Source organism: Azonexus hydrophilus, from assembly GCF_001956855.1.
GTDB classification, from domain to species: domain Bacteria; phylum Pseudomonadota; class Gammaproteobacteria; order Burkholderiales; family Rhodocyclaceae; genus Azonexus; species Azonexus hydrophilus_A.
In genome coordinates, this window is record NZ_MTHD01000001.1 from 170,167 (window position 1) to 223,734 (window position 53,568).

62 protein-coding genes and 1 tRNA gene (2 of these 63 cut by a window edge) are annotated in these 53,568 nt (G+C 62.5%); 23 read left to right on the forward strand and 40 right to left on the reverse strand.

Annotation, left to right across the window (positions count from 1 at the left end):
- The 3 genes in view from BJN45_RS00800 to BJN45_RS00810 are tightly spaced (at most 13 nt apart) and all read left to right on the forward strand, a layout consistent with a single transcriptional unit that may run on beyond the window.
- Nucleotides 1-448, forward strand: the 3' end of a protein-coding gene (locus tag BJN45_RS00800) for an HD-GYP domain-containing protein (protein ID WP_076091130.1). 761 nt of this gene lie to the left of the window's left edge; the window shows 448 of its 1,209 coding nt (coding positions 762-1,209); its start codon lies beyond the left edge, outside the window; the stop codon is at nt 446-448.
- On the forward strand, nt 412-987 hold the full coding sequence (locus BJN45_RS00805; protein WP_139326264.1) for a hypothetical protein: 576 nt from the start codon (nt 412-414) through the stop codon (nt 985-987). The genes BJN45_RS00800 and BJN45_RS00805 overlap by 37 nt, the downstream gene beginning before the upstream one ends.
- 13 nt (nt 988-1,000) lie before the next feature.
- Nucleotides 1,001-2,203 (forward strand): HD-GYP domain-containing protein, encoded by a 1,203-nt coding sequence (locus BJN45_RS00810; RefSeq protein ID WP_076091134.1) that lies wholly within the window; start codon nt 1,001-1,003, stop codon nt 2,201-2,203.
- Here BJN45_RS00810 and mutY read toward each other — a convergent pair.
- Nucleotides 2,175-3,212 carry an A/G-specific adenine glycosylase gene (mutY, locus tag BJN45_RS00815; RefSeq protein ID WP_076091136.1) on the reverse strand — a complete coding sequence of 346 codons (1,038 nt, stop codon included), beginning with the start codon at nt 3,210-3,212 and terminating at the stop codon, nt 2,175-2,177. The genes BJN45_RS00810 and mutY overlap by 29 nt on opposite strands.
- A gap of 63 nt (nt 3,213-3,275) precedes the next feature.
- On the opposite strand from mutY, the gene BJN45_RS00820 reads away from it, so the two are divergent.
- On the forward strand, nt 3,276-3,767 hold the full coding sequence (locus BJN45_RS00820; RefSeq protein ID WP_076091138.1) for a flavin reductase family protein: 492 nt from the start codon (nt 3,276-3,278) through the stop codon (nt 3,765-3,767).
- A gap of 9 nt (nt 3,768-3,776) precedes the next feature.
- Here BJN45_RS00820 and BJN45_RS00825 read toward each other — a convergent pair whose 3' ends face one another.
- A complete protein-coding gene (locus BJN45_RS00825) occupies nt 3,777-4,238 on the reverse strand; it encodes a hypothetical protein (RefSeq protein WP_139326265.1) in 462 nt (153 codons plus the stop codon).
- 284 nt (nt 4,239-4,522) lie between these two features.
- On the opposite strand from BJN45_RS00825, the gene BJN45_RS00830 reads away from it, so the two are divergent.
- Nucleotides 4,523-4,596, forward strand: a tRNA-Gly gene (locus tag BJN45_RS00830).
- 69 nt (nt 4,597-4,665) lie between these two features.
- Here BJN45_RS00830 and BJN45_RS00835 read toward each other — a convergent pair.
- On the reverse strand, nt 4,666-5,565 hold the full coding sequence (locus tag BJN45_RS00835; RefSeq protein ID WP_076091142.1) for a LysR family transcriptional regulator: 900 nt from the start codon (nt 5,563-5,565) through the stop codon (nt 4,666-4,668).
- A 49-nt stretch (nt 5,566-5,614) separates the two neighbouring features.
- Between BJN45_RS00835 and BJN45_RS00840 the strand changes: the two genes are divergently transcribed.
- Complete coding sequence (locus BJN45_RS00840; RefSeq protein WP_240494467.1) at nt 5,615-6,616, forward strand: sodium-dependent bicarbonate transport family permease; 1,002 nt, start codon at nt 5,615-5,617, stop codon at nt 6,614-6,616.
- Nucleotides 6,613-6,921 (forward strand): P-II family nitrogen regulator, encoded by a 309-nt coding sequence (locus BJN45_RS00845; protein ID WP_076091146.1) that lies wholly within the window; start codon nt 6,613-6,615, stop codon nt 6,919-6,921. The genes BJN45_RS00840 and BJN45_RS00845 overlap by 4 nt, the downstream gene beginning before the upstream one ends.
- Here BJN45_RS00845 and BJN45_RS00850 read toward each other — a convergent pair.
- The 5 genes from BJN45_RS00850 to rapZ are packed head-to-tail and all read right to left on the reverse strand — an operon-like array spanning nt 6,918 to nt 9,887.
- Nucleotides 6,918-7,547, reverse strand: a complete 630-nt coding sequence (locus BJN45_RS00850) for an LON peptidase substrate-binding domain-containing protein (RefSeq protein ID WP_076091148.1) — start codon at nt 7,545-7,547, stop codon at nt 6,918-6,920. The genes BJN45_RS00845 and BJN45_RS00850 overlap by 4 nt on opposite strands.
- 1 nt (nt 7,548) lies before the next feature.
- Nucleotides 7,549-8,160 (reverse strand): flavin prenyltransferase UbiX, encoded by a 612-nt coding sequence (locus BJN45_RS00855; protein ID WP_076091150.1) that lies wholly within the window; start codon nt 8,158-8,160, stop codon nt 7,549-7,551.
- Nucleotides 8,157-8,690, reverse strand: a complete 534-nt coding sequence (locus BJN45_RS00860; RefSeq protein ID WP_076091152.1) for a Gx transporter family protein — start codon at nt 8,688-8,690, stop codon at nt 8,157-8,159. The genes BJN45_RS00855 and BJN45_RS00860 overlap by 4 nt, the downstream gene beginning before the upstream one ends.
- Nucleotides 8,671-9,045 (reverse strand): NusG domain II-containing protein, encoded by a 375-nt coding sequence (locus tag BJN45_RS00865; RefSeq protein ID WP_076091154.1) that lies wholly within the window; start codon nt 9,043-9,045, stop codon nt 8,671-8,673. Before BJN45_RS00865 ends, BJN45_RS00860 begins: the two co-directional genes overlap by 20 nt.
- Nucleotides 9,045-9,887, reverse strand: a complete 843-nt coding sequence (rapZ, locus tag BJN45_RS00870) for an RNase adapter RapZ (RefSeq protein ID WP_076091156.1) — start codon at nt 9,885-9,887, stop codon at nt 9,045-9,047. Before rapZ ends, BJN45_RS00865 begins: the two co-directional genes overlap by 1 nt.
- 69 nt (nt 9,888-9,956) lie before the next feature.
- Here rapZ and BJN45_RS00875 point away from each other — a divergent pair, with 69 nt between their 5' ends.
- Entirely contained in the window at nt 9,957-11,135 is a 1,179-nt protein-coding gene (locus BJN45_RS00875) for a M20 aminoacylase family protein (protein ID WP_076091158.1), read from the forward strand.
- A gap of 3 nt (nt 11,136-11,138) precedes the next feature.
- Here BJN45_RS00875 and BJN45_RS00880 read toward each other — a convergent pair whose 3' ends face one another.
- The 18 genes from BJN45_RS00880 to BJN45_RS00965 form a co-directional block, all read right to left on the reverse strand.
- Nucleotides 11,139-12,752: a methyl-accepting chemotaxis protein gene (locus BJN45_RS00880; RefSeq protein ID WP_076091160.1), complete on the reverse strand. Its 1,614-nt coding sequence runs from the start codon at nt 12,750-12,752 to the stop codon at nt 11,139-11,141.
- Nucleotides 12,753-12,812: 60 nt separating this feature from the next.
- Nucleotides 12,813-13,727: an MBL fold metallo-hydrolase gene (locus BJN45_RS00885; protein ID WP_076091162.1), complete on the reverse strand. Its 915-nt coding sequence runs from the start codon at nt 13,725-13,727 to the stop codon at nt 12,813-12,815.
- On the reverse strand, nt 13,724-13,903 hold the full coding sequence (locus BJN45_RS00890; protein WP_076091164.1) for a DUF1289 domain-containing protein: 180 nt from the start codon (nt 13,901-13,903) through the stop codon (nt 13,724-13,726). Before BJN45_RS00890 ends, BJN45_RS00885 begins: the two co-directional genes overlap by 4 nt.
- The gene (locus BJN45_RS00895; protein WP_076091166.1) at nt 13,900-14,100 is read right to left on the reverse strand and encodes a DUF1289 domain-containing protein; all 201 of its coding nucleotides are present in this window, start codon (nt 14,098-14,100) and stop codon (nt 13,900-13,902) included. Before BJN45_RS00895 ends, BJN45_RS00890 begins: the two co-directional genes overlap by 4 nt.
- Nucleotides 14,100-15,074, reverse strand: a complete 975-nt coding sequence (locus tag BJN45_RS00900; RefSeq protein WP_076091168.1) for a hypothetical protein — start codon at nt 15,072-15,074, stop codon at nt 14,100-14,102. The genes BJN45_RS00895 and BJN45_RS00900 overlap by 1 nt, the downstream gene beginning before the upstream one ends.
- The gene (locus tag BJN45_RS00905) at nt 15,071-15,979 is read right to left on the reverse strand and encodes a hydroxymethylglutaryl-CoA lyase (protein ID WP_076091170.1); all 909 of its coding nucleotides are present in this window, start codon (nt 15,977-15,979) and stop codon (nt 15,071-15,073) included. The genes BJN45_RS00900 and BJN45_RS00905 overlap by 4 nt, the downstream gene beginning before the upstream one ends.
- Nucleotides 15,979-17,994: an acetyl/propionyl/methylcrotonyl-CoA carboxylase subunit alpha gene (locus tag BJN45_RS00910; RefSeq protein ID WP_076091172.1), complete on the reverse strand. Its 2,016-nt coding sequence runs from the start codon at nt 17,992-17,994 to the stop codon at nt 15,979-15,981. Before BJN45_RS00910 ends, BJN45_RS00905 begins: the two co-directional genes overlap by 1 nt.
- Before the next feature lie 3 nt (nt 17,995-17,997).
- The gene (locus BJN45_RS00915) at nt 17,998-18,786 is read right to left on the reverse strand and encodes an enoyl-CoA hydratase/isomerase family protein (RefSeq protein ID WP_076091174.1); all 789 of its coding nucleotides are present in this window, start codon (nt 18,784-18,786) and stop codon (nt 17,998-18,000) included.
- Between the two features lie 54 nt (nt 18,787-18,840).
- Nucleotides 18,841-20,448, reverse strand: coding sequence for a carboxyl transferase domain-containing protein (locus BJN45_RS00920; protein WP_076091176.1), 1,608 nt, complete (start codon nt 20,446-20,448; stop codon nt 18,841-18,843).
- Between the two features lie 51 nt (nt 20,449-20,499).
- Entirely contained in the window at nt 20,500-21,099 is a 600-nt protein-coding gene (locus BJN45_RS00925) for a TIGR00730 family Rossman fold protein (RefSeq protein ID WP_076091178.1), read from the reverse strand.
- 19 nt (nt 21,100-21,118) lie between these two features.
- Entirely contained in the window at nt 21,119-21,739 is a 621-nt protein-coding gene (locus BJN45_RS00930; protein WP_076091180.1) for a 2-hydroxychromene-2-carboxylate isomerase, read from the reverse strand.
- 70 nt (nt 21,740-21,809) lie between these two features.
- On the reverse strand, nt 21,810-22,946 hold the full coding sequence (locus BJN45_RS00935; RefSeq protein ID WP_076091182.1) for an acyl-CoA dehydrogenase: 1,137 nt from the start codon (nt 22,944-22,946) through the stop codon (nt 21,810-21,812).
- Nucleotides 22,943-23,857 (reverse strand): DMT family transporter, encoded by a 915-nt coding sequence (locus BJN45_RS00940; RefSeq protein ID WP_083650708.1) that lies wholly within the window; start codon nt 23,855-23,857, stop codon nt 22,943-22,945. Before BJN45_RS00940 ends, BJN45_RS00935 begins: the two co-directional genes overlap by 4 nt.
- Nucleotides 23,858-25,048, reverse strand: coding sequence for an acetyl-CoA C-acyltransferase (locus BJN45_RS00945; protein ID WP_076091184.1), 1,191 nt, complete (start codon nt 25,046-25,048; stop codon nt 23,858-23,860).
- A 39-nt stretch (nt 25,049-25,087) separates the two neighbouring features.
- A complete protein-coding gene (can, locus tag BJN45_RS00950; protein ID WP_076092454.1) occupies nt 25,088-26,230 on the reverse strand; it encodes a carbonate dehydratase in 1,143 nt (380 codons plus the stop codon).
- A 55-nt stretch (nt 26,231-26,285) separates the two neighbouring features.
- The gene (locus BJN45_RS00955; protein ID WP_076091186.1) at nt 26,286-27,458 is read right to left on the reverse strand and encodes an isovaleryl-CoA dehydrogenase; all 1,173 of its coding nucleotides are present in this window, start codon (nt 27,456-27,458) and stop codon (nt 26,286-26,288) included.
- A complete protein-coding gene (locus BJN45_RS00960) occupies nt 27,455-27,931 on the reverse strand; it encodes a PaaI family thioesterase (RefSeq protein ID WP_076091188.1) in 477 nt (158 codons plus the stop codon). Before BJN45_RS00960 ends, BJN45_RS00955 begins: the two co-directional genes overlap by 4 nt.
- A 53-nt stretch (nt 27,932-27,984) precedes the next feature.
- Nucleotides 27,985-28,374: a MerR family transcriptional regulator gene (locus tag BJN45_RS00965; protein ID WP_028994025.1), complete on the reverse strand. Its 390-nt coding sequence runs from the start codon at nt 28,372-28,374 to the stop codon at nt 27,985-27,987.
- 96 nt (nt 28,375-28,470) lie between these two features.
- Here BJN45_RS00965 and BJN45_RS00970 point away from each other — a divergent pair, with 96 nt between their 5' ends.
- The 3 genes from BJN45_RS00970 (at nt 28,471) to BJN45_RS00980 (ending at nt 32,180) form a co-directional block, all read left to right on the forward strand.
- Nucleotides 28,471-29,511: an MBL fold metallo-hydrolase gene (locus BJN45_RS00970; RefSeq protein ID WP_076092456.1), complete on the forward strand. Its 1,041-nt coding sequence runs from the start codon at nt 28,471-28,473 to the stop codon at nt 29,509-29,511.
- A gap of 16 nt (nt 29,512-29,527) precedes the next feature.
- A complete protein-coding gene (locus BJN45_RS00975) occupies nt 29,528-31,363 on the forward strand; it encodes a PHA/PHB synthase family protein (RefSeq protein WP_076091190.1) in 1,836 nt (611 codons plus the stop codon).
- 157 nt (nt 31,364-31,520) lie between these two features.
- Nucleotides 31,521-32,180, forward strand: a complete 660-nt coding sequence (locus BJN45_RS00980) for an OmpA family protein (protein WP_076091192.1) — start codon at nt 31,521-31,523, stop codon at nt 32,178-32,180.
- Between the two features lie 46 nt (nt 32,181-32,226).
- Here BJN45_RS00980 and ubiT read toward each other — a convergent pair whose 3' ends face one another.
- Genes ubiT through ubiU form a run of 3 tightly spaced genes read right to left on the reverse strand, consistent with a single transcriptional unit; the run spans nt 32,227 to nt 34,594 of the window.
- Entirely contained in the window at nt 32,227-32,679 is a 453-nt protein-coding gene (gene ubiT, locus BJN45_RS00985) for a ubiquinone anaerobic biosynthesis accessory factor UbiT (protein WP_076091194.1), read from the reverse strand.
- Entirely contained in the window at nt 32,676-33,584 is a 909-nt protein-coding gene (locus tag BJN45_RS00990; RefSeq protein ID WP_076091196.1) for a U32 family peptidase, read from the reverse strand. The genes ubiT and BJN45_RS00990 overlap by 4 nt, the downstream gene beginning before the upstream one ends.
- A 2-nt stretch (nt 33,585-33,586) precedes the next feature.
- Nucleotides 33,587-34,594, reverse strand: coding sequence for a ubiquinone anaerobic biosynthesis protein UbiU (gene ubiU, locus BJN45_RS00995; protein WP_076092458.1), 1,008 nt, complete (start codon nt 34,592-34,594; stop codon nt 33,587-33,589).
- Nucleotides 34,595-34,720: 126 nt separating this feature from the next.
- Here ubiU and BJN45_RS01000 point away from each other — a divergent pair, with 126 nt between their 5' ends.
- Nucleotides 34,721-35,623 (forward strand): response regulator, encoded by a 903-nt coding sequence (locus tag BJN45_RS01000; RefSeq protein ID WP_076091198.1) that lies wholly within the window; start codon nt 34,721-34,723, stop codon nt 35,621-35,623.
- A gap of 9 nt (nt 35,624-35,632) precedes the next feature.
- Here BJN45_RS01000 and BJN45_RS01005 read toward each other — a convergent pair whose 3' ends face one another.
- From BJN45_RS01005 to BJN45_RS01030, 6 genes are read right to left on the reverse strand one after another with little or no spacing between them, the layout of a single operon-like run.
- Nucleotides 35,633-36,556 (reverse strand): septal ring lytic transglycosylase RlpA family protein, encoded by a 924-nt coding sequence (locus tag BJN45_RS01005; protein ID WP_076092460.1) that lies wholly within the window; start codon nt 36,554-36,556, stop codon nt 35,633-35,635.
- A 2-nt stretch (nt 36,557-36,558) separates the two neighbouring features.
- Nucleotides 36,559-37,662: a rod shape-determining protein RodA gene (gene rodA / locus BJN45_RS01010; protein ID WP_076091200.1), complete on the reverse strand. Its 1,104-nt coding sequence runs from the start codon at nt 37,660-37,662 to the stop codon at nt 36,559-36,561.
- A complete protein-coding gene (mrdA, locus tag BJN45_RS01015) occupies nt 37,649-39,580 on the reverse strand; it encodes a penicillin-binding protein 2 (RefSeq protein WP_076091202.1) in 1,932 nt (643 codons plus the stop codon). Before mrdA ends, rodA begins: the two co-directional genes overlap by 14 nt.
- 12 nt (nt 39,581-39,592) lie before the next feature.
- Nucleotides 39,593-40,114, reverse strand: coding sequence for a rod shape-determining protein MreD (gene mreD / locus BJN45_RS01020; RefSeq protein WP_076091204.1), 522 nt, complete (start codon nt 40,112-40,114; stop codon nt 39,593-39,595).
- Nucleotides 40,114-41,028 (reverse strand): rod shape-determining protein MreC, encoded by a 915-nt coding sequence (gene mreC, locus BJN45_RS01025; protein ID WP_076091205.1) that lies wholly within the window; start codon nt 41,026-41,028, stop codon nt 40,114-40,116. The genes mreD and mreC overlap by 1 nt, the downstream gene beginning before the upstream one ends.
- 33 nt (nt 41,029-41,061) lie before the next feature.
- On the reverse strand, nt 41,062-42,105 hold the full coding sequence (locus BJN45_RS01030; RefSeq protein WP_076091207.1) for a rod shape-determining protein: 1,044 nt from the start codon (nt 42,103-42,105) through the stop codon (nt 41,062-41,064).
- A 105-nt stretch (nt 42,106-42,210) separates the two neighbouring features.
- On the opposite strand from BJN45_RS01030, the gene gatC reads away from it, so the two are divergent.
- Genes gatC through gatB form a run of 4 tightly spaced genes read left to right on the forward strand, consistent with a single transcriptional unit; the run spans nt 42,211 to nt 45,945 of the window.
- A complete protein-coding gene (gene gatC, locus BJN45_RS01035) occupies nt 42,211-42,498 on the forward strand; it encodes an Asp-tRNA(Asn)/Glu-tRNA(Gln) amidotransferase subunit GatC (protein ID WP_076091209.1) in 288 nt (95 codons plus the stop codon).
- Nucleotides 42,495-43,952 carry an Asp-tRNA(Asn)/Glu-tRNA(Gln) amidotransferase subunit GatA gene (gatA, locus tag BJN45_RS01040; protein ID WP_076091211.1) on the forward strand — a complete coding sequence of 486 codons (1,458 nt, stop codon included), beginning with the start codon at nt 42,495-42,497 and terminating at the stop codon, nt 43,950-43,952. Before gatC ends, gatA begins: the two co-directional genes overlap by 4 nt.
- Nucleotide 43,953: 1 nt before the next feature.
- Nucleotides 43,954-44,478: a hypothetical protein gene (locus tag BJN45_RS01045; RefSeq protein ID WP_076091213.1), complete on the forward strand. Its 525-nt coding sequence runs from the start codon at nt 43,954-43,956 to the stop codon at nt 44,476-44,478.
- Nucleotides 44,479-44,490: 12 nt separating this feature from the next.
- Entirely contained in the window at nt 44,491-45,945 is a 1,455-nt protein-coding gene (gene gatB, locus BJN45_RS01050; protein ID WP_076091215.1) for an Asp-tRNA(Asn)/Glu-tRNA(Gln) amidotransferase subunit GatB, read from the forward strand.
- Here gatB and BJN45_RS01055 read toward each other — a convergent pair.
- A complete protein-coding gene (locus tag BJN45_RS01055; protein ID WP_139326266.1) occupies nt 45,911-46,594 on the reverse strand; it encodes a hypothetical protein in 684 nt (227 codons plus the stop codon). The two genes, gatB and BJN45_RS01055, sit on opposite strands and share 35 nt — an antisense overlap.
- Complete coding sequence (gene pyrE / locus BJN45_RS01060; RefSeq protein ID WP_076091219.1) at nt 46,548-47,189, reverse strand: orotate phosphoribosyltransferase; 642 nt, start codon at nt 47,187-47,189, stop codon at nt 46,548-46,550. The genes BJN45_RS01055 and pyrE overlap by 47 nt, the downstream gene beginning before the upstream one ends.
- A 42-nt stretch (nt 47,190-47,231) precedes the next feature.
- On the opposite strand from pyrE, the gene BJN45_RS01065 reads away from it, so the two are divergent.
- The 5 genes from BJN45_RS01065 (at nt 47,232) to BJN45_RS01085 (ending at nt 49,417) form a co-directional block, all read left to right on the forward strand.
- Complete coding sequence (locus BJN45_RS01065) at nt 47,232-48,029, forward strand: exodeoxyribonuclease III (RefSeq protein WP_076091221.1); 798 nt, start codon at nt 47,232-47,234, stop codon at nt 48,027-48,029.
- Between the two features lie 75 nt (nt 48,030-48,104).
- Complete coding sequence (locus BJN45_RS01070; protein WP_240494468.1) at nt 48,105-48,407, forward strand: DUF883 family protein; 303 nt, start codon at nt 48,105-48,107, stop codon at nt 48,405-48,407.
- Between the two features lie 4 nt (nt 48,408-48,411).
- On the forward strand, nt 48,412-48,813 hold the full coding sequence (locus BJN45_RS01075) for a phage holin family protein (RefSeq protein ID WP_076091225.1): 402 nt from the start codon (nt 48,412-48,414) through the stop codon (nt 48,811-48,813).
- Entirely contained in the window at nt 48,810-49,100 is a 291-nt protein-coding gene (locus BJN45_RS01080) for a YqjK family protein (RefSeq protein ID WP_076091227.1), read from the forward strand. The genes BJN45_RS01075 and BJN45_RS01080 overlap by 4 nt, the downstream gene beginning before the upstream one ends.
- Nucleotides 49,101-49,102: 2 nt before the next feature.
- Entirely contained in the window at nt 49,103-49,417 is a 315-nt protein-coding gene (locus BJN45_RS01085) for a hypothetical protein (protein ID WP_076091229.1), read from the forward strand.
- On the opposite strand, the gene BJN45_RS01090 is transcribed toward BJN45_RS01085, so the two are convergent.
- From BJN45_RS01090 to metX, 3 genes are read right to left on the reverse strand one after another with little or no spacing between them, the layout of a single operon-like run.
- On the reverse strand, nt 49,386-50,672 hold the full coding sequence (locus BJN45_RS01090; protein WP_076091231.1) for an AmpG family muropeptide MFS transporter: 1,287 nt from the start codon (nt 50,670-50,672) through the stop codon (nt 49,386-49,388). The genes BJN45_RS01085 and BJN45_RS01090 overlap by 32 nt on opposite strands.
- A complete protein-coding gene (metW, locus tag BJN45_RS01095; protein WP_076091233.1) occupies nt 50,672-51,283 on the reverse strand; it encodes a methionine biosynthesis protein MetW in 612 nt (203 codons plus the stop codon). The genes BJN45_RS01090 and metW overlap by 1 nt, the downstream gene beginning before the upstream one ends.
- On the reverse strand, nt 51,280-52,404 hold the full coding sequence (metX, locus tag BJN45_RS01100) for a homoserine O-succinyltransferase MetX (RefSeq protein WP_076091235.1): 1,125 nt from the start codon (nt 52,402-52,404) through the stop codon (nt 51,280-51,282). Before metX ends, metW begins: the two co-directional genes overlap by 4 nt.
- 238 nt (nt 52,405-52,642) lie before the next feature.
- Between metX and BJN45_RS01105 the strand changes: the two genes are divergently transcribed.
- Both BJN45_RS01105 and BJN45_RS01110 read left to right on the forward strand, forming a co-directional pair.
- Nucleotides 52,643-53,242: a PilZ domain-containing protein gene (locus BJN45_RS01105; RefSeq protein WP_076091237.1), complete on the forward strand. Its 600-nt coding sequence runs from the start codon at nt 52,643-52,645 to the stop codon at nt 53,240-53,242.
- An 11-nt stretch (nt 53,243-53,253) separates the two neighbouring features.
- On the forward strand, nt 53,254-53,568 hold the start of the coding sequence (locus BJN45_RS01110) for a TonB-dependent receptor plug domain-containing protein (RefSeq protein WP_076091239.1). The gene runs 1,734 nt beyond the window's last position; only the first 315 of its 2,049 coding nucleotides appear in the window; the start codon lies at nt 53,254-53,256; the stop codon falls past the right edge of the window.

Consider the following 53,568-nt stretch of genomic DNA (forward strand, 5'->3'; position numbering starts at 1 on the left):
TTACGACGGTTCAGGCTATCCCGGCGGGCTGGTTGAAAAGAACATCTCGTTGTATGGGCAAATGGCATCCATCGTCGACGTTTACGATGCGATCACTTCGGAACGTGTCTATCACAAGGGCATGGCGCCGACGCAGGCGCTGAAGAAGCTGCTCGAATGGAGCAGTCACCATTTCGATCCCAAGCTGGTGCAGGCTTTCATCCGTTCCATCGGTATCTATCCCAGTGGTTCGCTGGTCATGCTGGACAGCAAGCGGCTCGGTGTCGTCGTCGAGCAGAACGAGGACAAGCTGCTGGAGCCGGTGATCCGGGTTTTCTATCATGCCGGGCAGCAACACTACATCCCGCCGGAAATGATCGACCTGTCGAAGTTCCAGCAGGATCGCATCGCCAGTTTCGAGAGCTTTGAAAAATGGAAAATCGATCCCTATCAGTGGTTGCCGGGCTGATCCTCGGCCTGCTGGCCTTGCCGGCAATGGCCGACGAAGCCGACTGGGAAGCACGCCTGAAGCGGGCTGCCGACATGCAGGCCGCGGCCGACGCAAAACAGAAAACGGCGGAAGCCGCGTTTGCCGAGCAGAACATTGCCTGCCAGGAAAAATTCCTGGTCAATGCCTGCGTCGACAAGGCGCGGCAGGCGCATTTTGCCGAGACCCGGGAAAGCCGGCGGATGCAGATCGAAGCCAATACAATCGAGCGCGAAGTGAAGCGCGAACAGGCGCAGGCTCGCGAAGCCCGCCTGGCAGCCGAGGCCGCGCAACGGGCCCGGGAGTATCCGGAGCGGGAGAAATCACTGGCTGAAGAGAGGGCAGTAGCGGATCAGCAGCGTCAGCAGAAGATCGACGCGAAGGCCGCCAAGGCCGAGGCAGGTGCGCGCCGGAAAGCCGCCAAGGCCGAGGAGCACCAGCGCAAGGTAGCCGAGCACGAAGCACGGGTGGCTGAACGCAAGGCGCGAGCAGAAGCCAGGGCCGCTCGCGATAAACCATGACGGCGAGCGCCTGGTGATTCGCAAGATAGCCATCGGCGAGTTGCAACCCGGCATGTATGTCGTGGATGTGCACAAACCCTGGCTGGAGCATACGCTGTGGCGCAGTCGTTTTCCGGTACGCGATCTGGCACATGTCTCCGCGCTGGTCGATGGTGGCATTACCGAGGTCAGCATCGACACGACGCGTGGGCCGGATATTCCATCGCCAGCACCGACGCTCCGTCGCAGTTCGCCGGAATGGTCGCCGATGGAAAAGTCCAGGCCGGCGCCCCGCGTCTCGCTGGGTGAGGAAAGACGCCGCTCGGCGCGACTGCTGCATGATGGAAGCCAGCTGCTCGACGAATTGACGCTGGCAGCGCAGGCCGGGCAGCGAGTTGAGGCGGCGCGTCTGGAGCCGATCGTCGGCAAGATGATCGAATCGGTGATCCGGAATCCGGACGCGCTGGTGCCCCTGGCCCGGCTCAAGCAGATGGATGCCTATGCCAGTGAACACGCGGTGGCGACGGCGGCGCTGATTATCGCACTCGGCCGGCAGCAGGGCATCGCAGCCCCGGAACTGGAGAAGATGGCACTCGGCACGATGCTCAAGGACATCGGACTGGCGGCCATCGATGCGCGGCTGATCGGCAAGCAGGGACACCTTTCCCACTCGGAATACGTGATCGTGCAAAGCCACGTGGAGGAGGGGCTGGCGGTGCTCGAAGCGACTTCAAGCCTGCCCGAAACAACGGTGGCGGTGGTGCTCGAACATCACGAACGGTATAACGGCGCCGGCTACCCTTACCGTATGGCTGGCGACGAAATATCGCTGGCCGGCCGGCTGGCTGCCATTGTTGATACCTATGATGCGATGACCTCCGACCGTCCTTACCGTGCAGCCCTGTCGCCGACTGTTGCACTCCGTCAGCTCTACGAACAGGGCGGGACCCAGTTCGATCCGGCGCTGGTGGCCGGTCTGGTGAAGACGCTCGGCATTTACCCGGTCGGGACCCTGGTCCTGCTGGAAAGCGGGCATCTGGCGGTGGTGGAACAGGTGCATGCTGACAACCTGCTCAGCCCGGTGGTCAATGTCATCTACCACGCCGGCCGGCGCCAGTACGTTGCACCGGTACAGGTCGACCTGGGGCGCAAAGTGGGCAATCACTATGGCCAGATCGTCCGTGCTGAAAGCTTCCAGCGCTGGGGGCTCAGTCCGGAGCGCTGGCAACCAGCCTGATCAGCTTGCCGATCGGTGTCGGCACGCCGGCGTCTGCTGCCTTGTTCAGCGCCAACCATTCGCTGCCGGGCTCGCCAACACTCGTTGGCGGCGCGACGCGGCACAGTACCGGTTGCAGCGTCAGCCGGAAATGCGTGAACACATGTTTCAAATCGGGCAGTTTCCGGCAGTCGACCGCAGTCAGCCCGCGTGCCGCCAGCACGGTTTCTGGGTCGCCCTCCGGTGGCACTAGCAGGCCGCCCCAGATGCCGCTTGCCGGTCGGCGCTCAAGCAGCAGGTGGGTGCCGTCGGTGATCAGCACGAAGGTTGATGTGCGTTCGGGAATCGCCGCCCGTGGCCGCGGCTCCGGCAGTTCCTTCTGGCGTCCGTCACGGCGGGCGACGCAGTTGTCGGCGAACGGGCAGGCCGGGCAGTGCGGCGTGCCGCGCGTGCATAGCGTCGCGCCAAGATCCATCAAGCCCTGCGTGTAGGCCTCGATGCCGTTCTCTGGCAACAGCGCCTCGGCCAGTTGCCAGAGTTTGCGGTCGATGGCCGTCGCACCGGGAAAACCGCTGATGCCGAAGACCCGGCACAGCACGCGCTTGACGTTGCCGTCGAGGATTGCCGCCCGCTCGCCGAAACTGAAAGCAGCGATGGCGGCGGCAGTTGATGGGCCGATGCCCGGCAGTTCCGCCAGTTCGGCAGCGGTTTTCGGGAAAAAACCACCGTGGACCGCAACAATCTGCTGCGCGCAGCGATGCAGATTGCGCGCCCGGGCGTAATAGCCGAGCCCGGCCCAGTGCTCGACAACGCGCTCGATCGGCGCCGCCGCCAGCACCGCGACATCGGGAAAACTGGCAAGAAAACGCTGGTAATACGGGATCACCGTCGTCACCTGGGTTTGCTGCAGCATGATCTCCGACAGCCAGACCCGGTAAGGGTCGCGGCTGCCCTGCCAGGGCAGGTCGTGGCGACCGGCAACCTGTTGCCAGGCAATCAGGCGTTGGGCAAAGCTTTGTTCTTTCGGCAAATTTCGTCTCGACGCGGGAAGCGGGAGCCGGGATAATACGGCGTTTTTTCCGTAGTGAACACCATGACCCAGCCGCAAACCGATACCCGCGCCCTGCGCAATGCCCTCGGCCGCTTCGCCACCGGCATCGCCATCGTCACGGCGATCGATCCGGACGGTCATCCGATCGGACTGACGGTCAATTCCTTCTCCGCCGTCTCGCTGCAGCCGGCGCTGGTGCTGTGGTGCCTCGATAATGGCTCGCACAACCTGGAAGCCTTCCGCAAGGCCAGCCACCACGCGATCAACATCCTGTCGGTCGATCAGCAGGATCTGTCCAACCGCTTCGCCACCTGGCCCGCCGACCGTTTCGTCGGCCTGCCGTGGCAGCCGGGTGCCGGCGGCGCGCCGGTCTTCCCTGATTGCTGTGCGACCTTCGAAGTCGCCAACGAAACCGCCCATGCCGGTGGCGACCATCTCATCTTTGTCGGTCGTGTCGAGAAATTCAGCGAAGCGCCGGCACTCGCCCCGCTGCTCTTCCACGCCGGCCAATATCGCAAGCTCGCCGAAGTCTGAGCCTGACGTTCAGCTCAGCTTGAGCGCGCGGTCGGACTCGCGCCGGCAGGGCTGATTCGCCGGAATCGGCAAACTGCCGACGCCTTCATCGCTGGTCCATTGCACCAGCGCTTCACGGATCAACCGGGCTTCCCCGGTGCTCAATTCGTCATTGGCGACAGCAATCTTCATCATTCCCCTGAGCAGGGTTTGCTGGAGGAAGGGGTAAGTCACCTCGGCCAGTACTCTGGACAGGTCGCCCGCAGTCAACCGCTGGTCCAGGGTGCGCGTCATCGAGCCGCCCAGTTCCAGATCCTCGTAAAACTCCCGGATCACCACGTCTACCTGGGCGCTATCGATGCCCAAGGCCTGCAGGCAATCATCCTGTTCGATCAGTGCGTATTCGGCCTCGTCGGCGACACCATCAATCAGCATCCCCAAGGCGAGGATGCGGGCAACTGCTTTCGGACTATTGACCGGGTAAGGACGCATGAAGGACTCCTGTTCTGATGGTTGCGAGGAACGCCACGACACATTGGCGCGGCACCTTGTGTCATGGCTTTCATGGCGTTTTGTCCGGTACCAGCCTTTAAGGTTCCTGCCTGGCAATCATCGGTACGCGGCTCCCATGCATTGTTACAAACGGCTACCAATTGATTTGAAACCGGTGCGGCTTTGTCTTCTTGCGCCAGATGTACGAAGCGGACTTTCTCCGCGTGCCGGTAACGATTGAACCGGAAGCGATCTCGGCATAGAATCGCGTCCTTGCCGCCCGAGCGGGCGTCGTATAATGGTAATACCCTAGCTTCCCAAGCTAGAGCCGTGGGTTCGATTCCCATCGCCCGCTCCACATCGAATTCAGGCAGGTCGTTGATCTGAAAAAGAAAAAGCCAACCGAGACCGGTTGGCTTTTTTGTTGTCAATTGATCCCGGCTGCCTGCACAAGTTCGCTCATGAAAGCCTGCGCCGGCAACGACAGCACCTTGCCTTTCAGATGCACGATCGACCACGGTTGCTGGATCGGGAAATGTTCGACGTCGAGGATGCAGATGCCGTCGTCGGCGGGGTTGGCAGCGAGGGAGTGGCGGGACAGGATGGACAGGCCGAGGCCGCTGGAGACCAGGTCGCGGATGGCTTCGTTGCTGGCGACGGTCAGGCGCACCTGCAGCGCTTTTTCCAGTTTCTGCAGGTGGCGGTCGATGGCGGCCCGCGAGCCGGAACCCGGTTCGCGCAGCAGGAAGGATTCACCGGCCAGTTCGTCGAGCGTGCACCGCCGGTCGGCGGCGGGATGGCCGAGCGGGGCGATGACGACCAGCGGGTTGTCGAGGAAGGGGCGGACGACGATGTCCATGTCAGTCGGCGGCAGCGACATGATGTAGAGGTCGTCCTCGTTGCCGCGCATGCGGGCGACGACGCCGGCGCGGTTGGTGATCTCCAGTTGGACGTCGATGTGTGGGTAGCGGCGGCAGAAAGCGCCGAGCATGCGTGGCAGGAAGTATTTGGCGGTGGTCACCAGCGCCACCCGCAGGCGGCCGCTGTGCATGCCCCAGAGGGCACCGATGGCCGAGTCGAAGCGCGCCCACTCGTCGTCGAGCGCCCGCACCGTCGCCTGCAGTTCCTCGCCGGCGGCAGTCAGGCGGATGTCGCGGCCGATCTGCTCGAACAGCGGCAGGCCGATTGTTTCGCTCAGTTGCTTGACCTGGATCGAGACTGCCGGCTGCGTCAGGTGCAGCGTCTCGGCGGCGCGCGAAAAACTGCCGAGGCGGGCGACCGTGGCGAAGGTTTCGAGCTGGCGCTGGGTGATCTGGCGACGGTTCATATAAGTCAAAGCAAATGGAAGTTGGCTAAAGTTTAATTGGATTTAATCGATGGCAAAAGGGATAGTCACGCCGTCGCGGCTTTTTGCCGCCTGCCGGATTGTCTTCATGCCCTTCGAACCCGTCATTCTCTTCTTCCTGCTCGGCGCGCTGGCCGGGTTGATCCGTTCCGACCTGCGCATCCCCGCTGTCCTCTACGAGTCGCTGAGCATCTTCCTGCTGCTGGCAATTGGCCTGAAGGGCGGTGTCGAGCTGGCGCGCTATCCGGTCAGCGAACTGGTATTCGCTGCTGCCTGTGTCGTGCTGGCCGGCGCACTGATCCCGTTGATTGCCTACCCGGTGCTGGCCCGTCTGGGCAAGCTGCCGCGTGCCGATGCGGCGTCGATTGCCGCGCACTATGGATCGGTCAGCGTCGTTACCTTCGCCGTCGGCAGCACCTACCTGATCGGTCAGGGCGAGGTGGCCGAGGGTTACCTGACGGTGTTCCTCGTGCTGCTTGAGTTTCCTGCGCTGATGATCGGCATCTGGCTGGCCCGGCGCGGTGCGCCGGGCAGCGACTGGGGCAAGGTGCTGCACGAGGTGTTTGCCGGCAAGAGCATCGTCCTCCTGCTCGGTGGCCTGGCGATTGGCTGGGTGGCCGGCAGCGAAGACTTGAAGCCGCTCGACAAGCTTTTCTTCGACCTGTTCAAGGGCATGCTGGCGATCTTCCTGCTCGAAATGGGTCTGGTCGCCGCCAGCCGCATCGGCGATCTGCGCCGGGCCGGTTGGTTCCTGGCCGGCTTCGCCATCGTCATGCCACTGGTGTCGGCGGCGCTGGGCATCACTACCGGCCTATTGCTCGGCCTGTCGGTCGGCGGCACGACGCTGCTGGCGACGCTTTACGCCAGTGCTTCCTACATCGCCGCACCGGCGGCGATGCGTATCGCCGTGCCGGAAGCCAATCCGGGCCTGTCGATCGGCGCCGCGCTCGGCATTACCTTCCCGTTCAACCTGCTGGTCGGCATTCCGGCCTATCATTGGCTGGCCACCACCCTGCATGGAGTCTTCGCATGAACCGCCCGCTGCAAACCCGCAAGTTGCTGACCATCGTCTGCGAAGCGGCCCTGGAAAAGCGCCTGGAAAAGGAGTTGCCGCAATTCGGCGCACACGGTTACACCATTTCCGATGCCCGTGGCAGCGGCGCACACGGCCGGCGCGATGCGGCCTGGCCGGCGAGCGCCAACATCCGGGTCGAGGTCTTGTGCGATGAGGCGGTTGCCGAAGCGGTGGTTCGCCACCTGGAGACGCAGTACTTCACCAGCTACCAGTTGGTTGTTTTTCTGTCGGACGTGCAGGTGCTGCGGGCGGAGAAGTTCTAGCCCAGCAGTTTGCGCTGGTCGAGGAATTTTTCCAGGATTTCCAGGCGGGCGAGCGGGTCATCCAGTTCCAGCAGCTTCTGTTTGGCCAGGTTCTGTACCGGCAGCACTTCGGTGATGCGATAGCCGACCCAGCCGGCATCGTCGTAACGGTGCGGTGGCGGCATGCGTTCCGGGCCGAGGTCGCTGACCACGCGTTGCAGCAGTGGCAGCAGGCGTTCGCGGTTCTGCGGCAGCGGCGCCTCTTGGTCGACAAGGAGTTCGACAGTCGCTTCCAGCAGTTTGCTGGCACCGACTTCGTGGCCGATGATGCGGAAGCGCCGGCCACCGATGGCATTGATCTGCAGGATGCCGAGCTGTTCCATCTCCCAGTTGGCAATGCTGGCCAGCGTACCGACCGGATGCGGCACAGCCGCTTCACCGACTTCGCCGCCGGCTTCGATCAGGCAGATGCCGAACGGTGAGTTTGCCTTCAGGCAGGCGGCAGCCATGTCCAGATAGCGTTGCTCGAAGATCTTCAACGGCAGGATGCCGCCGGGGAAGAGCACGGTATTGAGCGGAAACAGCGGGATATGCAGGGTTTCGACACTGCCGCCATCGGGCGAGCGGACGAAGTCGAACCAGCCCATGTCAGCGCTCCTCGCCCCAGCGCTGCATCAGCGTGTGGCTGACGCCGACCTGATCGAGGACCCGGGCAACGACGAAGTCGACGATGTCCTGAACACTTTGCGGGTGATGATAGAAACCCGGGCTGGGCGGCAGGATGACCGCGCCGGCACGCACCAGGCGCAGCATGTTTTCCAGGTGGATGGCCGAAAACGGCGTTTCACGTGGAACCAGCACCAGCTTGCGGCCTTCCTTGAGGACGACGTCGGCAGCGCGTTCGATCAGATTGTCGGACAAGCCCTGGGCGATCGACGCCAGCGTGCCCATCGAACAGGGGCAGACGATCATCGCGTCGGGCGGATTGGAGCCCGAGGCGACCGGGGCAAACCATTCCTCGCGGCCGAAAACCTGCAGATTTTCGCGGTCGACCGCAGGAAAACGCGAAATCAGCGCTGCCCGGGCGTCGGCCGGCCGTGACGGCAGTTCGAAATCCATTTCCTGGCGGGCGACGATCTGTGCTGCCTGCGAATACAGCAGTTGCACGCGACAGCCAGCCGCCAGCAGGCTTTCCAGTAGGCGCAGGCCGTAGGGCATGCCGGAAGCACCGGTCAGGGCGAGGCAGACGGTTTTGCTCATCGTGGGGAATCCGTAGCGGGCGTATCAGCCAGCAGTTTAGCTGCGATCAGACCGTTGATGGTGCCGAACACCAGTGCCGCGCCGGCAAACACCGGCGTCAGCAGAAAGACGCCGTCGTGCGGGATCAGCCAGAACCGGGCGAGCAACAACTGGCCGCCGATGTGGGCGAAAGCCGCAAGGATGGACAGGCTGACCGGCCCGAACCAGCGCGCCGGCAGATGGCGGGCGGCGCCGAGGGTGAGCAGGCTGAGCGTGGTTCCGCTCAGCGACAGGAAGAAACCGGGGGCGAGGAAGTAGCCGAGCAACAGGCTGCCGGCGAGCACGCGCAGGACGCTGACCCAGACTGCCGTGCCCCAGCCGTAGCGCAACAGCACGACCAGCGTGATGATGTTGGCCAGCCCCGGCTTGACGCCGGGCAGCGGCGAAGGAATTGCTGCGTCGACCAGCGACAGGCCGACCGCCGCGGTCGCCAGCCAGGCAACGCGCCGGTCTTCCGGGGTAACCGTCAGCTCAGTAACTGATCGAGTCATAGACCTTGGTGCGGCCGGTAATCTGCAGGCTGACGCGATTGGGGGCGCAGATGGCGATTTCGCCCGGGCGCATCAGCCAGCCCTGCTTGACGCAGTACTGGCGTGGCCCGGGGTCGGAGACGACGCGGGCGCGGCCGGGTTCGACGGCGATCAGCGTGATGCCGAGCGGTCCGGGGACTTCAATCTGCTTTTTCGCCTTGAGGTCGATGTCGGCGAAAACCTGGCCTTCCTGGCGGATGATTGCCCGGTCGGCCAGACCGCCCTGCCAGAACAGCGGGATCGTCAAGCCGACCAGCGCGGCGCCGGCGATGACGGTCAGCCAGTCGCCCGGACGGAACAGTGCCAGCCAGTGCATCAACCGGCCAGCGTGCGGTGCCGGACCAGCACGCGGGCCTGGCCGGCAAACTCGCGGGCCAGTGTTTCGGCGAGGTACACCGAGCGGTGCTGGCCACCGGTGCAACCGATCGCCACCGTCAGGTAGTTGCGGTTGTCGCGAATGTAGCAGGGCAGCCAGTCGGTAACGAAACGGGCGATGTCGGCGCGCATGCGCAGTACCTCAGGCTCGCTTTCGAGGAAGTCGGCGACCGCCCGGTCGCGACCGGTCAGCGGCCGAAGTTCAGGGTCGTAGTGCGGGTTGGGCAGGCAGCGCACGTCGAAAACCAGGTCGGCATCGAGCGGGATGCCGTGCTTGAAGCCGAAGGACTGGAACATCAGCGTCAGCCCCTGGCCGGGTTCGGCTTCGATGAACTGGCGTACCCATTCGCGCAGCGCGTTGGCCTTCAAGCCGCTGGTGTCGATGCGGTGGCCGAGATCGGAAATCGGCGCCAGCATTTCGCTCTCGCGGCGGATGGCTTCGGCCAGTGTCTGGTTCTCGGTCGCCAGCGGATGCCGGCGGCGCGATTCGGAATAGCGCTTGAGCAGCGTTTCCTCGCTGGCATGCAGGAACAGGAAATTGTGTCGTACGCCTTCGGCCGACAAGCGCCCGAGTTTTTCCGGCAGCAGGCCGATGCCGCCACCGGAGCGGGCGTCGATGGCAACCGCCACCTTGCGCACCTTTTCTTCCTGGAGCATGCCGACCAGCACCGTCAGCATCACCACCGGCAGGTTGTCTACGCAGTAATAACCGGCATCCTCCAGCAGATGCAGGGCGACCGACTTGCCGGAGCCGGAAAGTCCGCTGATGAGAATGAGTTCCATGGGGCAGAGCATAATGAAGGGTCAGCGCCACCGCAAGCCGCGGCATAATAGGCAAAAAAGGAGACACGCATGAGCCCGAACATCCCCCTTCCCGATTTGCCCTTTCTGGCCGAGTTGACCGCACTGCGCCGCGACATCCACGCGCACCCGGAACTGGCCTTCGACGAATACCGGACTGCCGACATCGTCGCGCGTGAGCTTCAGCGCTACGGTCTGGAAGTCCATCGCGGCATGGCGCGCACCGGCGTGGTCGGTGTGCTGAAAGCCGGAACGTCAACGCGGATGATCGGCCTGCGCGCCGACATGGATGCCTTGCCATTGGCCGAGATGAACGAATTCCCGCACCACTCGAAGCATCCCGGAAAGATGCACGCCTGCGGCCACGACGGCCATACCGCGATGCTGCTTGGCGCGGCCCGCCATCTGGCATTGAATCCGGATTTCGATGGCACGGCCGTCTTCATCTTCCAGCCGGCCGAGGAGTCCGAGGGCGGGGCGGCGGTGATGATCGAGGATGGGCTGTTCGAACAGTTTCCGGTCGATGCCGTGTTCGGGCTGCACAACTGGCCGGGGATCCCGGTCGGCGAAATGATGGCGATGCCGGGGCCGGTGATGGCCGGTACCTGTGGTTTCGAAATGCACGTACGCGGACACGGCTGTCACGCGGCGATGCCGCACCAGGGAATCGACGCCATCGTCACCGGCGCGCAGCTGGTGCAGGCGCTGCAGACCGTGGTCAGCCGCACGCTGCATCCCTGCGACGCAGCGGTGGTCAGCGTTACTCAGTTCCATGCCGGTGAGGCGTGGAACATCATTCCCGAGGAAGTGGTGATGCGCGGCACCATCCGCACCTTCAAGCCGGAGGTGCAGGAAGCCGTCGAGCGCGCCATCGAGCGCCTGTGCAGCGGCATCGCCTCGGCCAACGGCGCGCAGATCAGTGTTCGTTTCGACCATCGCTATCCGCCGACGGTGAACAGCGTGGCCGAGGCGAAGTTCTGCCAGCAGGTGGCGGCTGAAGTGTTTGGCGAAGACAAGGTGCTGACCGACATCCTGCCGTCCATGGGCGCCGAGGATTTCGCCTACATGCTCAAGGAAAAACCGGGCTGTTACGTCTGGCTGGGCAACGGGCCGGGCACCGGCGGCTGCACGTTGCACAATCCGCACTACGACTTCAACGACGAACTGCTGACGCTGGGTGTTGCCTACTGGGCGCACCTGGTCCGGCGCGCCCTGCCGAAAACCGCCTGATGCCTACAGGCGGAAACGCGAGATAGCCTGGGTGAGCGCAGCGGAGACTGCATTCAGCCGGCTGGCGGTGTCCACCACCTTGCGCAGCGCCTGATCGTTCTGCTCGATCAGGTTGCGCACCTGTTCGACATGCGATTCGATTGCCCGTTCGTTGTCGTTTTCGACACTGATGGCCCGGGCGATCTGCTGCACCACGAGATTGACATCCTGCGAGCTGCCTTTCATCCGGTTGAAGGCATCGCGCGACTGGTTTGACAGTTCGACACTCTCACCAACCTGCAGCAGCCCCGATTCCATGCCTTCCACCGCGCGCTGGGTGCCGGACTGGATGCTTTCCACCATCGAGGAAATTTCGGCGGTGGACTGCGCAGTCCGTTCCGCCAGTTTGCGTACCTCGTCGGCAACCACGGCAAAACCACGCCCCTGTTCGCCGGCACGGGCGGCTTCAATTGCCGCGTTCAAGGCGAGCAGATTGGTCTGGCTGGCAATGTCTGAAATGACGCCGAGGATGGAGCTGATCCTGGCCGACTGGGCGCCGAGTTCCTGAATGTGCGCGGCCGTGGTTTTGACCGAACCGGCCATGGCCTCGGTTTCCGTTGCCGCCCGGCTGGCCAGTTCGGCCCCGTTGCTGGACGTGTCGCTCGATTCGCCGACGATGCGTTCGGCTTCGTTGACCGCCTGCATGACGTCCTTCAGGCCATTGGCCAGGTTATGGACGTTGCTGACCATGTCTTGCGCATAGCTCAACTGCTGTTCGCTGCCGGCGCTAACCTGCTGCGTCGCATCGTTGACCCGCTGGACGCTCTGTTCGACGTCGCGAGCGTGTTCCGCCAGGGTGCCGACCAGCTGGCGCAACTGGGTCTGCATGCTGGCCAGCGCACCGAGCAGGCTGTCCTGCTGGCCGCTGCTGACGGTGATTGCCTGGCTCAGGTCGCCGGTGGCGACGGCGTGGGCCACTTCGCGCGCATAGGCCGGCTCGCCGCCGAGTTCCCGACGGACATAGGCCAGCGTCGTGAAGGCGCTGACGCCCCCGATAACGATGGCCAGCGCGGTCAGCAGCAAGGTGATCAGCTGACGATGTTCGGCGGCCTCGGTAACCCGGCTGCGCTCTTCCTGCGTCTTCTGCGTCAGGACATCGAGGTCGTCGAGCAGCGCCTGCTTCAGCTTGCGCCAGGCAGGTGTTTCCTTGGTGTTGATCAGCGACTTGGCATCATCGAGGCGACCTTCCTTCAGCGCCGCCATGACTTCCTTCTGCGCTTCGGCTTGTGCGGCGGCCATTGCTTCCAGCGCCGCCAGCGAACTGGCGAAGCCTTCGACCGTGGCAGCCCGGACCAGCGCCGACTGGCGCGCCTTGGCGAAATCGTCGCGGGCTTTCTCGAGGTTCTTGTAAGCCTTCGGGTTTTCCGGGTCGAGGGTGATGTTGCGCAGCGCCTGGCCCATCTGCAAGCCCTGGGCGTACATCTCGCTGTAATCCTGACGCAGGGCGCCGGTGCCGTCGAGAAACTCGCCGAAGCTGGTCGATGTGGCGCGCAGTCCGCTGTAGGAAACGACGATGGCGGCAATGAAGGCCGCGATGATCAATGCCATGCCCAGCAAAAGACGATTGCGAAAACTCATGAGCCCCTCCCGAATTTAATCTTATAAGTATTTAATTATAAGTTGGGGCTATGACTTTTGTCAGCGTATCGTCATGAATCCATCGTGTTGCAGCAGCGCGCCACTACGCTGCAATTCCAGTTTCAGGCGTTGTGATAGTTCGTCTGCCGGGAGGCCCAGATAGCGCTGGTTGAGATCGACAGCGAAGGGCAGGCCGAGCACGAAATCATCGAAATCGGCAGCTGGCAGGCGTTGTCTTTCCATGATGGCGAAGGCCACGAGCACCTTGATCGCATGCCAGGCGAGCTTGTCGAGGCTGGCGGCAAAACTATCCAGGCGGCTGAAAGCACGGGTCAGGGCGGCGTCGACCGCAGCAAATGGCGCGCCGTGGCCGGGAATGACGATGTCGATCGGCAGGCGGGCGAGCATTTCCAGGGTGGCCCGCGTTGCCGTGATGCCGTCGGCCTCGCCGAGCAGTTCAGGGAAAATCACGCCGAAGCCGTTTTCCCACAGCGCATCCCCGGAAATGAGGATGCGCTTTTCCGGGTTGTAGTAGGCCAGCGCTTCCATGTCGTGACCAGGAACCGCAATCGCCTGCCAGTTCAGCCCGCCCATCTCCAGTTCGCTGCCGGCAGCGATCAGCCGGTCATGCTGGAAGCGCGCGGCCTGTTGTCCCAGTGGCGACAGCAGCAGCGCTTCCTCGTCCCATTTGGCGATGGTCGCATGCAGGCCGGCAGGGACGATGATCTCGCAGCCGAACCTGGCTTGTACGGCAGCGTTGCCGCCAATGTGGTCGGAGTGCGAATGGGTGTTTATCAGGCGATCGAGGCGTCGACCGCACAAGGCTTCGCCAACCAGCGCGACGGTCTGGGCGGCATGGGTGACGTAGCCGCTGTCGATGAGGGTTGCCTGGTCACCGTCGAAGCACAGGATGTTGTTCGCCGACAGCCAGCCGCGTTCGAGAACCAGCAGGCTGTCCGGAAGTTGTACGCTCATTCCGTACTGTCCGGATCCGTCCCGTGCGTCGGTAACCCGGCAACCGGCAGTACGACCTCAGCAACAATGCCCGGTTCGGTTTCAGGGGGGCGCCCGCAACCGAGGCAGTAGCCGGAGTCGGGGTCGGTCATGCAGATGCCGACGCATTGATAGCGTGCTTCCTGGTCTTCGTTCATGGCAGCCGGGCGGGTGGGGAGGTTTGCTGGCTGCGCTGCCGGATGTCGACAGCGTCGAGAACAGACAACCGGGCTGTGGCATCCAGTCGCGACCAACTGGCGATTTCATCGAGCGTGCGGAAACAGCCGCTGCACAGACCGCTATCCGGGTCCATGCGGCAGATGTTGATGCAGGGTGAGGCAGGCAGGGTTTGCATCAGATGAGGATGTAACGTTTCTGGCGATCACGGGATCGGTTGACGGCGGCGAGGGCTTCCTCGCGGGAAATGCGCACCAGCGTGGCCAGATGCTGACGCCTGTCGCGGCTGGAAAGTTCCGGGAAACTGATGGTCTGCGCGTCTTCGTCGGGTTGGCCGGCATCGTGCACGATGCCCATGCGGTCGATGCAAATGCTCACCGGCGTCAGGCTGAGTGCTGTTTCCGGGTGACGCAGGAAGTCCGCCAGCACTTCGATCAGGTTTTCCGGCATCAGCGCTTCACCGTTCTGGCGCAACTGCACATCGAGTTCGACCAGGTGCCGGGTGTGTTTTTCCTCGTCGCTGACGTTGTGGTGCTGCCAGGCATGTTCGACCGACAGGTCGGCACGCAGGCTTTCGCGTTCCCGGCGCAGATTGTCTACGTGGGCATTGAATGCCTGCAGCAGACTTTCCAGCGCCTTCGCCTGCAACCGGTCACGGGTTGTGTCGAGATCGCAGCAGGGTTCGATCAGCGTCTGGTCGGAAAAATAGACAATTTCCTGCGGCACGTCGGCGCGGATGATATTGCCTTGCTGGGCCATGCCGAACTGCCGTTTCTGCTGGCGGCGGGCCGCCAGCATGGCGCAGAAGCAGTCGCTGGCCCAGCATTCCGGACGGTCGAGAAAATCACGCACGGCCTGGCTGCGGCCGAGCATGTCCTCGATGTCGGCGGGGCTGGCAAACAGCGCGTGTACCAGCAAGTCGTTGGCGAAACTGCGGCGGTTGATCTCGATCGGGCCGGGCAGCGCGGCGACCAGGCCCTGACAGTAGCCGAGCGCGTGTTCGACGGCGCCAAGCAGATGTCTTTCCAGTCGGGGCGCAGCGCGCACCAGCGGATCGACCATGCCGATGACGCGATCAAGCGCGGCAGCAACGGCCGGGTCAGGCGGGGGGACGGGTTTCAGCAGGTCGGCTAAAGCGGAGATCAGGCTCACTCGGTCATTCCGGCGCAAATGGCCCGGCCGGCCTTGGCGCCGTTCGGGCGGTCGAGGATGCCGGAAATCCAGCTTCCCACCTGCGCCAGTTTATCCAGATCGATGCCGGTTTCAATGCCCAGACCGTGTAACAGGTAAACAACATCCTCCGTCGCCACGTTGCCGGACGCGCCCCTGGCGTACGGACAGCCGCCCAGGCCGGCAACCGAGGCATCGAAAGTTGCCATGCCCAGTTGCAGCGAAGCGTGGATGTTGGCGATCGCCATGCCGTAGGTGTCGTGATAGTGACCGGCCAGTCGCTCGATCGGCACGACCCGCGCGCAGGCCTCGATCATCCGCGCGATGCTGGCCGGATTGCCGACGCCGACGGTGTCGCCGAGCGAGACCTCATAGCAGCCCATGGCGTAGAGAATCTTCGCCACTTCCGCCGTTTTCTGCGGATCGACCGCCCCTTCGTACGGACAGCCAACGACGCACGAAACATAGCCGCGTACCCGGATTTCCAGCGCCGAAGCAGCAGAAACCACCGGTTCGAAGCGTTTCAGGCTCTCAGCAATGGAGCAATTGATGTTTTTGCGCGAAAAACTCTCGGATGCCGCACCAAAAATCGCCACTTCGGTGGCGCCGGCCAGCATGGCGGCGTCGAATCCCTGCAAATTTGGCGTCAGAACCGGGTAGACCGCAGCAGGATGACGGGTGATGCCTTGCAGCACCGCACTGTTGTCCCCCATCTGCGGCACCCATTTCGGCGACACGAAGGAAGTCGCCTCGATGACGCGCAGCCCGGCATCGGCCAGCCGGTTGATCAGCTCGATCTTGGTTTCGGTCGGGACCAGCTGCTTTTCATTCTGCAAGCCGTCGCGCGGGCCGACTTCGACGATCTTGACCTTCGTTGGCATTGGCATCAGGCATCCCCTTCGAACTCGACCAGCGCCGCACCATCGGCAACCTGCTCACCGGGCGCGTAGCAGAAGGCCTTGACGGTGCCGGTGGCGGGGGCGGTGATGGTGTGTTCCATCTTCATCGCTTCGAGGATCAAGAGCGGCGTGCCCTTTTCCACTTTCTGGCCGGGCTGGGCGAGCAGGGCGACGATCTTGCCGGGCATCGGCGCGGTCAGGCCGCCGCCATGACTGTCGCCGGCGTCGACGCGGTGCAGCGGGTCGTCGCGCAGGAGTGAGTACGTGCTTCCCTGCAAAAATACCGTGCGCTTGTCGTCGACCGCAACAACGCTGGCGATCAGCCGGCGGTCGTCGAGTTCGACGGCAAAGCGGTCGTCGTCCAGCTTGCGGCCGCGGGCCAGCGTTGTTGTCCCGGCGAGGGTGATCTGCCACTGGTCGCCCTGGTAGCGGATGACGGCGTCGATCAGCGTGTCTCCGTCACTGTCCTGCGCCGTGCGGAAACTGATGGTGCGCGCTGCCGACAGGTTCATCCGCCAGCCGTCACGGGCGTGCCAGGGCGACCAGGGGTCGCCGCTGTTTTTCGCGACCTGGCGAGCGGCGTGCTGTTCCCACAGCAGTTCGCCGACGGTGGCGACGAGCAGCGCATCGCGCGGCGTTGGCTGGGCGGCCGGGAAGAGGAAATCCTTCTGCCGTTCGATCAGGCCGGTGTCGAGGTCGGCGCCGGCGAAGGCGGGGCAGGCGACGAGGCGGGACAGGAAGTCGATGTTGGTGGTCAGGCCGGCGACGCGATAGTCGGCCAGCGCCTTGCGCATGCGGGCCAGCGCGCCGTCGCGGGTTTCGTCCCAGACGATCAGCTTGGCGATCATCGGGTCGTAGAAGGGCGTGATCTCGTCGCCTTCCTCGACGCCGGTATCGACGCGGACGTTGATCGACTCGGCCGGCGGCACCAGCCGCACCAGTTTGCCGGTGGCGGGCAGGAAGCCCTTGTTGGCGTCTTCGGCGTAGATGCGCGCTTCCAGCGCATGGCCGCGAATCTGCAACTGGTTTTGGGCCAGCGGCAGCGGTTGACCGCAAGCGACGCGCAATTGCCACTCGACCAGATCCTGGCCGGTGATCATTTCGGTGACCGGGTGTTCGACCTGCAGCCGGGTGTTCATCTCCATGAAGTAGAAGCTGCCGTCCTGATTTGCGATGAACTCGACCGTGCCGGCGCCGACATAGCCGACTGCCTTGGCAGCGGCGACGGCGGCTTCGCCCATTTCGCGCCGGCGCGCTTCGGTCATGCCGGGGGCCGGGGCTTCTTCCAGCACTTTCTGGTGCCGGCGCTGCACCGAGCAGTCGCGCTCGAACAGATAGACGCAATTGCCCAGCGTGTCGGCGAAGACCTGGATTTCGATGTGGCGTGGCTTGGTGATGTATTTCTCGATCAGCACGTGATCGTCACCGAAACTGGAAATGGCCTCGCGTTTGCACGAGGCGAGTGCATCGGGGAAATCCTCGGATTTCTCGACCAGGCGCATGCCCTTGCCGCCACCACCGGCCGCGGCCTTGATCAGCACCGGGTAGCCGATCTTCTCGGCCTCGTCGTGCAGCAGCGTCGGCCGCTGGTCGTCGCCGTGGTAGCCCGGGGTCAGCGGCACGTTGGCCGTGCCCATCAGTTTCTTGGCTTCCGATTTCGAGCCCATGGCGCGGATCGCCGACGCCGGCGGGCCAATGAAGGCGATGCCGCTGGCGGCCAGTGCGTCGGCGAAATCGGCATTCTCGGACAGGAAGCCGTAGCCGGGATGCACTGCCTGGGCGCCGGTGCGCTTGCAGGCATCGATGATCCGGTCGGCGACCAGGTAGGACTCGCGTGCGGCCGCCGGCCCGAGCAGGACGGCTTCGTCGGCCAGGCGCACATGGCGGGCGTTGGCATCGGCCTCGGAATAGACGGCGACGGTGCGGATGCCCATGCGACGAGCGGTTTTAATCACCCGGCAGGCGATTTCTCCGCGATTGGCGATGAGGATTTTGTTGAACATGGCTTATTCCCCGATCCAGGCAGGCGAGCGCTTGTCGAGGAAGGCGGCGATGCCGTCCTTCGCTTCCGGCGTGGCGCGCAGGTGGGCGATGCGGTGGGCGGTGTCCTCGACCAGCGTCTGGTTGATCGGCTGGTTATCGACGGCACGGATCAGTTCCTTGGCCGCGGCCTGGGCGAGCGGGCCGCCCTGGATCAATGCGGCGACGATCTCGGCGACCTTGGCGTCCAGTTGCTCGGGCTCGACGACTTCATGCACCAGACCGATCTGATAGGCGCGTTCGGCGGCGATGCGCTCGGCCGACTGGAAGTAGCGGTAGGCCTGGCGGGCACCGATGGCACGCACGACGTAGGGGCTGATGGCCGACGGGATGATGCCGAACTTGACCTCGGAGGTGGCGAAGAACGCCCGGGTCGAGGCGACGGCGATGTCGCAGGCGGCGGTCAGGCCGGTGCCGCCACCCAGCGCGGCGCCCTGGACGCGGGCGATGGTCGGCTTCTTCATCTCGGCCAGCACGCGCAGCATGTTGGCGAGCGCGCGGGCATCGTCGAGATTCTCGTCGATGCCGTTGTTGGCGGCGCGCTTCATCCAGTTGAGATCGGCGCCGGCGGAGAAGCTTTTTCCCCGGCCGGCGAGGATCACGACGCGCACGTCGCGGTCGTCATCCAGCGCCTTGCAGGCGGCGGTCAGTTCGGTGATGAGGTTTTCATCGAAGGCGTTGTGCAGGTCGGGGCGGTTCATCCAGATCGTGGCGACCGGGCCGGCGAGTTCGATTTCGAGGGCTAGGAAGGGCATGGGTTTGTCTCCTTGTTTTATTTGCTTGTGTTGGCTTGAGGGCCCGTGCTTGATTTACATCCGGAAAATACCGAACTTCGTCTCTTCTGCCGGCGCATTCATCGCCGCCGACAGCCCAAGACCAAGTACCCGCCGCGTATCCGCCGGGTCGATGATGCCGTCGTCCCACAGCCGCGCCGAGGCGTAATAAGGATGGCCCTGTGTTTCGTACTGCTCGCGGATCGGGGCCTTGAAGGCTTCCTCCTCTTCGGCGTTCCATGAGGCGCCCCGGGCTTCGATGCCGTCGCGCTTGACGGTGGCCAGCACGCCGGCCGCCTGTTCGCCGCCCATCACCGAGATACGGGCATTCGGCCACATCCACAGGAAGCGCGGCGAATAGGCGCGGCCGCACATGCCGTAGTTGCCGGCGCCGAACGAGCCGCCGATGACGACGGTGAATTTCGGCACTTTCGCCGTGGCCACGGCCGTCACCATCTTGGCTCCGTCGCGGGCGATGCCGCCGTTCTCGTACTTGCGACCGACCATGAAGCCGGTGATGTTCTGCAGGAAAACCAGCGGAATGCCGCGCTGGGCGCAGAGTTCGATGAAATGCGCGCCTTTCAGTGCCGATTCCGAAAACAGGATGCCGTTGTTGGCAACGATCCCGACCGGGTAACCGTAAATCCGGGCGAAGCCGCAGACCAGCGTGGTGCCGTAGCGGGCCTTGAATTCGTCGAAGTCGGAATCGTCAACGACGCGGGCGATGATTTCGCGCACGTCGAAGGGTTTCTTGCTGTCGGTCGGAATGACGCCGTACAGTTCCGGCGCCGGATAGCGCGGCTCGACTGCTGCGGTCAACGTCACCGGCGGGGTCTTTTTCCAGTTCAGGTCCTTGATGATGCGTCGGGCGATGGCCAGTGCGTGCGCGTCGTTCTCGGCCAGGTGGTCGACGACGCCGGAAATGCGCGTATGCACATCGGCGCCGCCGAGGTCTTCGGCGGAGACGACTTCACCGGTTGCCGCCTTGACCAGCGGCGGGCCGCCGAGAAAGATCGTGCCCTGGTTCTTGACGATGATCGACTCGTCGCACATGGCCGGCACGTAGGCGCCGCCGGCGGTGCACGAACCCATGACGGCGGCGATCTGCGGGATGCCTTGCGCCGACAGGTTGGCCTGGTTGAAGAAAATGCGGCCGAAGTGTTCCTTGTCCGGAAAGACCTCGTCCTGCATCGGCAGGAAGGCGCCGCCGGAGTCGACCAGGTAGACGCAGGGCAGCCGGTTTTCCAGCGCGATTTCCTGGGCGCGCAGGTGTTTCTTGACGGTCAGCGGGTAGTAGGTGCCGCCTTTGACGGTGGCATCGTTGGCGACGATCATGCATTCGACGCCCTCGACGCGGCCGATGCCGGCGATCACCGAGGCTGCCGGCACGTCGCCGCCGTACATCCCGTACGCCGCAAATTGTCCTATCTCGAGGAAGGGGGTGCCGGGGTCGAGCAGGCCGTTGACCCGCTCGCGCGGCAGCAGCTTGCCGCGCGCCAGGTGCTTCTGGCGTGCAGCTTCCGGACCGCCGAGGGCGATCTTGTCGACTTTTTCACGCAGGTCGGCAACAACCGTCCGCATGGCCGCCGCGTTCGCCTGGAAATCGGCGTTCCGCGGATTCAGTTGGGTTTTCAGGGTACTCATGTCTCCTCGCTTTTTTGTTTGTGTGTCCTGAATCAATGGGGTGTCGCCGTACTACAACTGCTTTTCCTCTTTCAGCCACTTGTTCACCGGCTCGGCCCGATAGGCGGCCATGGCGGCAAGCAGTGCTTCGATATCGGTGGCGGTCAACGCCATCGCCCGGTTCTGCTCGCGCAGGAAGCCATCGCTGACAGCGCGGTCGAACATCGCTAGCAGCGGGTCGTAGAAGCCGTTTACGTTGAGCAGGCCGATCGGTTTCACGTGAAACCCGAGTTGCCCCCAGGTGAGGATTTCGCAAAGTTCCTCGAAGGTGCCGAAGCCGCCAGGCAAGGCGATGAAGCCATCGGACAACTCGGCCATGCGCGCTTTGCGGGTGTGCATGGAATCGACGACTTCGAGCCGGGTCAGCGTCCGGTGATCGACGGCGCGGCCGGCTACTTCCTTGCCCATCAGGGCTTCCGGAATGATGCCGATGACCGTGCCGCCGGCGCCCAGGCAGGCATCGGCGACGGCGCCCATCAGGCCGATGTTGCCGCCGCCATAGACCAACTCGATGTTGCGGGCGGCGAGCAGACGGCCGAGCTTCTCGGCCTCGGCCGGGTAGATCGGGTTGTGGCCGGCATTGGAGCCGCAGAAGACACAGATTCTTTTCATGATTCTCGTGTGGACTACTTTAAAAACCGCCGCTTTCGAGCCAGTGCTCGATTTGCGGCAGGCGGTCGGCGCCGAAGAAGTGTTCGCCGTCGATGATCACGTGCGGCGAGCCGAAAACGCCGGTGGCCAGCGCCTGTTCGCATTCATCCTTGAGCCGGGCCTTGATTTCCGGGCTTTGCAGTGCGGCGGCCAGGGTTTCGCGGTCGACGCCCAGTTTTCCGGCAATATCGAGCACGGTGTCGGGCGAGGAGATGTCGAGGTCGTCGACGAAGAAGGCGCGATAGACGGCGTGGGCGAACTGGCGGGCCAGTGCGCAATCCTGGCCGTGCAGCCAGTAATAGGCGCGGGCCGCGTTCTGCGTCGGCAGCGGGAAGCGGCTGGGCGGATTGTAGGGAATGCCCATGTGGCGGGCGGAGCGATGGAAATCGCGATAAACGTATTTGGCCCTGGCGCTGCTGCCGTCGGCCGGCGGCCGTGAGCCGGTGGCCTGGAAGATGACGCCGAGCAGGATCGGATGCCATCTGACCTTGCGCCCGTGGCGGGCGGCGACGTCGTCGATCTTCTCGGCCAGCAGGTAGCCGTAGGGGCTGGAGAAGTCGAACCAGAAATCGATCGGGGCCTTGTCTGCTGTTTCGTTCATGTTTGTCTCCATTCGGGGAAAAGCGGTCGCCGGTTTTTTGTCTTGTGTACCGGTCGACCGCAGTATTGGCTTACTCGGCGGCGATCGAACGGCCGATCACCAGCCGCTGGATGTCGTTGGCGCCTTCGTAGATCTGGCAGATGCGCACGTCGCGGTAGATGCGCTCGACCGGGAAGTCGCTGGTGTAGCCGACGCCGCCGTGGATCTGGATGGCGTCGGAGGCGATCTTTTCGGCCGCTTCCGAGGCGAACATCTTGGCCATCGAGGCTTCCTTCAGGCAGGGCTTGCCGGCATCCTTCAACTGCGCGGCGCGCCAGACCATCAGGCGGGCGGCGTCGAGCAGGGTGTTCATGTCGGCCAGTTTGAAGTTGACTGCCTGGTGGTCGATGATCGGCACGCCGAAGGTGACGCGCTCCTTGGCGTAGCGCACGGCGGCTTCAAACGCGGCACGGGCCATGCCGATGCTCTGCGCGGCGATGCCGATGCGGCCGGCTTCGAGGTTGGACAGGGCGATCTTGTAGCCTTCGCCTTCCTTGCCGAGCAGCGCCGAGGCCGGCACGCGGCAGTTTTCCAGGATGATCTGCACGGTATCGGAAGCGTGCTGGCCCATCTTGTCTTCAGTGCGGCCGACGATGAAACCCGGGGTATTGCAAGGAATCAGGAAGCAGGAAATGCCCTTCTTGCCGGCGGCCTTGTCGGTCACCGCGAAGACGATGGCCATCTGGGCGTGCTTGCCGGTGGTGATGAACTGCTTGACGCCATTGAGGACGAAGAAGTCGCCATCCTTGTCGGCGCGGGTGGTGATCGCGGCGGCGTCCGAGCCGGTATGCGGCTCGGTCAGGCAGAAGCAGCCGAGCTTTTCGCCGCGGGCGAGCGGCTTCAACCATTCTTCCTTCTGCGCATCGGTACCGTATTTCTGCGTGATGCCGCAGGCCAGCGAGTTCTGGACCGAGACGATGGTCGAGGTGGCGCCATCGCCGGCGGCGATTTCTTCCAGCGTCAGGACCAGCGACATGTAATCCATGCCGGCGCCGTCCCACTCTTCGGGCACGACCATGCCCAGCGCGCCGAGTTCGCCCAGTTCCTTCAGCGCATCGGCCGGGAAGGTGTGGTTGCGGTCCCATTCGGCGGCGAAGGGCGCCAGGCGCTCCTGCGCGAAGGCGCGCATCGTGTCGCGGATCATTTCCTGTTCTTGCGTCAGAATCATGCTGTTTTCTCCAGAGTTGGTTTTTGTAATGTGGTCAGCCAGACCCCGGCAATCACCAGCAGCCCGCCGAAAAGTACCGGCAGGCCCAGGCGTTCGTCGAGCAGGATCGCTGCCTGCAGGACGGCGAATACCGGGACCAGATTGATGAAGACCGAGGCGTGGCCGGCGCCGAGCTGTTGTACGGCGGCGGTGAACCAGGTGTAGGCAATGGCGGTGCCGAAGACGGCGAGGAAGAACATGCCCGTCCACACCCGCCACGACCAGGCGGCCGGGTTGATGTCGCCCTGCACCAGCGCCGCCAGCCCGAGCAGGATGGCGCCGGTGAAGCAGGCGTACAGCGTTGTCGCCAGCGCCGAGAAACGGCCGGTGGCGCGCCAGCCGATGAAGGTATAGGCGGTCCAGCTGAGCACGCAGCCGATGATCAGCCATTCACCGATGCCGACCGAGCCCTGTACCAGGGCCAGCGGATCGCCGTTGCCGATCACCGTCAGGCAACCAGCCAGCGCGATGACGCTGCCCAGCGCCTTGCGCGGGTTCATGCCTTCCTTGCCGGTCAGCCAGGCAAGCAGCACGATGACCACCGGATTGAGTGCGACGACCAGCGCGCCGCGCCCGGCGGGAATGTGCTGCAGGCCAAAAAAGAAGCACAGGCCGTAAAGGAAGATGCCGAAAAAGCCCAGCGCCCAGACCAGCGCCCATTCCTGCCGACCCTGCGGCAGCGGGATGCCGCCACCGGAAATCAGCATGACGCTGCCGACCACCAGGCCGGCAATGACGAAGCGCAGCGCAGCGACGGCGAGTGGGGCACTGAGTTCCTGGGCGATCACCCGCCCGGCAATCCAGGTGCCGCCCCACATCGCCATTGCTGCCACCAGCTTGGCGTAGGTCAGGGTCCGGGCCTGTTGCGGCACTTAGAGCATTTCCACCGCGAGGGCCGTGGCTTCACCACCGCCGATGCACAGCGAGGCAACGCCGCGCTTCTTGCCGTACTTCTTCAGCGCACCGAGCAGGGTAACGACGATGCGGGCGCCGGAAGCGCCGATCGGGTGGCCGAGCGCGCAGGCGCCGCCATGCACATTGACCTTGGCCGGGTCGAGCTTGAGGTCGTGCAGCGCCGCCATGGCGACGACGGCGAAGGCTTCGTTGACTTCGAACAGATCGACCGATTCTGCGGTCCACCCGGTTTTGGCGAACAATTTCTGCATGGCGCCGACCGGGGCCGACGGGAACAGTGCCGGCACGCCGGCGTGGGTGGTGTGGGCGACGATGCGGGCGACCGGCGCCAGGCCCAGCTTGGCGGCCTGCGATTCGCGCATCAGGACCATGGCGGCGGCGCCGTCGGAAATCGACGAGGAGTTGGCGGCGGTGACCGTGCCATCCTTCTTGAAGGCCGGCTTCAGGGTCGGGATCTTGTCGACGTTGACCGCGAACGGGCCTTCGTCCTTGTCGACGACGACATCGCCTTTACGGCCGGCAACGGTAACCGGGGCGATTTCCCAGGCGAAGCTGCCGTTATTGCTGGCTTCGATCGCGCGGGTCGTCGATTGCACGGCGTAGGCGTCCTGCGCTTCGCGGGTGAAGCCGTAAGTGGTCGCACACTCTTCGGCAAACGTCCCCATCAGGCGGCCGCGGGTTTCCTTGCTGTAGGCGTCTTCCAGACCATCCATGAACATGTGGTCGAACATCTGGCCGTGGCCGAGGCGATAGCCGCCGCGCGCCTTGGGCAGCAGGTAGGGGGCGTTGGTCATCGACTCCATGCCGCCGACCACTGCGGCGCCGTAGGAACCGGCGAGGATGCCGTCGTGGCCGAGCATGGTCGCCTTCATCGCTGAACCACAGACCTTGTGGATTGTCGCGCAACCGGCCGACAGCGGCAGGCCGGCCTGCAATGCCGCCTGGCGGGCCGGCGCCTGGCCCTGGCCGGCCTGCAGGACGCAGCCCATCAGGACTTCTTCAATCAGGTTGGCGTCGATGCCGGCGCGGGCAACGGCCGCCTTGATCGCTTCGGCGCCGAGATTGGCGGCGGTCAGGCCGGAAAAACCGCCCTGGAAGCTGCCCATGGCGGTACGGGCGGCGGAAACGATAACGATCGGGTCATTCATGCTGTTTTCTCCTTGCGGATTGTTATGGGAATTCTGTGTTCAGTCGACCAGCGCCTGCAGCGCGGCCTCGTAGCGGGTTGGCAGGTCGTTCAGGGTATCGACGGTGATGCCGAGGTCGTGCATGTGGCCATCCTTGAGACCGTAGATCCAGCCGTGCACGGTCAACTGCTGGCCACGCTGCCAGGCGTCCTGGACGACCGGGTTGTGGCAGACGTTGACCACCTGTTCGAGGACATTGAGTTCGCACAGGCGGTCGTGGCGTTTTTCCGGTGGCAGCGCGTCGACCGCAGGCAGATGCTTGTTATGCACGTCATGGACATGGCGCAGCCAGAGATCGACAACACCGACGCGGGCACGGTTGAGCGCCGCCAGCACGCCGCCGCAGCCGTAATGGCCGACGACCATGATGTGCTTCACCTTGAGCACGTCGACGGCGTACTGGATCACCGACAGGCAGTTGAGGTCGGTGTGCACGACGACGTTGGCGACGTTACGATGGACGAAGACCTCGCCCGGCAGCAGGCCGACGATCTGGTTGGCCGGCACGCGCGAATCGGAACAGCCGATCCACAGGAATTCCGGGTTCTGCAGATGCGCCAGCTTGTCGAAATAGGTCGGGTCGATCTCGCGCATCTGGCGGGCCCAGGCGCGGTTGTAGTCGAACAGGTGGCAGAGGTTCTCGTTGCAGTTTTCTTCTTCCGACCAGTTATCGAGGTCGAGCGCCAGGAAGATGGTGTTCTCGACCGGCGTCGGGTAGTAAGCCGGGACTTCGTTGAAGCCGAGTTCGCGATAGAGCTTCACCGCCATGCGCATGTTCGGCATGGTGTCGAGCAACAGACGCTTGTAGCCGATCTCCTTGGCCGCCTTGATCGCAGCCAGCGCCAGCGCCCGGCCGATACCGAGGCCACGCTCTTCCGGTGCGACGTAAAGCCGCTTCATTTCGCAGACGCCCTCCGAGAACGGGCGGACGCCGACGCAGCCGGCTGGCCGGCCATCGATTTCGGCGAAGAACAGCCGGCCTTCCGGGGTCGCGTAAGCACCCGGCAGCGAGGCCATTTCCTGGTCGAAGTTCTGGTAGGACAGGTCGACACCCAGCCAGCCCGCATAGTTGCGGAAGTACTGGCGCACCTGTTCGAGGGCGTCGGTATCGTTGGCGGTGAGTGTGCGCAGGGTGATCGTCATGCTGTGTGGCTCCTTGTTGCGGTGCCCCCGTTCCGGGAGCACCGGCGGGAGCGTTTTATGCAGTTTCGGCGAAAAGTTCGCGACCAATCAGCATTCTACGGATTTCGGAGGTGCCTGCCCCGATCTCGTAGAGCTTGGCATCGCGCCACAAACGGCCAGTCGGGTATTCGTTGGTGTAGCCGACGCCGCCCAGCGTCTGGATCGCCTCGCCAGCCATCCAGGTGGCCTTTTCGGCGGAATAGAGGATGGCGCCTGCGGCATCCTTGCGCAGCGTCCGGCTGTGATCGGTGGTGTCGCAGGCGCGGCCCAGTGCATAAACGTAGGCGCGGGTGGCCTGCCAGGTCGAGTACATGTCGGCAACCTTGCCCTGCATCAGTTGGAACTCGCCGATCGCCTGACCAAACTGCTTGCGCTCGTGCAGGAAGGGCACGACCACGTCCATGCACGCCGCCATGATGCCGAGCGGGCCACCACAGAGTACGGCGCGCTCGTAATCGAGGCCGGACATCAGCACCCTGGTGCCCTGGCCGACGCCGCCGAGGACGTTCTCCTCCGGCACTTCGCAGTCGTCGAAGAACAGCGGGAAAGTATTGGAGCCGCGCATGCCCAGCTTGTCGAGGTGGGTGCCGTGGGAAAAGCCCTTCATCCCCTTCTCGACGATGAAAGCGGTCATCCCCTTGGCACCTGCGTCCATGTCGGTCTTGGCGTAGACCACCAGGGTGTCGGCATCGCCGCCGTTGGTGATCCACATCTTCGAGCCGTTCAAAACATAGCGGTCGCCCTTCTTCTCGGCGCGCAGTTTCATCGACACGACATCGGAGCCGGCGCCCGGCTCGGACATCGCCAGCGCCCCGACATGCTCGCCGGAAATCAGCTTGGGCAGGTATTTCTGCCGCTGCGCCTCGCTGCCATTGCGGCGGATCTGGTTGACGCACAGGTTGGAGTGGGCGCCGTAGGACAGGCCGACCGAGGCCGAGGCGCGCGAGATTTCCTCAAGCGCGACGATGTGAGCCAGGTAGCCCATGTTGGTGCCGCCATATTCCTCGCCGGCGGTCATGCCGAGCAGGCCCATGTCGCCGAATTTCTTCCACAGATCGGCGGGAAATTCGTTGACGCGGTCGATCTCTGCGGCGCGCGGGGCGATCTCGGCGTCGGCGAAGGCTTTCACTGCATCGCGCAGCAGGTTGATGTCTTCGCCGAGGGCGAAGTCGAGGCTGGGAATATTCATTGGTTTGTCTCCGGTTTGTTGTTTGGTGTCTTGCTATCCGACTTGCCATGCATGGCCATGATCGTCTGCTGCATCAGCGCGCAGGGGGTTTCCTTGCCGTCCTTGACGGCGAAGACTTCGGCCTGGGTGACGATCAGCGTGCGCCCGGCACGGACCACCTTGCCGCGGGCGACCAGCTTTTCACCGTCGGCCGGGGCGAGCAGGTTCATCTTGTATTCAACGGTCAGCACCGAGGCGCTGGCCGGCACCGTGGTCATCGCCGCATAACCGGCGGCCGAATCGGCAATCATGCCGACGACGCCGCCATGGACGTAACCATGTTGCTGTTCGATGCCGTCCCAGTGCGGGACGTGTATTTCCGTGCTGCCGTATTCGATCAGCGGCATGCTGGCCTGAATCAGATCCATTGCACTCTGACGCTGGAAACTGGCGAGTACGCGTTCGGCAAAATCAGGGTCGGCTGGTTTGTGCATGGCAGTGGGTTTGTTTTACGTTGACGTTAACGTAAACCAATCGGCAAAAAAAATCACGCATTTTTCCTGCGCGTCAGTTCCTTTTCGCACTGCTGCTCGAACTGGCCGATTTCGGCGAGCATCGCTTCGATGTCCTCGCGCTGCTGCTCCAGGGCTTCCCGGCGTTTTGACATGACGCGCAGGCATTCCATCAGCTGCGGCGTTTCATCCTCGGTCGAGTTGTACATGCCGATCAGATCCTTGATCTCGGCCAGGCTCAGGCCGAGGCGTTTGCCGCGCAGGGCCATTTTCAGGCGGGCGCGGTCGCGGCGGGTGAAGATGCGCTTCTGTCCCTCGCGTTGCGGCGCGAGGATGCCCTGGTCTTCCCAGAAACGGATGGTGCGCGGGGTGATGGCGAATTCCCGGGCAAGGTCGGAAATGCTGAAGGTGGCCGGCTGGCTCATGATGTCTCCTGGTTGCCGCGAAGTTAAGCAGATGACGAAGCTTTTTTCAATCCGCTACCGTATGGTAACTTGTGCAAAAAAACGAAACGGAACAACATGTCCCTGAATTACCCCTTTACAGAGATTCCTGCAGCTGCGGAGCTGAGCGAAGTCGCGCCCGGTGTCTTCTGGCTGCGCATGCCGCTGCCCTTCCAGCTGGATCACATCAATCTGTGGCTGCTGCGTGATGGTGACGGCTGGACCATCGTCGACACCGGTTTCCCCGCCGATGAAGTGCAGCTTGCCTGGAAGGCCATCCTGGCCAGGCTTGACGGTCCGGTCAAGCGTCTGATCGTCACCCATTTTCATCCTGACCATCTCGGTCTGGCATCCTGGCTGATGGCGGAGACCGGTGCCGAACTGTGGATGACCAGCGGCGAGTTTCTGACGGCGCATGCCGTCTGGCAAGAAGTTGGCGGTCACGGTGCGCGCTTCATGGTCGAGCAGTTCCGTCGGCATGGGCTGGATGGCGAGCATCTGGCCCGGTTCGAGAAACGCGGATCGGGCTATCGCAAGGCGGTTCCAGCCCTGCCGGAATACTACCGGCGGGTGAAGGCAGGGGATTCGCTGATGATCGATTGTCACACCTGGCAAACAATCATCGGTTATGGTCACGCCCCGGAGCATATGTCGCTTTACTGTGCTGAACTCGGCGTGTTAATTTCCGGAGACATGCTTTTGCCAAGAATTTCCACCAACATCAGCGTTTTTGCAGCGACGCCGGATGCCGATGCCCTGCGCTGGTATCTCGATTCGCTGGACGTGCTGGCAAGGGAAATTCCGCAACAGACCCTGGTATTACCATCACACGGCCTGCCCTTTACCGGGGTGCAGGCGCGGGTGGGTGCACTGCATGCGCACCACGAAGAACGATTGCATGCGCTTGAGAACAGCTGTGAACACGCGCCGCAGAGCGCAGCCGGGTTGCTCGACGTGTTGTTTGGTCGGGCGCTCGATACACACCAAACGATGTTCGCGATGGGTGAAGCGATTGCCCATCTGAACTATCTGGAACAAGCCGGTCGGTTGTCGCGTAGCATCGACGCCGATGGGGTGATTCGCTATTCGCGGTTGCAGCACCGACCCGCCGCGCACTGACAGAGGGAGTTTCAAGATGTCGCAGCAAACCGAAGACAAGGGCGTCAATCTGCCCGATCCGGCCGAAATGGCCAAGACCTACGCCGAAGTCGCCCAGCGCGCTTCGCGGATCATTACCCAGTACATGGAAAAGAAGGCCAAGGACGGCGTCGAGGCACCGGCAGACGAACTCGGTGTGGCCAAGGCCTTCATGGACCTGTCGGCACGCCTGATGGCCAACCCATACAAGCTGGCGCAGACCCAGATGAACATGATGTGGGACTACTTCTCGTTGTGGCAGGGTTCCATGATGAAGATGATGGGCATGCCCGGCGCCGCGCCTGTCGCAGCCCCGAAGAAGGGGGACAACCGCTTCAAGGACGAGGAATGGGAACAGCATTTCCTGTTCGACTTCATGAAGCAGTCCTACCTGATCGCTGCCCGTCACATCCACGACACCGTGGCCGATACCGATGGTCTGGATGATGCGACCCAGCAGAAGGTCAATTTCTTCACCCGCCAGTACATCGACGCGCTGTCGCCGTCCAACTTCGCCATGACCAATCCGGAAGTCTTCCGCGAAACGGTCAAGAGCCACGGCCAGAACCTGATCAAGGGCCTGAACAACCTGCTGCACGATGTTGAAGCCGGTGATGGCCAGCTGCGGATCCGGATGACCGATACCTCGGCTTTCGAAATGGGCAAGAACGTTGCCACGACGCCGGGCAAGGTGATTTTCCAGAACGAACTCTTCCAGTTGATCCAGTACGATCCGAAGACCCCGGACCAGTACAAGAAGCCTTTCCTGATTGTGCCGCCGTGGATCAACAAGTACTACATCCTCGACCTGCGCGAGAAGAACTCGCTGGTCAACTGGGCAACCAGCCAGGGCCACACCACCTTCATCATGTCCTGGGTCAATCCGGACGAGAAGCTGGCGCAGAAATCCTTCGAGAACTATCTGCTCGAAGGCTCGCTGGAAGCCATCAACCAGGTCTGCGCGCACACCGGCGAAGACAGCGTCAACCTGGCCGGCTACTGCCTGGGCGGTACGCTGACCATGACCACGCTGGCCTACATGACAGCGAAAAAGGACAAGCGCGCCAATTCCGCCACCTTCTTCACCACCATGCTCGATTTCTCCGAACCGGGCGAACTGGGTGTCTTCCTTGATGAAGGTGCCGTTGCCGGGCTGGAAAAGAAGATGGCCGAACGCGGCTTCCTCGAAGGTTCGGAAATGGCCGGCACCTTCAACATGCTGCGGGCCAACGACCTGATCTGGTCGTTCGTGGTCAACAACTACCTGATGGGCAAGGATCCGTTCCCGTTCGACCTGCTCTACTGGAACTCGGATTCGACGCGCATGCCGGCAGCGATGCACAGTTTCTACCTGCGCAACATGTATCTGGCCAACAAGCTGAAGGAGCCGGGTGGCATCACGTTGGGCGGCGTCAAGATCGATCTGTCCAAGGTCAAGACCCCGTGTTATTTCATCTCGACCATCGAAGACCACATCGCGCCGTGGAAGAGTACCTACATGGGGGCACGCCTGCCGTCCGGACCGACCAAGTTCGTGCTGGGTGGTTCAGGCCACATTGCCGGCATCGTCAATCCGCCGGTTGCCAACAAGTACGGTTACTGGACCAATGATGCCACTGACGGCAATCTGCCGGAGAGCCCGGAAGATTTCCTCGCTGGTGCAACGCAGAATGCCGGCTCGTGGTGGACCCACTGGGATAAATGGGTGACCAGCCTGCCGGGTGGTTCGGCCAAGGTGCCGGCACGGCAACCGGATGCAGGTGCCCTCAAGGTCATCGAGGCAGCGCCGGGCAGCTACGTCAAGTTCCGCCTGGATACGCAGAAAAAAGACTGATCAGTTCGTTCGGAACTGTCGTCTGGATCAAGGGAGGGCTGCGGCCCTCTCTTTTTCGTGCTGCGGTTTTGCCATTTGTTACATATCCCTGACACGGCCTTCGACGGCGCGTGCTAACCTCAATTGGTACTCGTCGAACAACCCAAGGAGGTCGAATATGAAGAATACGATTCTGATTGTGAGTGCAGTCAGCCTGGCACTTTCCGGATGTGCAAACATGGATGAAACCCAGCGTGACACCGGCACCGGTGCAGCCATCGGCGCCGTTGCCGGCGCTGTCATCGGTGCTGCAACGGCCAGTCGTTCGGACCGCGGCAAGGGGGCGGCGATTGGTGCCGCCGCTGGCGCGGCGCTCGGTGCCGGTGGCGGTTACCTGTGGTCGAAGCGGATGCAGGACCAGAAGGCGGCAATGGAACAGGCGACCCAGGGCACCGGCGTCGAAGTGACGCAGACGGCCGACAATCGCCTGAAGCTGGAGATTCCCAGCGACATTTCCTTCGATTCCGGTCGCTACGACATCAAGCCCACGCTGCGTCCGGTCCTTGATCGTCTGGCCACCAGTCTGTCGCAGCATCCGGTGACGCGCGTGACCATCGTCGGTCATACCGACAATGTGGGTTCGGACGCGGGGAACAATCCGCTATCGGTTAACCGGGCGTCGGCCGTTCGCGACTACCTGGTGCCGCGTGGTGTGGCCGCATCCCGGATCAGCATCGACGGTCGCGGTTCACGCGAACCGGTGGCCGATAATTCGACGGCTGCTGGTCGTGCGATGAACCGCCGGGTCGAGATCTTTGTGGCCGAAACGGGCAACTGACCGTTCTGCTTGCAGCAGTAATGACAGCCCGCTGCGTGCGGGCTGTTCAGTTTCTGAGCAATGGAAACTGCGGCAGTGCCGGCCACTCGATGGCATCGAGCATGTTCTTGACGATCAGTCCGAGTTCGGTGTCGCCGGTGATTTCCAGTTCCCGGTTGAAGAACAGTGTGTCGGGGTCTTCCTGGCGGGCGAGCAACTGCAGGTAGGCCGAGAGGTTGGCGGCGAAGGCCAGGTCAGGCTCGCGCTGCGGCCGGAATACCGGGCGAAACAGGCCGTTGCTGAAGGTGTAACAGGCTTCGCCACCGGTATCGAGGACGCGAACGCGGAACAGCTTGTCCTCGAGTGCGGTCAACTCGGTTTCCGGCAGTAATTTCATTTTCAATGCGGCGTTCAGCGCGCCGACCAGTACCAGTGCATGCGGCCATTGCGGCAGTTTCTGGCCAATGCCGGCGATGAAAGCGGGCAGGCGGAAGCGGGGGATGACGAAGTTCGGACTCATGCGGGGACTCCGGATTGGGCAAGTGCTCGGGTGTGGTGTTCGGCAATGCCGGCATCGCCGAACCAGTAGCCGTCCACCAGGCCGCTGGTGCTCCATGGAGTGGTGTCGGCATCAACGGGTCGGTTGTGGCGGGCGGAGTCGAAGGCGCCGATGATGGCATCCATGTGTGCTTTTTGCGGGCTGATGCGCACGATGTCGATGCCCAGGGTGCGCATCGTCGGCATTTCGCCGAGCAGGCAGTAGCTTTGTGCCGACATCGTCTGGATGCCGTTGATGGTCAGGAACTCCTGGCCTTCGCGGGTACGTAGCGTCAGGCCCTCTTCGTGATCGAGGCACTTGAACTGGCAGTCGTCCTTGTTCAGGTCGTAGTGGCGGGCGGTGAAGCAGCGGGCGGAAAAGGCGAGGGGAATCCTGCCGTAGGCGAAGACCTCGGTTTCGACGCCGTCGGGGCGGCTGCGGTGCAGCGTCTCGATCAGTGCGCGCGAGGCCTCCAGTGGTGGCACCCAGCGGCGCATGCCGTAGCGGGCGAAGGTGACCAGCGTTGCCTCGTTGTAGATGTTGAGATGTGGGCCGGCGACGAATTCCTGCCCGAAAACGAGGTTGACCGCACCAAGATCATTGGCTTCGATCCTGCAGCCGGCTTCATCGACCAGGCGGCGCAGTGCCTTCAGATCACTTTCCGATTCGAGCAGGGCCTGGGCCGAGACGACGACTTCCTTGCCGGCGTCGCGCAGGTCGCGCGCCAGGCCGATCCAGTCGGTGGTGCGTAGTTGCTGGCGGCGCGAGCAGACGACTTCGCCGACGTGGATGATGTCGAGGGCCGGGTTTTCGGCCATCGCGGCATAGAATTCCATGACTTCGGCTTTGGGCCAGAAGTAGAGCAGGGGACCGAGCGACAGTTTCATGCTTATCTCCATGGCCGGTTGTAGGCGCCCAGCGTGGCCTGGCTGCCCTCGGAGACCTTGGACAGTTCTGCCTGCCAGGCCGGTTTCACGTGGAACCGTTCGCTGCCATCACGCAGTGAATCGAGCGCGGCGCGCAAGGTGCGGGTGACCTGGGCGACATAGGTCGGACTGCGCTGGCGGCCCTCGACCTTGATCGCCCTGACGCCGATCTTGACGATGTCGGGCAGGATGGAAAGAACATTCAGGCTGGTCGGTTCTTCCAGCGCGTAATAGGTTTCGCCCTGGACATCGAAGCGGCCCTTGCACAGCGTTGGATAGCCGGCCGGTTCGTCGTCGCCGAAGCGGTCGATGAGGATGCCGTTGAGGCGGGTTTCCATGGCGCCGGGCTGCTTGTCCCACTTGACGTACTTGGCCGGCGAGCAGGCGCCGACGGTATTGGGCGATTCGCCGCAGGCGTAGGAGGAGAGCCAGCAGCGGCCCTCGTTCATGACGCACAGGCTGCCGAAACCAAAGACCTCGATCTCGACGCTGGTGTTCCGGATCACGTGTTCGACCTGGGCCAGCGTCAGCACGCGCGGCAGGACCGCCCGGCGGACGCCGAATTCGCGCTGGCAGAAGTTGATCGCCTCGTAGCTGGTGGCCGAGCCCTGGACCGACAGGTGCAGGCGTTGCTGCGGATGCCGGCGGACGGCGTAGTCGAGCAGGCCGACATCGGCCAGGATAATTGCATCCACACCCTGGTCGACCGCAGCATCGACGGCTTTCTGCCAGTCGGCGACCCGTCCGGCTTGGGCGAAGGTATTGATCGCCAGCAGGACTTCGCGACCCTTGGCGTGGGCGTAGCGGATGCCGTCGGTCATGCTCTTCTGGTCGAAGTTGAGACCGGCGAAATTGCGCGCGTTGGTATCGTTCTTGAAGCCGAGATAGACGGCATCGGCACCATTGTCGATGGCTGCCTTGAGTGCCGGCAGGCTGCCGGCCGGACAGACGAGATCGGGCAGGGATGGCATGGCTGTTTTCATTCAGGACAATCGGAGAAGTATAGCTAGTGCGGAAAACCCACCATTGATCCTCATCAAAGGGCGGGCTCATGCTAGGATTCCAGCAACGTTTCCACCGCCGGAAAGCCAGCATTCATGTCTGAAAACCATGTTCTCGTTGTCGACGACGAAGCCATCAACCTGATGCTGATCGAGGATTTCCTCGAACAGGAAAACCTGCGCCTGGAAATGTTCAGCGATCCACTGATCGCGTGGCAGCGCATGGCGGAAGCCGGCAGCGATTTTTCCCTGGTCGTGCTCGACCGGATGATGCCGGGCATGGATGGCATGGAATTCCTGCGCCGGATCAAGGGCGACGGGCGTTTTGCCGATGTGCCGGTGATCATGCAGACCGCTGCCTCGGCGCCGGAACAGGTACGCGAAGGACTGGAGGCGGGGGCCTACTATTACCTGACCAAGCCGTATGCGCCGGAAGCATTGATCTCCATCGTCCGGGCAGCACTTGAGGATAGGCGCGCACGGGCTTCACTACGATCGCGTGCGGCGCGTCTGGAAGAAGCCCAGAAGCTCATGCTCGGCGCCGAGTATGGTTTCTCGACGCTGGAAGAGATTTCCTGCCTGGTGCCGGTGCTGGCTGCCCTGTGTCCGGAACCGGATCGTGTTGCTCCCGGTTTGTCCGATCTGATGGTCAATGCCGTCGAGCATGGCAATCTGGGCATCAGTTATCGCGAGAAGTCGTTGTTGAAGTGGGATGGCGACTGGGAAGCGGAAATCCGTCGCCGCCTTGTCCTGCCGCAATTTGTCGGGCGGCGGGCAAGCGTACGGGTCAGCCGGGAGGCTGGCGCGATCTCGTTTCGCATTACCGATCAGGGCGATGGTTTCGACTGGCAGAAATTCCTGGAATTCGATCCCGAGCGGGCTTTCGATCCGAATGGCCGCGGCATCGCCATGGCCCGGCTGACCAGCTTCTCCCGCCTCGAATACGAAGGTCGGGGCAATATTGTTACTGCCAGCATTGCCCTGCCGGGCAATGCCTGAGCATAAGGTTCAGCGCGAAACCACGGTCGGCTTGTAGCCCAGCGAACTGCGGATCCGTTCGGCAACGGCATCGGCTGCCGGGCGTGAGGCATAGGGTCCGAGTTGCAGGCGATGCAGGCCATTGGCGCGCAGGATGTGCATTTTTTCCGTCACCCAGTTCAGTTCGCGCTCCATGTGCAGCTTCAGATTGTCGGCATTGTCGGCATTGGAGAACGCACCAAACTGCAGGTAGATCCCCGGCGGTAACGATGTCTCGACCGCTGTTGCCGGTACGGAGGCTGTAGTTACGCTGGGCGGTGCAATCTGCGCATAGGTCGTAGCCGTGCTGTCGCCGGGCAGGATGGCCTCGACTTCGACCTGGCCGCTGCCGCCCTGGATCAGCCCGAGCTTGTAGGCGGCTGTGTACGAGAGATCAATGATCCGTCCGGCATGGAAGGGGCCGCGGTCGATCACCCGGACCACCACCGAACGCCCGCTGTGCAGGCTGGTGACACGGACATAGGAAGGCAGCGCCAGCGTCGGATGGGCGGCAGTCATCGCGAACATGTCGTAAGGCTCGCCGATCGAGGTTTTCTGACCGTGGAATTTCTTGCCGTACCAGCTGGCAATGCCGCGCGCCTTGTACGGGCGGACGCTGGTGTTCGGGACGTAACGGGTGCCAAACACTTCATACGGGCGCAGGGCAGGTTTATGCAAGGGCTCCCAGCGCGGCACGGCATCCGGGGTCTGCTCGAGGTTTTCCGGAATTTCGTCGGCCGGACCGTCGTCCTTGTAATAGCCGCCGCCCCGGCGCTGTGGTGCGCCTTGTACGCCAGGCGTCGGCCTGCTGTCAGTTGCCACAGGCGGGCGTACTGACGGCGAAGGGCGTTCAGGTGAGGCGCCGCAGGCAGCCAGCAGGAGGGCAACAAGAAGAGGGGGAAGGTAACGGGGCATGTTCATTTTTTCACCAGCATGCGATGGGTGTGGATGCTCATCAGGATGCCGACGCCCAGCATCAGTGTGACCAGGGCGGTGCCGCCGTAGCTGATGAATGGCAGGGGGACGCCAACAACCGGCAGGATGCCTGAAACCATGCCCATGTTGACAAAGGCATAGATGAAGAAAACCAGCGTCAGTGCGCTGGCCAGCAGGCGCGAGAACATTGTCGGCGCGGCGGCTGCGATCATCAGGCCGCGTCCGATCAGCAGTGTGAACAGGATCAGCAGGATGCCGTTGCCGAGCAGTCCCCATTCTTCGGAAAAGACGGCGAAGATGAAGTCGGTGTGCTTTTCCGGGATGAATTCGAGATGGGTCTGGCTGCCATTCAGCCAGCCTTTGCCCAGCCCGCCGCCCGAACCGATGGCGATGGTGGACTGGATGATGTGATAGCCGGCCCCGAGCGGATCTGATGTCGGGTCGAGCAAGGTCAGGACGCGGCGGCGCTGGTAATCGTGCAGCATCGTCCAGGCGAAGGGCATGGCTGCAGCAAAGGCGGCACCCAGTCCGAACATCACTTTCCAGGGGAGTCCGGCAAAGAAGATGACAAAGAAGCCGGCGGCACCGATCAGCAGCGAGGTGCCCAGATCAGGCTGTTTCAGGATGAAGGCAATCGGCACCAGCAGGATCAGGGTGGCAATGAAGAAGTGCTTCCCGCGTAGCATTGACTCGTGTTTGTGGAAGTACCAGGCCAGCATCAGGGGCATGGCAATCTTCATGATTTCGGATGGCTGGATACGCACGAAACCAAGGGAAATCCAGCGTCTGGAGCCGTTGACCACAATCCCGAAGAGGGCCACGCCAAGCAGCAGGATCACCCCGAGCAGATACAGGGGGACGGCGAAGCGCATCAGCGTTTGTGGCGGCGTCCGGGCAACCGCCAGCATGACGATCATCGATGCGGCGATGTTGATCAACTGCTTGTCGAGCTTCCAGAAACCATCGCTGGAGGTGGCCGAATAGATGGTCAGCAGACCGATGCCCATCAATGCCATGACGATCAGGAAGAGCGGAATGTCGAGATGAGCCAGAATGCCCTGGATGATGCGTTTAATCAGCTTCATCGATGGCTTCCTCGATCAGTTCGGTGTTTTCGTCAGCTTCCGGCGCTTCCACTTCTGGTGCCGGACCGCCCGGGAGCCTGCCGGTCAGATGATAGTCAAAAACCTGTCGGGCAATCGGTGCTGCGGACTGAGCGCCGAAGCCGCCGTTTTCGACCATCACGGCAACCACGATTTTGGGCTTGTCGACCGGGGCAAAGGCGACATACCAGGAATGGTCGCGGAGACGTTCCTTGACCTGACCGGCTACGTATTTCTGCCCGCTTTTCAGGCTGAAAACCTGGGCGGTGCCAGTTTTTCCGCCGGACTCGTAAGCCGCACCGGCAAATGCTCTGGATCCGGTGCCTTCGGTCACGACGCCGGCCATGCCGCGCTTGATGACTTCCACATGCTCGGGTTTGAGATCAATTTGCCTGACCGGCTGCGGTTCGACGACGCGGACCTCGCCGGTGGTCGGGTTGGTGATGGTGTTGACCAGGTGCGGACGGTACACCTTGCCGTAATTCAGGATGTTGGCCAGTGCATGCGCCATGTGCAAGGTTGAATAGGCGTTGTAGCCCTGGCCGATACCGATGGAAATGGTTTCTCCGGGATACCATTTCTGCTGTTCGCGTTTCTTGAAACGCCGCTGTTTCCATTCGGGTGAGGGCAGGATGCCGGTCGCTTCGCCCGGGATATCGATCTCGGTGCGCCGACCGAGACCGAGTTCGCCCATGAAACGGGCGATATTGTCGATACCCATGTCGTTGGCCAGCACGTAGTAATAGGTGTTGCAAGAAACGACGATGGATTTGTGCATGTCGACCATGCCATGTCCGCCAACCTTGTCGTCCATGAAACGTCGGTTGCCGAAGTTGAAGTAGCCGGCATCGGCAATGGCTTGACCGGGCGTGCGTTTGCCGGTGGTCAGCGCAGCCAGCGCCATCAGGGGCTTGAACGTCGAGCCGGGTGGATGGGTGCTGTAGATGGCCCGGTTGAGCATCGGCTTGTCGGGGTTGTTGTTCAATTCGTCCCAGTCGTCGAAGCGTATGCCGTCGACGAAAAGGTTGGGATCGAAGGCCGGTGAGGAAACCAGGGCGAGGACAGCACCGTTGCTCGGATCGATCGCTGCCAGCGAGCCACGGCGATCACCAAAGGCTTGCTCCGCCACCGCCTGCAGTTTGGCGTCCAGCGTCAGTGTCAGGTTGTTGCCGGGGATCGGAGCGGTCTGCGACAGCACGCGTACGGCTCGGCCGCCTGCATCCACTTCAACCTGTTCGTGACCGGCGGTACCGTGAAGTTCGAACTCATAATGGGCTTCCAGGCCGATCTTGCCGATGTGTTCGGTGCCTTTGTAATTTGCTTCGTGGCCGCCGGCATCGATCAATTCCTTATCCTTGGCGTTGATCCGGCTGATGTAGCCGATGGCGTGGGCGGCCAGCGAATTTTCCGGGTACTGGCGGAACAGGCGGGCCTTGACTTCAACGCCGGGGAAGCGGTAGCGCTGAGCAGCAAAGCGGGCAACCTCCTGGTCGGACAGTCGGGTCCGGATCGGGATGGATTCGAAGTTCTTCGATTCTTCGAGCAGACGCTTGAAACGGCGGCGATCCTTGAGCTGTATCTCGACGATTTCGCCGAGACTGTCGATCGTTTCTTCCAGGCCGAGCGTTTTCGAAGGCGTGATTTCGAGTGTGAATGCCGAATAGTTTCGGGCCAGGATGACGCCGTTGCGGTCCACGATGTTGCCGCGGTTCGGCATCACCGGTACCAGTGAGATGCGGTTGCTTTCGGCGCGGGTGGCGTAGTACTCGTGCTGCACTATCTGCAGGTAAAAGAAACGGCCGAAGAGCAGACAGAAACACAGCAGGACAAAGGAGCCGGCGAAAAGTATGCGTTTGCGAAACCGGTCTGGATCCTGCTCGCTGTGATGAAAATCGCTCATTGTCAGTCAGGTTCAGAGCGGACGGTTTTCGTCACGCTCCACCGGCTGGTATTGGGGCAGCAGCAGCAGGAAGGTGACAGGAATCCACAGTAGTGTCGCGATCAGCGGGCCGGTGAGATAACCCCAGCCGGGAAATTCGGCACCGGTCAGCATGCGCATGAGCAGCTGGATGAGCTGGCAACCGACCAGCATGGGCAGAACTTGCAAGGCTTGCTGGGCGAGCGGGAACCACAGGATGCGTCGCGCCTGGGCTGCAGTGACGTAGGCCAGCAGGACGTAGGCAAAGCAATGCTGGCCTAGCACGGCGCCATCGGCGACGTCCATGGCGAGCCCCAGGATAAAGGCCCAGCCCATGCCGACGCGCCGCGGTTCGCGAATGCTCCAGAAGCACAGGACGAGGGCGACCCAATCAGGAACTCCCGGCCAGTGGGCTGTCGGCAGGAAGTTCAGCAGCAGCGCGGCAAACAGGCTGAAGATGATGAACCACGGCCGTACCGGCAGGAGAATCCGGGAAGAAGAAAAAGTGGGTTGCATTATTTTGCCGCCGCCTTGCTGGGGGCCCCGGTATTGCCGGTGCGGCCAGGTGATTCCGGCGGGGCGGGTGGTTGTGGCTGACGGGGAGAGAGGACGAGAACCTCGCCGAAATTTTCGACGGCGGCAACCGGAACGCAGCGGATACGGGCAAATGCGTACGAGTTCTCGCGTTCGATGCTGACCACACGGGCAACCGGGAAGCCCGGCAGGTAAACGCCGTCAAGTCCGGAAGTGACGAGCAGGTCACCTTCCTTGATGTCAGCGTTGGCCGGAATATAGCGCAATTCCAGCTGGCCGCTGCCCAGGCCGAAGACGACGGAGCGCTGGCCGCTGCGTACCACCTGGACAGGAACCGTCTGATCCTTGTCGGTGATCAGCGTGACTTCGGCGGAGAACGGGAAAACGCGTGTGACCTGGCCGACGACGCCGGCCTCGTCGATGGCTGGCTGGCCGGCAACGATCCCCGACTGTTGTCCCTTGTCGATGATGATGCGGCGCGAGAACGGGTCGCGGGCCGTGTACATGATTCTGGCCACCGCGCCATTGGCCTTCTCGCGCTCGGTGACGGCCAGCAGTTTGCGCAGGCGCTCGTTTTCACCTTCCAGGTGCTCCAGGCGCAGCAGGTTGGGGGCGAGTTGCAACTGGGCCTGTTTCAGCCGCGCATTTTCGTCGAGCAGATCGTGCAGGCCGCGCAGGTAGCCGCCAGCGTGGTCGACCAGGCTGCCCGGCGTCTGGGCAGCGCGTTGCACCGGGTCAGTCACCAGGGCAATGCTCTGGCGCAGCAGATCAAGGCTGCGCAGGCGCAAGTCGACGACAAACAGCGCCAGCGAGATGGCGATGTAGAAAGTCAGAAGGGCCAGCGGTGCTGGCCCTCGCTTGAAAAAAGGCGGTGGAGCGTGGTCGGTGCCGGCCATCGCGATCAGTCCTGCAATGTTGCGGTCGACGCGTTAATCCGAGGCAAAAATGCTGCCCAGCTTGTCCATTTTTTCCAGCGCCATGCCGCAGCCGCGGGCGACGCAGGTGAGTGGCTCGTCGGCAACGATCACCGGCAGGCCGGTCTCTTCCATCAGCAGGCGGTCGAGATCGCGCAACAGGGCGCCACCACCGGTCAGGACCATGCCCTTCTCAGCGATGTCGGCGCCGAGTTCCGGCGGCGTCTTTTCCAGCGCCGACTTCACGGCGGAAATGATCTGGTTCAGCGGGTCGGTCAGCGCTTCGAGGATTTCGTTCGACGAAATCGTGAACTTGCGCGGGATGCCTTCGGCCTTGTTGATGCCGGACACTTCCATTTCCTTGACTTCGGCACCCGGGAAAGCAGAGCCGATGGTCTTCTTGATGTTCTCGGCGGTGTTCTCGCCGATCATCATGCCGTAGTTGCGGCTGATGTAGTTGATGATGGCTTCGTCGAGCTTGTCGCCGCCGACGCGCACCGAACCCGCATAGACCATGCCGCCGAGCGAGATGACGCCGACTTCGGTGGTGCCGCCGCCGATGTCGACAACCATCGAACCGGTGGCTTCGGAAACCGGCAGGCCGGCGCCGATCGCGGCGGCCATCGGTTCCTCGATCAGGTATACCTGGCTGGCGCCGGCGCCGAGGGCCGATTCGCGGATCGCGCGGCGTTCGACCTGGGTCGAGCCGGAGGGCACGCAGATGATGATCCGCGGGCTCGGCGAAAACAGCTTGGAATCGTGCGCCTTCTTGATGAATTGCTTGAGCATCTGCTCGGTGACGGTGAAGTCGGCAATCACGCCATCCTTCATCGGCCGGATGACCGTGATGCTGCCGGGGGCCTTGCCAAGCATTTCCTTGGCTTCCTTGCCGACGGCCTGGATGGTTTTCTTGGCGTTGGGGCCGCCTTCGAGGCGGATCGCAACGACCGACGGCTCATCGAGGACGATCGAGCGGCCACGCACGTAAATCAGCGTATTGGCCGTGCCGAGGTCGATGGCGAGGTCGTTGGAAAAATACTTGGAGAGGAATCCGAACATCTGTTGTGCTCCGCGCGGGGGATGCGGTAGATAAAGCTTTTATGATACCTTACAACGCTTTCGTTTTTAAGACTTTGTGCGCTGCAAAAAGTCTTTTTCAAGCCCATGTCGCTCACTACAGAACAGGTAAAACGGATCGCCCATCTCGCCCGTATCGAGGTCAGCGAATCCGAGGCATTGACCACTCAGGGTCATCTCAACGGCATCTTCGAATTGATCGAGCAGATGCAGGCGGTCGACACCACCGGCGTCGAGCCGATGGCGCACGCCCAGGATGTTTCGCAGCGCCTGCGCACAGATGCCGTCAGCGAGACCGACCGGCGCGCCGCCTACCAGGCCGTCGCACCGGAAACCGAGGCGGGCCTCTATCTCGTGCCGAAGGTGATCGAATGATCCACAAGAGTCTGAAGCAACTGTCGCAGGCGTTGGCGGCGAAGGAAATCTCCAGCGTCGAGTTGAGTACGCTGTTTCTCGATCGTATCGAGCGCCTGAATCCGGAAATCAATGCTTTTGTCACGGTCGACCGTGAAAAAACGCTGAAAATGGCCGCTGCCGCCGATGCCCGCATCGCTGCCGGCAGCGCCGGGCCGTTGACCGGCATCCCGATCGCGCAGAAGGACATCTTCTGTGCCGAGGGCTGGCGTACGACCTGCGGTTCGAAGATATTGGCCAATTTCGTTGCCCCTTACGACGCCACGGTGATCGAGAAGATGCACCGCGATGCCGGCATGGTTTCGCTGGGCAAGACCAATATGGACGAATTTGCCATGGGCTCGTCGAACGAAACCTCGTTCTTCGGTCCGGTGAAGAATCCGTGGGACCGCGCTCGCGTGCCCGGTGGCTCATCCGGCGGTTCGGCGGCGGCAATCGCCGCCCGGCTGGCGCCGGCGGCAACCGGCACCGATACCGGCGGTTCGATCCGCCAGCCGGCAGCGCTGTGCAACCTGACCGGCCTGAAGCCGACCTACGGCGTCGTCTCGCGCTACGGCATGATTGCCTACGCCTCGTCGCTCGACCAGGGCGGCCCGATGGGCGCTTCGGCCGAAGACTGCGCGCTGCTGCTCAATACCATGGCCGGTTTCGATCCGCGCGACTCGACTTCGCTTGAACGCCCGGCCGAAGATTACGCCCGGGATCTGGACAAGCCGCTGGCTGGCCTGCGCATCGGTCTGCCCAAGGAGTTCTTCGGCGAAGGCTGCGATGCGGCGGTGATGGCCGCGGTCCAGGATGCGATCGCGGAATATCGCCGTCTTGGCGCGTCGACCGTGGAAGTTTCGCTGCCCAACTCGCATCTGTCGGTGCCGGCCTACTACGTTATCGCGCCAGCCGAGGCGAGCTCGAACCTGAGCCGTTTCGACGGTGTCCGCTACGGTTACCGTGCGCCGGACTACGGCAACCTCGACGACATGTACATGAAGACGCGGGCGCAGGGGTTCGGCGATGAGGTCAAGCGCCGGATCATGATAGGTGCCTATGTTTTGTCGCATGGCTACTACGACGCCTATTACCTGCAGGCACAGCGCATCCGCCGGCTGATCGCCAACGATTTCGTCGCCGCCTTCGAGTCGTGCGACGTGATCCTCGGTCCGACGTCGCCGACCACCGCGTTCAAACTTGGCGAAAAGTCCGCTGACCCGGTGCAGATGTACCTGTCCGATATCTACACCATCGCCGTCAACCTCGCCGGTCTGCCCGGCATGGCGCTGCCTTGCGGTTTTGCCGGCGGCCTGCCGGTGGGTCTGCAGCTGATCGGCAACTACTTCGACGAGGCTCGCCTGCTCAATGTCGCCCATCGCTACCAGCAGGCGACGGACTGGCACCAGCGTCGTCCGGAAGGTATCGAATAAGATGCGCAGCCGTTTGTTGATCCTGGTCACGGCCGCCTGGCTGGCGGCCTGTGCTACGCCGCCGAAGGCGCCCGAGCCGGTGGTCGAGGCGCCGCCGACACCGGCTGTCGAAGAAGCGCCGAAATTCAAAAATTCGACGCTGAAATATCTGGCCAACCGCAAGCTCAAGCCACAACCGACCCGGCCCCTCAATGTCCGCTCGCGTTGCTCGCACAGCGATGCGATCGGTACCGTCACTCGGCTCAACATGCTGGTCAAGGAAGCCGAAGTGAAGTCCTTCGACGCCCAGGTGAGCATGAAAGGACATGGCGTTTGCCGCTTCAACATGAAGGACTTCAAGCAGGATGCAAAACTGCCGCAGGTCCTGTTGCGCCACAAGCAGGAAAACGACTGCACCGTGCGCATGTGGGAGCAGGGACACAACGTCACCATCGCCTTTAACAGCTGCCATAAATCCTGTGATGGCAAGGCTTTCGATTATCTGTGGCCGGTCGTCGTCGACGCCCGCAACGGCCGCTGTCATTGAACGGATGAAACCATGAATCAGTGGGAAGTAGTGATCGGCATCGAGACGCACGCTCAGCTGGCGACCGTCTCGAAAATCTTTTCCGGTGCGTCGACGGCCTTCGGCGCCGAGCCGAATACCCAGGCTTGTGCGGTCGACCTCGCCCTGCCGGGTGTTTTGCCGGTGCTCAACCGGCAGGCGGTCGAGTGCGCGATCCGCTTTGGGTTGGCGATTGGCGCCCATGTCGCGCCGAAATCCGTTTTCGCGCGCAAGAATTATTTCTACCCGGACCTGCCCAAGGGTTATCAGATCAGCCAGATGGACCTGCCGGTCGTCGTCGGCGGCCAGATTGCACTGCAGGTCGGCCAGGGCGACAAGGCTTACGAGAAGGTGGTTAACCTGACCCGCGCGCACCTCGAGGAGGATGCCGGCAAATCGCTGCACGAGGATTTCCACGGCAAATCCGGCATCGACCTCAATCGCGCTGGCACACCGCTGCTCGAAATCGTCACCGAGCCGGACATGCGTTCGTCGGACGAGGCGGTCGCCTACGCCCGCGCGCTGCATGCGCTGGTGCGCTGGATCGGCATCTGCGATGGCAACATGCAGGAAGGCTCATTCCGCTGCGACGCCAACGTCTCGGTGCGTCCGAAAGGGCAGGCCGAGTTCGGTACCCGGCGCGAGATCAAGAACCTGAATTCCTTCCGTTTCCTCAAGGAAGCCATCGACTTCGAAGTCCAGTGGCAGATCAACGAGATCGAGGAAGGCCGCAAGATCCAGCAGGCCACCGTGCTGTTCGATCCGGACAGCGGCGAGACGCGGATGATGCGCAGCAAGGAAGACGCCCACGACTACCGCTACTTCCCCGATCCCGACCTGCTGCCGCTGATCATCGACGAGGCATGGATGGCGCGGGTGCGCAGCGAGTTGCCTGAATTGCCGCAGCAGAAGCGCGAGCGCTTTGTCGGCGAGCTGGGATTGTCGGTCTACGATGCCGCAATGCTGACTGCCAGTCAGGAAATCTCCGAATATTTCGAGTCGACCGTAGCAGTGGCCGGTGAGGCCAGCGCCAAGCCCTGTGCCAACTGGGTGATGGTCGATCTGGCCGGGCGTCTGAACAAGGATGGTGTGGACATTGCCGCGGCAGCGGTTTCACCACAGCAACTGGGTGGGCTGATCCTGCGCATCGCCGACAACACCATTTCAAACAACATCGCCAAGAAGGTCTTCGAGGCGCTGTGGCTGGGTGAAGGCGCGACGGCTGACGAGGTTATCGAGAAGCAGGGGTTGAAGCAGATCACCGACAGTGCTGCCATCGAATCCCTGGTCGACGAGGTTCTTGCCGCCAACGCTGCCAACGTCGCCGAATTCAAGGCTGGCAAGGAAAAGGCGTTCAATGCGCTGGTCGGTCAGGTGATGAAGGCGGCCAAGGGCAAGGCCAACCCGCAGCAGGTCAACGACCTGCTGAAGAAGAAGCTGGCGGAGTAGGCGAGGTTCCGGTCAGTTCGAAGTAGCGGCGGCGGTCCATGTCGTACTTGGCATGGATTGTTGCCAGTTCCTTGCGCTTGAGTTCGATCAGTTCCTGCTGCAGACGGATTTCGTGACCGACTGTGCGTAGATTGTTTTCGAGGTCGGGCGGCATCGCCTTGCGCTTGTAGAATTCAGCTTCTGCTGCGAGCTTCCTCTGCAGTTTCTGCTGTTCGACAATTTTTTCGTGGGCAGTCCGGATCGTCTGCTTGACGTCGTTTTCGGCCTTGTTCTGGGCCATGTCGATATCTTCAGCCGTCGCATAGGTGGCCAGCAAGGCCTGATCAATGCGCCGGCGCTCGCGACGGTCTTCTTCCAGCTGTTTGACGCGCGCTGCTTCAATCGCAGCCGCCGCTTTTTGTTCCGGCGTCAGCGGTGCCGCGACTTCCTTGATGACGTTGCCTGCCTTGTCGAAAATCCGGTGCGCCTGCCCACGGCACAGCGCAGGGAGTGTGTCACCGCAAACCCTGCGGCCGCTGCCCGGATCGGTGCAGCAAAATAACTGCCCTGTCGCCCCCCAAGCCGGAGTGACCAGCACCATCAGCAGGAGGGCAGCGGGTAGTTTAGGCATCGACACCATACTGCTCGCGATAGCGGGCGACAGCGTCACGGTGCCCGGCGAATTCGGGATGCTTTTCGATGTAGGCCATCAGGTCGCGCAGTCCGGCAACGGCGATTACCGGAATGCCATAGTCGCGCCGGACTTCCTGCACGGCCGACAATTCACCCTGGCCGCGTTCCTGGCGGTCCAGTGCGATCAGCACGCCAGCTGGCGTTGCGCCGGCCGCACGGATCATTTCGACCGATTCGCGGACAGAGGTGCCGGCGGAGATGACATCGTCGACGATCAGCACGCGTCCCTGCAGCGGTGCCCCGACGATCGTGCCGCCTTCGCCGTGATCCTTGGCTTCCTTGCGGTTGAAGGCAAACGGGAAATTGCTGCCCTGGTCGGCCAGGGCAATGGCGATTGCGGCAACCAGCGGGATGCCCTTGTATGCCGGACCAAACAGCATGTCGAACTGAACGCCGCCGACACTCGCCGCTTTCGCGTAAAATCCGGCGAGCCGTCCAAGTGACGCGCCATCATTGAACAGGCCGGCATTGAAGAAATAAGGCGACAGCCGCCCCGCCTTGGTCTTGAACTCGCCAAAGCGCAACACCTGGCAGTCGAGGGCGAACTCGATGAAATCCTGACGAAAATCCATAACTCTCCAGTTCCAGTCTTGCAACCGACCGATATTCGCGCAATGTTACGCATCATCTCCCTGAACCTCAATGGCATCCGCTCCGCCTGGAGCAAAAACGTCCTGCCCTGGCTGGTGGATCAGCAGGCAGACATCATCTGCTTGCAGGAGCTCAAGGCGCAGCTTCCCGACTTGTCGGGGGAAATGCTTGCACCGGACGGCATGCATGCGTTTTATCACTGTGCCGAGAAAAAAGGCTACAGCGGTGTCGGTATCCTGAGCCGCAGCTGTCCGTTGACGGTGGTGGAAGGGTTTGACAGGGGGGAGTTCGATACGGAAGGGCGTTACCTGCGCGCCGATTTCGGCAACCTGTCGGTGATCTCGCTCTATCTACCTTCGGGCTCGTCGTCGCCGGAGCGCCAGGAAGCGAAGTTCCGCTTTCTTGAAGTCTTCCTGCCGAAGATGCAGGCGCTTCGCGCCGAAGGTCGCGAGATCGTGCTCTGCGGCGACTGGAACATTGCGCACAAGGAAATTGACTTGAAGAACTGGAAGTCGAACCAGAAAAATTCCGGCTTCCTGCCCGAGGAGCGGGCCTGGCTGACGCAGGTCTTCGATGAGCTGGGCTGGGTGGATGTTTATCGTCAACTCCATCCGGAAGCGACGGGCGAGTCCTACACCTGGTGGAGCAACCGTGGTCAGGCGTGGGCAAAGAATGTCGGCTGGCGGATCGATTACCAGATCGCCACGCCAGGCATTGCTGCCCTGGCCCGGAGCTCGTCGGTATACAAGGAACAGCGTTTTTCCGATCATGCGCCGCTGATTGTCGACTACGAGTACCCGTTATTGAACAATGCGAATTGATTTACGCGCGTGGACGGGCTAACCTGTAAGCCCTGAACAACCGCTCCAAGACGAGGTTTTCAAATGACAGAACAAATGACCACCGCCAATAAGGAAAAACTGGTTTCCGACCTGAAGGTCGTGATTTCCGATACCGAAGAACTGCTGCGCGCAACCACCGGGGTGGCCGGTGAAAAGGTTGGCGAATTGCGCGATCGTCTGGTCGTGCGTCTGCGCGATACCAAGGATCGAGTCATCGATCTGGAACACGCGCTGCTCGACAAGACCAAGGCCGCTGCCCGTGCGACCGACGATTTCGTGCACGACCAGCCGTGGAAGGCCGTCGGCGTTGCTGCCGCACTGGGTCTTGCACTGGGTGTGCTGATCGGTCGTCGTTAACCGGATGGCCGGGCCGTCTGCCGGCGAAGAAGGCCGTGAGGGCCTCTTCGCCGCGCTGAAGAATATCGTTGCCACGCTCCTCAATATCGGCAGGACGCGCGCCGAACTGCTCGCGGTCGAAATCGAGGAAGAGAAATACCGCCTGATAGCCCTGTGGGCCAAGGCCATCGGCGCGGCTTTCCTGATCGCGCTTGGCGTCATCATGGCGGTATTCAGTCTGGCCCTGGCTTTCTGGGAACAGCGCGTGTTCGTTTTCGGTTTTTTTGCCGTGCTCTTTTTTGTTGGCGCGGCTTTTCTCGTCACTTCCCTGCGGCAGCAGGCGCGGGCGCCCAGTCGTCTGTTCCGCAGCAGTCTGGCTGAACTCGAAGCCGACGTAGCGGAATTGCGCGGTCGACCCCGCGAATGAACGAAAAACTGCTCGAACTTGCTGCCCGCCGCGGGGCGCTGAGTGTGCGCATCGCGGCACAGCGTGCAGCACTGACGCAACATTCAACGGGGCTGGCAGTGCTGCTGAGCAAAGGCGATGCGGCGTTGCGCGGCCTCGACTGGCTGAAGCAGCATCCGCTGGTCGTTGGTGTCGCGGTTGCCGCGGCTGTCGTGATCAGGCCCCGGCGTACCTGGCGCTTGGCCAGGCGGGGATTTATCGTCTGGCGTGGCTGGCGGGTCGTGCGCAACACCCTGGGTTTGCACTGACCATGGACCGGCTGGTGCTGCCGCTGCCGGGCTGGTGGCGACAACTGCTCTCCTCGCAGCGTCGCGAAGTCCAGCGCATTCTTGCCGAGGTCATGGCGACGCGCGGCATGATGCCGCTGCTGATGAAAGTCCGTAACGGCGGTCAGTGGACGCCGGGTGAGCGGCAGGAGTTGATCGAACATCTGCGCCGGGTGGCGCATCTGTCGCCCTATTTGATCGTATTGCTGTTGCCCGGGTCAATTCTGATTCTGCCGGCCTATGCCTGGTGGCTGGACCGCCGGCGGATCAGACGCGAAGGCTGGCTGCGGCGGGATTAGTCGATTCGCCCTGGCCATTCCAGGGCGCGACCTTGAACAGCAAGAGCATGCCCGGTGCGGCAAGTGCGAAGCACAACCAGAAGAAATTCATCCAGCCCATCCCTTCGACCAGCCAGCCGGCGGTCGCATTGATGAAAGTGCGTGGTACCGCCATCAGGCTGGTAAACAAGGCGAGCTGGGTTGCCGTGTAGGCGGGGTGCGTGGTCCGTGCCATGAAGGCCACGAAGGCCGTTGTTCCCAGTCCGGCGCCAACGGCTTCGCCGGCGATCACCATCGCCAGAACGACCAGCCGCGAGGCGCTGGATTCTGCTGGACCCAGCCAGGCCATCCAGACAAAACCGAGAATGGTCACGATCTGGACGACCCCGAACAGCCACAGTGCCCGGTTGATGCCGATCTTGATCATCCAGATGCCGCCGAGGATGCCGCCGATGACCATCGGCCACAGGCCGGCATTCTTGGCGATGACGCCGATTTCGGTCTTGCTGTAACCCATGTCCAGATAGAACGGCGTGGCCAGCGCAGTGCACAGCGAGTCGCCGAGCTTGTAGAAGAACAGGAAGGAGAGCACCAGCAGTGCCGAGCGCACGCCGTGGCGGCCGAAGAATTCGCGGAACGGCTCGATTACTGCATCGCGCAGCGTGCGCGGGGTACCGACTGCGGCCAGCGGCTCCTTGACCAGCAGCGTCATTGCCAGGCCGGGCAGCATGAAGGCGGCAGTGATGACGAAAACCTGATTCCACGGCAGGTGGTCGGCGAGGATCAGCGATAGCGATCCCGGTACCAGACCGGCGATGCGGTAGGCATTGACGTGGATGGCGTTGCCCAGGCCGAGTTCATCGTCAGGCAGGATTTCGCGACGAAAGGCGTCGAGCGCGATGTCCTGGGTGGCGGAGAGAAAGGCCAGTGTTGCGGTCAACCCGATGACCAGCGACAAATGATCCACCGGCGACAATTGTCCCAGCCAGCCGATGGCGGCAACCAGTCCGATCTGCGAGACGAACATCCAGCTACGCCGGCGGCCCAGCCAGGGCAGGATGCCATAACGGTCGAGCAGTGGCGCCCAGAGGAATTTCCAGGTGTAGGGGAACTGGATCAGCGCGAAGGCGCCGATGGCACGCAGCGACAGTCCCTCGGTCTTCAGCCAGGCGGGAACCAGGTTGAGCAGCAGGTAAAGCGGCAGGCCGGAAGCAAAACCGGTAAAGATGCAGATCAGCATCCGCCGGTTGAGCATTGCATTGAGCCAGGCGGGCATCAGCGCGGGCGGGTCAGGCGGTAAACGGCGAGACTGCCGAGGAAATTCAGGTCACGCGCTGCACTGGCGTCGACCAGTGTGCCGGTTTCGTCGAGTACCTGGCGCTCACGAATGATCAGGCCCATCTGCTGACACAGCGATTCGAAGTCGAGCAGAGTGAAGAAACGCACGTTGGGCGAGTCGTACCACTGGTAGGGTAGATCTTCGGAAACCGGCATGCGGCCGTCGAGGACTGAGCGCAGGTTCTTCCAGTAAGCAAAATTCGGAAAGGAAACAACGGCTTCACGACCGACGCGCAGCATTTCGCGCAGGATGTGTTCAGTATGACGGACCGTTTGCAGCGTCCGCGACAGCACGACATGGTCGAAAGCGTCGTCGGCAAAGTCGGCCAGCCCCTTTTCCAGGTTGCTCTGGATCACGTTGATGCCGTTGCGCACGGCGGCAAGGATGTTGGCGTCGTCGATTTCGACACCCCAGCCCTGGACATCACGCGTTGCAATCAGCTGCCGGAGCAACGAACCGTCGCCGCAGCCAAGGTCTAGTACGCGATGGCCGGGTTCGACCCAGCTGGCGATGACATCGAAATCCGGACGGCCAGGCATGAGCGTCATAGCTTGATGTTCCCGAGAAAGGCGCCGACCAGCCCGTGGTAATGGGCATCTTCCATCAGGAAGGAGTCATGGCCGTAGTTCAGGTCGATTTCTGCGTAGGATACCTTGCGTCCGTTGGCCAGCAGCGCAGCGACGATTTCCCGGGAACGGGCCGGCGAAAAGCGCCAGTCGGTGGTGAACGAGGCAACCAGGAAATTGGTGTCGGTATGGGTACGCGCCATCGTCCGGACCAGGTCGCCATCGTCGAGACGCGCCGGATCGAAGTAATCCAGCGCCTTGGTCATCAGCAGATAGGTGTTGGCATCGAAATAGCCGGCGAACTTGTCACCCTGGTAGCGCAGGTAGGACTCGACTTCGAATTCGACGTCGAAATCGAAGGAAAAGGCATTGTTGCGCAGTTCGCGGCCGAACTTCTCGCCCATCTGGTCATTCGACAGGTAGGTGATGTGGCCGAGCATGCGCGCCAGCCGCAGGCCGCGCACCGGCCGGGTGCCGAATTCGTAATAGTGGCCGCCGTGGAAATCCGGATCGGTCAGGATGGCCTGGCGGGCGACGTCGTTGAAGGCGATGTTCTGTGCCGACAACTTTGGGGCCGAGGCGATGACCAGCGCGTTGCGCACGCGTTCCGGGTAGGTGATGCTCCAGCGCAGTGCCTGCATGCCGCCCAGGCTGCCGCCCATGACGGCAGCCCACTGGTCGATGCCGAAGAAGTCGGCGAGGCGGGCCTGGGCATTGACCCAGTCGACGACCGCCACCATCGGAAAATCAGCACCCCAGGGCTTGCCGGTCGCCGGGTTGATCGACGACGGGCCGGTCGAGCCATGACAGCCGCCCGGATTGTTCAGGCCGACGATGAAGAATTTATCGGTATCGAGTGGTCGTCCCGGACCGATGATGTTGTCCCACCAGCCGATGTTGTTCGGCTGATCGGCATAGTGACCGGCCAGATGGTGGTGGCCGGACAGCGCATGGCAGACGAGGATGGCGTTGGATTTGGCGGCATTCAGCGTGCCGTAGGTTTCGACAGCCAGTTCATAGGACGGCAGTACTCCGCCACTTCGCAGATGCAGCGGCTCGTTGAAGTGGATGCGTTGTGATTCGACGACGCCAATTCCCGGCATGGTGTTCCCAGAAACAAAAAACCCAGTCGGCCAAAACGCGAACTGGGTGGTCCCCGTTTTAGCTGCATTTTTTTAGGCGCCCGCAATCTGAGCTCAAATCGGCGCCGCCGGAAGATTCCAGCAGGCTGTGAAGATACCCAGCGCTCAATTAAAAGTCAATTGGTGTGGACGGTGCTGAATGTAAATGGGACTTTGGTACTATTCGTCACTGGCAATTCGATAATACGAAGGTGCAGGCATGATCGAACAAAGACGGCATCAACGCATCCGTTTCGGGGCGCCGCCTCCGGTCAGGATCGGCTATGGCGGGGTTGTCGGTGATGGTTTCGTCGAAAACCTGTCGATGTCCGGCCTGATGTTGCGCAGTTCGATACAATTGGATATCGGACACAGCGTGGGTTGCGAATTCTCCCTGTTCGGTGCGCCGTTGATGGACGTGCCGGTGACTGTCGTCAGTCGGGTCGGCGATTTGTATGGCGTCAGGTTTCAGCTCGGTTTGATCAATCAGGTCCTGATCGAGGATGCGATCAGGAATGCGCTGGCGGAGGGCAAGGCGTCGATTCTTTCGGTCCACGATCTAGCCGGCAGGAAAGTCATGCGCATTGCAGGGGGCTTGAATGGCGCTCTGCGCAACGATTTCATGCATGCCCTGACCCGGGTCGGTGTCGATGAAATCGATGTTGGTGCTGTCACTCAGGTAGATCAGGCGGGACTGGCACTTTGCCTAGTAGCCACGGAACGCCACGGTGCGATAATCGGTGCCCGGTCAGATTGCTTTGACGGCGCCTGGAAACTTGCGTTGGCCTTGTCCGGTACGAATGAAACAGCGCCTTTGTAGCCCCGGAAAAAATGCCCCCTCCCCAGCGAATTCTCCCTCTGATTCTCCTTGGCGCCTTGTCGTCGGCTTTTGCCGATGATGACATTTTTTTTGCCGAGTTGCCGGTTGTTGCATCGGTCAGTCGTTTGCCGCAGAGACTGGCGGATGCGCCAGCATCGGTAACGGTAATTGACCGGGAGATGATCCGATCATCGGGCATTCGGTCACTAAGTGACATTTTTCGTCTGGTCCCCGGCTTTCAGACCTTTGCACACAGCGATACTGCGGCACGGGTCAATTACCATGGCGTCACCGATGACAATGATTTTTCGCCACGCCTGCAGGTG

Excerpts from the sequence above, each read along its gene's own strand:
- BJN45_RS00805 (WP_139326264.1), top strand. The coding sequence starts at position 412 with ATGGAAAATCGATCCCTATCAGTGGTTGCCGGGCTGATCCTCGGCCTG.
- BJN45_RS00820 (WP_076091138.1), top strand. The coding sequence starts at position 3,276 with ATGACCCAGCCGCAAACCGATACCCGCGCCCTGCGCAATGCCCTCGGC.
- BJN45_RS00825 (WP_139326265.1), bottom strand. The coding sequence starts at position 4,238 with ATGCGTCCTTACCCGGTCAATAGTCCGAAAGCAGTTGCCCGCATCCTC.
- BJN45_RS00835 (WP_076091142.1), bottom strand. The coding sequence starts at position 5,565 with ATGAACCGTCGCCAGATCACCCAGCGCCAGCTCGAAACCTTCGCCACG.
- BJN45_RS00840 (WP_240494467.1), top strand. The coding sequence starts at position 5,615 with ATGGCAAAAGGGATAGTCACGCCGTCGCGGCTTTTTGCCGCCTGCCGG.
- BJN45_RS00845 (WP_076091146.1), top strand. The coding sequence starts at position 6,613 with ATGAACCGCCCGCTGCAAACCCGCAAGTTGCTGACCATCGTCTGCGAA.
- BJN45_RS00850 (WP_076091148.1), bottom strand. The coding sequence starts at position 7,547 with ATGGGCTGGTTCGACTTCGTCCGCTCGCCCGATGGCGGCAGTGTCGAA.
- BJN45_RS00855 (WP_076091150.1), bottom strand. The coding sequence starts at position 8,160 with ATGAGCAAAACCGTCTGCCTCGCCCTGACCGGTGCTTCCGGCATGCCC.
- BJN45_RS00860 (WP_076091152.1), bottom strand. The coding sequence starts at position 8,690 with ATGACTCGATCAGTTACTGAGCTGACGGTTACCCCGGAAGACCGGCGC.
- BJN45_RS00865 (WP_076091154.1), bottom strand. The coding sequence starts at position 9,045 with ATGCACTGGCTGGCACTGTTCCGTCCGGGCGACTGGCTGACCGTCATC.
- rapZ (WP_076091156.1), bottom strand. The coding sequence starts at position 9,887 with ATGGAACTCATTCTCATCAGCGGACTTTCCGGCTCCGGCAAGTCGGTC.
- BJN45_RS00875 (WP_076091158.1), top strand. The coding sequence starts at position 9,957 with ATGAGCCCGAACATCCCCCTTCCCGATTTGCCCTTTCTGGCCGAGTTG.
- BJN45_RS00880 (WP_076091160.1), bottom strand. The coding sequence starts at position 12,752 with ATGAGTTTTCGCAATCGTCTTTTGCTGGGCATGGCATTGATCATCGCG.
- BJN45_RS00885 (WP_076091162.1), bottom strand. The coding sequence starts at position 13,727 with ATGAGCGTACAACTTCCGGACAGCCTGCTGGTTCTCGAACGCGGCTGG.
- BJN45_RS00890 (WP_076091164.1), bottom strand. The coding sequence starts at position 13,903 with ATGAACGAAGACCAGGAAGCACGCTATCAATGCGTCGGCATCTGCATG.
- BJN45_RS00895 (WP_076091166.1), bottom strand. The coding sequence starts at position 14,100 with ATGCAAACCCTGCCTGCCTCACCCTGCATCAACATCTGCCGCATGGAC.
- BJN45_RS00905 (WP_076091170.1), bottom strand. The coding sequence starts at position 15,979 with ATGCCAATGCCAACGAAGGTCAAGATCGTCGAAGTCGGCCCGCGCGAC.
- BJN45_RS00910 (WP_076091172.1), bottom strand. The coding sequence starts at position 17,994 with ATGTTCAACAAAATCCTCATCGCCAATCGCGGAGAAATCGCCTGCCGG.
- BJN45_RS00915 (WP_076091174.1), bottom strand. The coding sequence starts at position 18,786 with ATGCCCTTCCTAGCCCTCGAAATCGAACTCGCCGGCCCGGTCGCCACG.
- BJN45_RS00920 (WP_076091176.1), bottom strand. The coding sequence starts at position 20,448 with ATGAGTACCCTGAAAACCCAACTGAATCCGCGGAACGCCGATTTCCAG.
- BJN45_RS00925 (WP_076091178.1), bottom strand. The coding sequence starts at position 21,099 with ATGAAAAGAATCTGTGTCTTCTGCGGCTCCAATGCCGGCCACAACCCG.
- BJN45_RS00930 (WP_076091180.1), bottom strand. The coding sequence starts at position 21,739 with ATGAACGAAACAGCAGACAAGGCCCCGATCGATTTCTGGTTCGACTTC.
- BJN45_RS00935 (WP_076091182.1), bottom strand. The coding sequence starts at position 22,946 with ATGATTCTGACGCAAGAACAGGAAATGATCCGCGACACGATGCGCGCC.
- BJN45_RS00945 (WP_076091184.1), bottom strand. The coding sequence starts at position 25,048 with ATGAATGACCCGATCGTTATCGTTTCCGCCGCCCGTACCGCCATGGGC.
- can (WP_076092454.1), bottom strand. The coding sequence starts at position 26,230 with ATGACGATCACCCTGCGCACACTCACCGCCAACGATACCGACGCCCTC.
- BJN45_RS00955 (WP_076091186.1), bottom strand. The coding sequence starts at position 27,458 with ATGAATATTCCCAGCCTCGACTTCGCCCTCGGCGAAGACATCAACCTG.
- BJN45_RS00960 (WP_076091188.1), bottom strand. The coding sequence starts at position 27,931 with ATGCACAAACCAGCCGACCCTGATTTTGCCGAACGCGTACTCGCCAGT.
- BJN45_RS00965 (WP_028994025.1), bottom strand. The coding sequence starts at position 28,374 with ATGAGCCAGCCGGCCACCTTCAGCATTTCCGACCTTGCCCGGGAATTC.
- BJN45_RS00970 (WP_076092456.1), top strand. The coding sequence starts at position 28,471 with ATGTCCCTGAATTACCCCTTTACAGAGATTCCTGCAGCTGCGGAGCTG.
- BJN45_RS00975 (WP_076091190.1), top strand. The coding sequence starts at position 29,528 with ATGTCGCAGCAAACCGAAGACAAGGGCGTCAATCTGCCCGATCCGGCC.
- BJN45_RS00980 (WP_076091192.1), top strand. The coding sequence starts at position 31,521 with ATGAAGAATACGATTCTGATTGTGAGTGCAGTCAGCCTGGCACTTTCC.
- ubiT (WP_076091194.1), bottom strand. The coding sequence starts at position 32,679 with ATGAGTCCGAACTTCGTCATCCCCCGCTTCCGCCTGCCCGCTTTCATC.
- BJN45_RS00990 (WP_076091196.1), bottom strand. The coding sequence starts at position 33,584 with ATGAAACTGTCGCTCGGTCCCCTGCTCTACTTCTGGCCCAAAGCCGAA.
- ubiU (WP_076092458.1), bottom strand. The coding sequence starts at position 34,594 with ATGCCATCCCTGCCCGATCTCGTCTGTCCGGCCGGCAGCCTGCCGGCA.
- BJN45_RS01000 (WP_076091198.1), top strand. The coding sequence starts at position 34,721 with ATGTCTGAAAACCATGTTCTCGTTGTCGACGACGAAGCCATCAACCTG.
- BJN45_RS01005 (WP_076092460.1), bottom strand. The coding sequence starts at position 36,556 with ATGCCCCGTTACCTTCCCCCTCTTCTTGTTGCCCTCCTGCTGGCTGCC.
- rodA (WP_076091200.1), bottom strand. The coding sequence starts at position 37,662 with ATGAAGCTGATTAAACGCATCATCCAGGGCATTCTGGCTCATCTCGAC.
- mrdA (WP_076091202.1), bottom strand. The coding sequence starts at position 39,580 with ATGAGCGATTTTCATCACAGCGAGCAGGATCCAGACCGGTTTCGCAAA.
- mreD (WP_076091204.1), bottom strand. The coding sequence starts at position 40,114 with ATGCAACCCACTTTTTCTTCTTCCCGGATTCTCCTGCCGGTACGGCCG.
- mreC (WP_076091205.1), bottom strand. The coding sequence starts at position 41,028 with ATGGCCGGCACCGACCACGCTCCACCGCCTTTTTTCAAGCGAGGGCCA.
- BJN45_RS01030 (WP_076091207.1), bottom strand. The coding sequence starts at position 42,105 with ATGTTCGGATTCCTCTCCAAGTATTTTTCCAACGACCTCGCCATCGAC.
- gatC (WP_076091209.1), top strand. The coding sequence starts at position 42,211 with ATGTCGCTCACTACAGAACAGGTAAAACGGATCGCCCATCTCGCCCGT.
- gatA (WP_076091211.1), top strand. The coding sequence starts at position 42,495 with ATGATCCACAAGAGTCTGAAGCAACTGTCGCAGGCGTTGGCGGCGAAG.
- BJN45_RS01045 (WP_076091213.1), top strand. The coding sequence starts at position 43,954 with ATGCGCAGCCGTTTGTTGATCCTGGTCACGGCCGCCTGGCTGGCGGCC.
- gatB (WP_076091215.1), top strand. The coding sequence starts at position 44,491 with ATGAATCAGTGGGAAGTAGTGATCGGCATCGAGACGCACGCTCAGCTG.
- pyrE (WP_076091219.1), bottom strand. The coding sequence starts at position 47,189 with ATGGATTTTCGTCAGGATTTCATCGAGTTCGCCCTCGACTGCCAGGTG.
- BJN45_RS01065 (WP_076091221.1), top strand. The coding sequence starts at position 47,232 with ATGTTACGCATCATCTCCCTGAACCTCAATGGCATCCGCTCCGCCTGG.
- BJN45_RS01070 (WP_240494468.1), top strand. The coding sequence starts at position 48,105 with ATGACCACCGCCAATAAGGAAAAACTGGTTTCCGACCTGAAGGTCGTG.
- BJN45_RS01075 (WP_076091225.1), top strand. The coding sequence starts at position 48,412 with ATGGCCGGGCCGTCTGCCGGCGAAGAAGGCCGTGAGGGCCTCTTCGCC.
- BJN45_RS01080 (WP_076091227.1), top strand. The coding sequence starts at position 48,810 with ATGAACGAAAAACTGCTCGAACTTGCTGCCCGCCGCGGGGCGCTGAGT.
- BJN45_RS01085 (WP_076091229.1), top strand. The coding sequence starts at position 49,103 with ATGGACCGGCTGGTGCTGCCGCTGCCGGGCTGGTGGCGACAACTGCTC.
- BJN45_RS01090 (WP_076091231.1), bottom strand. The coding sequence starts at position 50,672 with ATGCCCGCCTGGCTCAATGCAATGCTCAACCGGCGGATGCTGATCTGC.
- metW (WP_076091233.1), bottom strand. The coding sequence starts at position 51,283 with ATGACGCTCATGCCTGGCCGTCCGGATTTCGATGTCATCGCCAGCTGG.
- metX (WP_076091235.1), bottom strand. The coding sequence starts at position 52,404 with ATGCCGGGAATTGGCGTCGTCGAATCACAACGCATCCACTTCAACGAG.
- BJN45_RS01105 (WP_076091237.1), top strand. The coding sequence starts at position 52,643 with ATGATCGAACAAAGACGGCATCAACGCATCCGTTTCGGGGCGCCGCCT.